This window comes from Phaeodactylibacter sp. (assembly GCF_022763345.1).
Taxonomy (GTDB): domain Bacteria; phylum Bacteroidota; class Bacteroidia; order Chitinophagales; family Saprospiraceae; genus Phaeodactylibacter.
On sequence record NZ_JALEGS010000065.1, the window covers coordinates 1 to 57,671 of the forward strand.

The 57,671-nt window shown below is 51.7% G+C and carries 39 protein-coding genes; 22 read left to right on the top strand and 17 right to left on the bottom strand.

Annotation, left to right across the window (positions count from 1 at the left end; translation table 11 throughout):
* The 4 genes from MRY86_RS17765 to MRY86_RS17780 all read left to right on the top strand — a co-directional run.
* The coding region (locus tag MRY86_RS17765) for a hypothetical protein (RefSeq protein ID WP_293566180.1) at window positions 1-182 on the top strand (182 nt) is incomplete at its 5' end.
* Between the two features lie 134 nt (window positions 183-316).
* Entirely contained in the window at window positions 317-2,752 is a 2,436-nt protein-coding gene (locus tag MRY86_RS17770; RefSeq protein ID WP_293566182.1) for a primase-helicase family protein, read from the top strand.
* Window positions 2,753-3,108: 356 nt separating this feature from the next.
* Window positions 3,109-3,327 (top strand): hypothetical protein, encoded by a 219-nt coding sequence (locus MRY86_RS17775; RefSeq protein ID WP_293566183.1) that lies wholly within the window; start codon window positions 3,109-3,111, stop codon window positions 3,325-3,327.
* A gap of 474 nt (window positions 3,328-3,801) precedes the next feature.
* Window positions 3,802-4,833, top strand: a complete 1,032-nt coding sequence (locus tag MRY86_RS17780) for a RimK family alpha-L-glutamate ligase (RefSeq protein WP_293566184.1) — start codon at window positions 3,802-3,804, stop codon at window positions 4,831-4,833.
* Window positions 4,834-5,237: 404 nt separating this feature from the next.
* On the opposite strand, the gene MRY86_RS17785 is transcribed toward MRY86_RS17780, so the two are convergent.
* From MRY86_RS17785 to MRY86_RS17795, 3 genes are all read right to left on the bottom strand, one after another.
* Window positions 5,238-6,446, bottom strand: a complete 1,209-nt coding sequence (locus MRY86_RS17785) for an NAD(P)/FAD-dependent oxidoreductase (RefSeq protein WP_293566185.1) — start codon at window positions 6,444-6,446, stop codon at window positions 5,238-5,240.
* A gap of 3 nt (window positions 6,447-6,449) precedes the next feature.
* Window positions 6,450-7,061, bottom strand: a complete 612-nt coding sequence (locus MRY86_RS17790) for a hypothetical protein (protein ID WP_293566186.1) — start codon at window positions 7,059-7,061, stop codon at window positions 6,450-6,452.
* A gap of 256 nt (window positions 7,062-7,317) precedes the next feature.
* Window positions 7,318-9,549: a DUF4838 domain-containing protein gene (locus tag MRY86_RS17795; RefSeq protein ID WP_293566187.1), complete on the bottom strand. Its 2,232-nt coding sequence runs from the start codon at window positions 9,547-9,549 to the stop codon at window positions 7,318-7,320.
* A 100-nt stretch (window positions 9,550-9,649) separates the two neighbouring features.
* Between MRY86_RS17795 and MRY86_RS17800 the strand changes: the two genes are divergently transcribed.
* Window positions 9,650-10,720, top strand: coding sequence for a D-alanine--D-alanine ligase family protein (locus MRY86_RS17800; RefSeq protein WP_293566188.1), 1,071 nt, complete (start codon window positions 9,650-9,652; stop codon window positions 10,718-10,720).
* Here MRY86_RS17800 and MRY86_RS17805 read toward each other — a convergent pair.
* A complete protein-coding gene (locus tag MRY86_RS17805; protein WP_293566189.1) occupies window positions 10,717-11,139 on the bottom strand; it encodes a RidA family protein in 423 nt (140 codons plus the stop codon). The genes MRY86_RS17800 and MRY86_RS17805 overlap by 4 nt on opposite strands.
* 65 nt (window positions 11,140-11,204) lie before the next feature.
* On the bottom strand, window positions 11,205-12,875 hold the full coding sequence (locus tag MRY86_RS17810) for an AMP-binding protein (RefSeq protein WP_293566190.1): 1,671 nt from the start codon (window positions 12,873-12,875) through the stop codon (window positions 11,205-11,207).
* Window positions 12,876-13,190: 315 nt separating this feature from the next.
* Between MRY86_RS17810 and rpsA the strand changes: the two genes are divergently transcribed.
* From rpsA to MRY86_RS17825, 3 genes are all read left to right on the top strand, one after another.
* Complete coding sequence (gene rpsA / locus MRY86_RS17815; RefSeq protein ID WP_293566191.1) at window positions 13,191-15,287, top strand: 30S ribosomal protein S1; 2,097 nt, start codon at window positions 13,191-13,193, stop codon at window positions 15,285-15,287.
* 153 nt (window positions 15,288-15,440) lie between these two features.
* A complete protein-coding gene (locus MRY86_RS17820) occupies window positions 15,441-18,239 on the top strand; it encodes a CHAT domain-containing protein (protein ID WP_293571771.1) in 2,799 nt (932 codons plus the stop codon).
* Window positions 18,226-18,741, top strand: a complete 516-nt coding sequence (locus MRY86_RS17825) for a class IV adenylate cyclase (protein ID WP_293566193.1) — start codon at window positions 18,226-18,228, stop codon at window positions 18,739-18,741. The genes MRY86_RS17820 and MRY86_RS17825 overlap by 14 nt, the downstream gene beginning before the upstream one ends.
* 93 nt (window positions 18,742-18,834) lie before the next feature.
* Here the strand turns inward: MRY86_RS17825 and infB are convergent, their stop codons facing one another.
* The 3 genes from infB to rimP form a co-directional block, all read right to left on the bottom strand.
* Window positions 18,835-21,975, bottom strand: a complete 3,141-nt coding sequence (gene infB / locus MRY86_RS17830; RefSeq protein WP_293566194.1) for a translation initiation factor IF-2 — start codon at window positions 21,973-21,975, stop codon at window positions 18,835-18,837.
* A gap of 324 nt (window positions 21,976-22,299) precedes the next feature.
* Window positions 22,300-23,538, bottom strand: coding sequence for a transcription termination factor NusA (gene nusA, locus MRY86_RS17835; protein ID WP_293566212.1), 1,239 nt, complete (start codon window positions 23,536-23,538; stop codon window positions 22,300-22,302).
* Window positions 23,539-23,588: 50 nt separating this feature from the next.
* Complete coding sequence (gene rimP, locus MRY86_RS17840) at window positions 23,589-24,062, bottom strand: ribosome assembly cofactor RimP (RefSeq protein WP_293566195.1); 474 nt, start codon at window positions 24,060-24,062, stop codon at window positions 23,589-23,591.
* 277 nt (window positions 24,063-24,339) lie between these two features.
* On the opposite strand from rimP, the gene mqnC reads away from it, so the two are divergent.
* The 7 genes from mqnC (at window position 24,340) to MRY86_RS17875 (ending at window position 34,664) form a co-directional block, all read left to right on the top strand.
* A complete protein-coding gene (mqnC, locus tag MRY86_RS17845) occupies window positions 24,340-25,482 on the top strand; it encodes a cyclic dehypoxanthinyl futalosine synthase (RefSeq protein WP_363325397.1) in 1,143 nt (380 codons plus the stop codon).
* 30 nt (window positions 25,483-25,512) lie between these two features.
* Window positions 25,513-26,352, top strand: coding sequence for a purine-nucleoside phosphorylase (locus tag MRY86_RS17850; RefSeq protein ID WP_293566197.1), 840 nt, complete (start codon window positions 25,513-25,515; stop codon window positions 26,350-26,352).
* 9 nt (window positions 26,353-26,361) lie between these two features.
* Window positions 26,362-27,456, top strand: coding sequence for a helix-turn-helix domain-containing protein (locus MRY86_RS17855; RefSeq protein WP_293566198.1), 1,095 nt, complete (start codon window positions 26,362-26,364; stop codon window positions 27,454-27,456).
* Between the two features lie 112 nt (window positions 27,457-27,568).
* A complete protein-coding gene (locus tag MRY86_RS17860; RefSeq protein ID WP_293566199.1) occupies window positions 27,569-29,395 on the top strand; it encodes a S41 family peptidase in 1,827 nt (608 codons plus the stop codon).
* Between the two features lie 231 nt (window positions 29,396-29,626).
* A complete protein-coding gene (locus MRY86_RS17865) occupies window positions 29,627-33,022 on the top strand; it encodes a methylmalonyl-CoA mutase family protein (RefSeq protein ID WP_293566200.1) in 3,396 nt (1,131 codons plus the stop codon).
* Between the two features lie 40 nt (window positions 33,023-33,062).
* Window positions 33,063-33,530 carry a YqhA family protein gene (locus tag MRY86_RS17870; RefSeq protein WP_293566201.1) on the top strand — a complete coding sequence of 156 codons (468 nt, stop codon included), beginning with the start codon at window positions 33,063-33,065 and terminating at the stop codon, window positions 33,528-33,530.
* A 138-nt stretch (window positions 33,531-33,668) separates the two neighbouring features.
* On the top strand, window positions 33,669-34,664 hold the full coding sequence (locus tag MRY86_RS17875; protein WP_293566202.1) for a virulence RhuM family protein: 996 nt from the start codon (window positions 33,669-33,671) through the stop codon (window positions 34,662-34,664).
* A gap of 42 nt (window positions 34,665-34,706) precedes the next feature.
* Here the strand turns inward: MRY86_RS17875 and MRY86_RS17880 are convergent, their stop codons facing one another.
* From MRY86_RS17880 to MRY86_RS17900, 5 genes are all read right to left on the bottom strand, one after another.
* Window positions 34,707-35,837: a site-2 protease family protein gene (locus MRY86_RS17880; RefSeq protein WP_293566203.1), complete on the bottom strand. Its 1,131-nt coding sequence runs from the start codon at window positions 35,835-35,837 to the stop codon at window positions 34,707-34,709.
* Between the two features lie 137 nt (window positions 35,838-35,974).
* Window positions 35,975-37,165, bottom strand: a complete 1,191-nt coding sequence (locus tag MRY86_RS17885) for an acyl-CoA dehydrogenase (RefSeq protein ID WP_293566204.1) — start codon at window positions 37,163-37,165, stop codon at window positions 35,975-35,977.
* Between the two features lie 129 nt (window positions 37,166-37,294).
* The gene (locus MRY86_RS17890) at window positions 37,295-38,233 is read right to left on the bottom strand and encodes a hypothetical protein (RefSeq protein ID WP_293566205.1); all 939 of its coding nucleotides are present in this window, start codon (window positions 38,231-38,233) and stop codon (window positions 37,295-37,297) included.
* Between the two features lie 12 nt (window positions 38,234-38,245).
* On the bottom strand, window positions 38,246-39,262 hold the full coding sequence (locus tag MRY86_RS17895; protein WP_293566206.1) for a hypothetical protein: 1,017 nt from the start codon (window positions 39,260-39,262) through the stop codon (window positions 38,246-38,248).
* 15 nt (window positions 39,263-39,277) lie between these two features.
* Complete coding sequence (locus tag MRY86_RS17900) at window positions 39,278-41,548, bottom strand: gliding motility-associated C-terminal domain-containing protein (protein ID WP_293566207.1); 2,271 nt, start codon at window positions 41,546-41,548, stop codon at window positions 39,278-39,280.
* A gap of 298 nt (window positions 41,549-41,846) precedes the next feature.
* Here MRY86_RS17900 and kynU point away from each other — a divergent pair, with 298 nt between their 5' ends.
* Window positions 41,847-43,139, top strand: a complete 1,293-nt coding sequence (gene kynU, locus MRY86_RS17905; RefSeq protein WP_293566208.1) for a kynureninase — start codon at window positions 41,847-41,849, stop codon at window positions 43,137-43,139.
* Between the two features lie 6 nt (window positions 43,140-43,145).
* Here the strand turns inward: kynU and MRY86_RS17910 are convergent, their stop codons facing one another.
* Complete coding sequence (locus MRY86_RS17910; protein WP_293566209.1) at window positions 43,146-44,543, bottom strand: VWA domain-containing protein; 1,398 nt, start codon at window positions 44,541-44,543, stop codon at window positions 43,146-43,148.
* 243 nt (window positions 44,544-44,786) lie between these two features.
* Here MRY86_RS17910 and MRY86_RS17915 point away from each other — a divergent pair, with 243 nt between their 5' ends.
* The 3 genes from MRY86_RS17915 (at window position 44,787) to MRY86_RS17925 (ending at window position 48,775) form a co-directional block, all read left to right on the top strand.
* Window positions 44,787-46,241, top strand: a complete 1,455-nt coding sequence (locus MRY86_RS17915; RefSeq protein ID WP_293566210.1) for a DUF1800 domain-containing protein — start codon at window positions 44,787-44,789, stop codon at window positions 46,239-46,241.
* Between the two features lie 30 nt (window positions 46,242-46,271).
* Window positions 46,272-47,903, top strand: a complete 1,632-nt coding sequence (locus MRY86_RS17920) for a DUF1501 domain-containing protein (protein ID WP_293566211.1) — start codon at window positions 46,272-46,274, stop codon at window positions 47,901-47,903.
* 86 nt (window positions 47,904-47,989) lie between these two features.
* Window positions 47,990-48,775, top strand: a complete 786-nt coding sequence (locus tag MRY86_RS17925; protein WP_293571773.1) for a hypothetical protein — start codon at window positions 47,990-47,992, stop codon at window positions 48,773-48,775.
* Here the strand turns inward: MRY86_RS17925 and MRY86_RS17930 are convergent.
* Both MRY86_RS17930 and MRY86_RS17935 read right to left on the bottom strand, forming a co-directional pair.
* On the bottom strand, window positions 48,767-49,498 hold the full coding sequence (locus MRY86_RS17930; protein ID WP_293570101.1) for a hypothetical protein: 732 nt from the start codon (window positions 49,496-49,498) through the stop codon (window positions 48,767-48,769). The genes MRY86_RS17925 and MRY86_RS17930 overlap by 9 nt on opposite strands.
* A complete protein-coding gene (locus tag MRY86_RS17935) occupies window positions 49,495-50,097 on the bottom strand; it encodes a sigma-70 family RNA polymerase sigma factor (protein WP_293570103.1) in 603 nt (200 codons plus the stop codon). The genes MRY86_RS17930 and MRY86_RS17935 overlap by 4 nt, the downstream gene beginning before the upstream one ends.
* A 324-nt stretch (window positions 50,098-50,421) precedes the next feature.
* On the opposite strand from MRY86_RS17935, the gene MRY86_RS17940 reads away from it, so the two are divergent.
* The 3 genes from MRY86_RS17940 (at window position 50,422) to MRY86_RS17950 (ending at window position 56,718) form a co-directional block, all read left to right on the top strand.
* A complete protein-coding gene (locus MRY86_RS17940) occupies window positions 50,422-51,387 on the top strand; it encodes a hypothetical protein (protein ID WP_293570105.1) in 966 nt (321 codons plus the stop codon).
* Window positions 51,388-51,452: 65 nt separating this feature from the next.
* Window positions 51,453-53,690: a S8 family serine peptidase gene (locus MRY86_RS17945; protein WP_293570107.1), complete on the top strand. Its 2,238-nt coding sequence runs from the start codon at window positions 51,453-51,455 to the stop codon at window positions 53,688-53,690.
* Window positions 53,691-53,808: 118 nt separating this feature from the next.
* Window positions 53,809-56,718, top strand: a complete 2,910-nt coding sequence (locus MRY86_RS17950; protein ID WP_293570109.1) for a CHAT domain-containing tetratricopeptide repeat protein — start codon at window positions 53,809-53,811, stop codon at window positions 56,716-56,718.
* On the opposite strand, the gene lgt is transcribed toward MRY86_RS17950, so the two are convergent.
* The gene (lgt, locus tag MRY86_RS17955; protein ID WP_293570111.1) at window positions 56,671-57,588 is read right to left on the bottom strand and encodes a prolipoprotein diacylglyceryl transferase; all 918 of its coding nucleotides are present in this window, start codon (window positions 57,586-57,588) and stop codon (window positions 56,671-56,673) included. The two genes, MRY86_RS17950 and lgt, sit on opposite strands and share 48 nt — an antisense overlap.
* Between the last annotated feature and the right edge of the window lie 83 nt (window positions 57,589-57,671).

The following is a 57,671-nucleotide window of genomic DNA, read 5'->3' on the forward strand; positions in this document are numbered from 1 at the left end:
ACTTCCAGAATACCTACAGATTAATGGAATTGCTTGAGCTGTGGCATTTGAAGACAATAAACGCCGCCTATGAAAGAGGTATTGAAGATGCCGCAGTCAATCAGATTGCCAAACTGAACAAACAGCATGAGGCAAAGAAGGCGAAAGCAGTTGAAGAATACGAAGGCAGAGAAAGCCAGTAAAACAGGGGCTAATTTTCTGTCCTACTCTGTTTAACGCCGTTTTTTCAACTTGCAACCCGATAAGATTAGGCAAATAAAAAAAGCCCGCTGGACGGTGGGAACCTACGGCGGGCTTTATTAAAAATCAGTGAATTATGTCTACAAATATAGCGGAAAAACAAACGGTAAACAATACCGTAGACCAATTCTACCAGAACCAACTCCAGGAATTGGGACTTACCGAGCCAGAAGACCCGAACAACTACTTTGAGGTGACAAATGTGGAGATCGAGCCGCCCGCACCTCAGACCATGAAAATACAAATCTTCGCCCCGCACTCCAGGGGCATGAAAATCAATTATTGGAACCTCCGGGGAGAGCAGATCACCCAGTACACCGACCAAAAGAACCCCAAGCCGGTCAACTACTCGCAAATCCGGTATGCTGATCCGGGAGACGGCCCTAAGTACATGGGGACTAAAGGATTTCCAGCCTATCCATTTTTCCCTCCGGAGATCATACAGCCTTACCGGGCCGGAGATCAGTTACCAGTGTTGTTTTTGACCGAGGGAGCAAAGAAAGCGTTCTATGCCAGCAAACGAGGGATGCCCACGGTAGGCTTAACCAGCCCGCACACCATCAAAGACAGAGAGACCGGCAGGCTACACCACGACATTGAGGAGCTGATCCGGGAGTGCAAAGTGGAGCAGGTTGTCCTGCTGATGGATGCCGACTGCTGGAATATTAGCGAGAAGGCCCTGGCAGCTGGAGAGGATATTTCAAAGCGCCCTGCGGGGTTCTATAGTGCCGCCAAAAAGCTACGGGATTTCATAGCTAACATTCCAGAGCTGGAGACCCGTCCAAAGGTTCACTACTATGCAGTGGATGCCAAAGACCTGGGAAACCCTAAAGGGCTGGACGATGCCATGAGAGCGGCAGAGCAAGCCGGATGCCTGGATGACTTAGTGGAGGAGGCCCTGACCGTTAGCTCCAGGAGCAACAGGTATTTTTTTAAGCAAGGAATTACAAGTAAATCAGCCCTTACCAAGTTACGCGAAGCGTTCAGACTTCATAAAGCAGAGGAGTTTCATGCGTGCCATAAACATATCATTAAGGTTAAGATTTTCCGGTTCCAGGGAGACACCTATCAGTTTGATGAGGAAAAGAGAGAGCTGGAGATCAAGCGCCCGGCCTACATGGATAAGATATATTTGATCGGGAATGACTTTTTTGAGAAAAACCCCAAAGTAAAGACCAGGAAAACAGGGAATGGAAAAAGCGAAGTTTACACACAGGAGGAACTATCTGTACGAAGCAAGACCATTCTCAATATCAAATATGAGGGCTTCCTGAAGTACCTCAGACCGGAACTAGACATTTTTGATGGCTTTTGCTGTGTACCGGATAACATCAACTACCAGGAACGGGTACACGGCAATTACAATAAGTACAGCCCACCACCTTACCATCCAGAGACCGGGAACTGTGAGACCATTATCAATTTCATTAAGCATATTTTCGGAGAGGAGGAAGTGACCCACAAAAATAAGACGTACAAAATGTGGGAACTCGGTCTGGACTACCTCACTATTCTGTACAAAAAGCCTACGCAAGCCCTGCCTATTTTGATACTGTACTCACCGGAGAATAATACCGGGAAATCCACCTTTGCGGAGCTGCTTTTTGAAATGTTCGGGGACAACGTTCTGGATATTTCCGATAATGACCTCCGGAGCGAGTTCAACGAACAGTTTGCCGGTAAGATTTTAGCCATTTGCGAGGAGACCCTGATGGACAAAAAGGAAGATGGCGACAAACTGAAGGCATGGTCAACCAAGACTAAAATGAGCATTAACCCAAAAGGATCAGCCCGCTATCCGATAAACTTTTACTGCAAATTCCAACTGTATAGCAACAACAAAAAAATGGTGTACGTCACCAAAGAGGATGACCGCTACTGGATGCTACAAGTCCACCCACCCAAGCGTAAAGACCCTAACCTCTCTGTCAAGATGCGGGATGAAATCCCGGCATTCATGGACTACCTCCTTAACCGGGAACCACTCGCACCCTTTGAGAACCGGATGTACTTCCACCCAGACCTTTACCGGACGGCATTATTCGAGGAAGTGGTCGCACTCAACACTCCATCCGATGGGCGACACCTGGAGGAGGAGCTGCGGGCCATTTTCGAGTTATTGAACCAAAAGACTGAAGATGGAAAAAGCTATAAACACATAAATGCAAGTATATGGAGCAATTGGGAGCGCAAGATCAAAAAACAGGAAGAGGATGGCGAAACTGATCCATCAAAATTGGAACCAGCGCCTAACGAGGCTATTTACATGCCTCTGAAGGCTATCAATGAGGAGTTTTTTAAAGGCAAACTTCAAAACAACCGCCTGAAGGACATTTTGGAGCAAATGAAGATTGAGAAATGGGAGGACGGCAAAAAGAATAAGGAAGGCAAATACCCCATTCTTACTACTCCATTGCACGAAACTGAGGAAGGAGATGGGCAGTGGCTGGATTGGAAAAAATACAACGGCCGTCCGTATGTTTTTCACCGGGATCGCTTCCTGAACGACTAAATTATCGTGAACTCTTGTTTTTTATTTTAAAGCTTTTTTGTCAGGTCTTATTGTTTTTCCTACTTAATTAATTGATAATCAACAAAATAAAGACCTGACAAAGACCTGACAAGTACCTGACAAATGCCTGACAAGTACCTGACAAAATCCACGGGGTTCCGTGAACAGGGTAAAAGACCTGACAAATGCTGTCAGGTCGCAAACAATTGACAATCAGACGGTAATAGCGATTTTCGAGACCTGACAAATGAAACCCAACTTTGCGAGCACGCAGTTCACGATAATTTTCCATGCTTGCATTGTCGATTTACTTAACCAGAAAATGAAGAATTTCTTTGAATCAAACATTAGTAGAAATGCAAACCAAGAACACCACCACACCATCATTTCCACGCGTAAACAATGACTATTTAGGATTCCGGATTGACCAGGAGACTAAATCAATATTGGTTGAGCTGGCCCGCGCTGACCGGCGCACCCTTACCTCCTATATGCAAAAGATAGTATCTGACCACATAGCCGAGGTAAGGGCATCCAGTGAACCAGACAGCAAGCAGCCGCCTGGCCCGAAGTAGTAAGGAGCCTTTGGATATGGTTTGCGCTTACCGCTGTAGGTTGTGCCAGATACAGGCACCCCATAAGGCTCCAGTCAAGGCACTGCAAACCGTATCAATATATTCCTTCACACCGACAGATTGAATCTTTGGGATTGGACGGTGAAGACATTCTCTATCTGGATGATGATTGGAGGTTTCTCAGCATATATTAAGGCTCCCCCCGTCCATTTCTGTCCAAAAAAGGAAAGGCGCGCCCCTCCACTATATGTTTAAGCATTTCCCTTTTTCCCTTTCAACCATATAACTAACTGATTATCAATGAAACCATTTCTGTTTTTCTTGTCCTACTCACAGATCAGTAGCTGGCATATATTGAAGCTCGAACCTGGATAGATTGTCCAAAAATCAGATCAGAGAATCATTCATTTTTGATGTTCAAAAATGGCACTATCAAGGCGTTCAAAATGCTTTATCACAAAAATCAAATTCTACATGAAAAATAACATTCTAATCATCGCTTCAAGTCCAGAAAACTACAGCACTACTCGAATCAAAGAAGAAGCTGAAAGGCGAGGCCATGAAGTCACTGTACTGGAACCCTCAGACTTTTATATCCATACCTCTAATGTCAATGGCCATGACAAAATCTATGTGAAAGAGGGCAGAATTTTTAAAAGCCAGGTTGATGTAATTATCCCTAGAATTGGGACAGGAATGGAGTTCGGCTCTTCTGTGATCCGACACTGGACGGTAAATATTGGCGTTCCTTCGACGGCATCAGCTGAAGGACTCTTAAACGCCTCTGACAAGTGGAAAACAATCCAATTGCTGAGTAAGCGCCGGGTAAGAGTGCCGCTAACCACAGTGATGAAAAAGCCTGAAGATTTTGGCAAACTGGTAGAAACTGTAGGGGGATTGCCTACGGTAGCCAAAACCCTTACCGGCAGCCAGGGGAATGGAGTATTCATTTTGGAAACGCCTTTGGCAGGCAGCACTACACTAAAATCGTTCTCACATCAAAATATCATGGTATTGCTCCAGCAATACATTAACACATCCAATGACGATGACCGCAAAAGTGATATTCGTGTGTGGGTGGTGGATGGAGAAGTTGTAGGAGCCTACCGCCGCTTCTCCGTTGATGGAGATTTCCGATCCAACTACAGTATCAGTAAAGACGGCGAAACCGTTGAGCTTACCGAAGAAGAAAAGCAAATGGCCATTGATTCTGCTTCCGCTGTTGGCCTGGGATGCGCTGGAGTAGATATTATGCGTGACGTTGAGGACAATAACAAGCCCTATGTTATCGAAATCAATGGCAACGCAAGCCTAAAAGGCATTGAGACCATTACAGGCAAAAATATCGCCTCTAAAGTTGTGGATTATGCCGAACGCATTGCCCGGAAGTCAGGCAACAACAATAAGACTAAGCAAAATTCTAACATTATAGAATCAGCATCTTTTATGCCTAAGGACAAGACCATTTGTGAGCTTACTCGAAGGGCTATGCGCAAGAAAAAGTAAGTGCTTATTCTTACTGCAAAGTTGTTCATGTTATCCATTGATTGATCGAGGGGGATTGCTTAAAGTGATCCCTCTTTTTTATGCCAATACTCCCCTATTCGGAAGTATTGTTTGTACATTTTCTTGTACAAAAACAAACCCCATCAACACAAACCACTGATAAACAAAGTATTGCCAGAGTACCAACCAAGCCCAAGTGGGACCACAAGAGGGAGGCAGCAATTTGCTGCTCCCTCTCATTTAACGCTCTCTATTACAATGTATGTCTACATTATTTACAGCCAAAAGCTTGACCGCTTTAGTGATCCATCTGTACACACGCCTGAACAACTAAAAACATTTCTGCCCCCTTCAACCCTGCATCAGAGATGTAATTAACGCAAAGGGTTCATTATCTAAAACCATCAGCTCTCCTTCAACATACGAGCCACCGTATCAAAAGCAGACGCACACGCGCCATGCACCGTTGCCTGATGGTCAATGGATAACGCTTCGCCCGCGAAGAACAACCGGTCAGCCACCGGCTCCTGAATGGCCTCGACTACCCGCCACTGCTTGTCTTCAAAATCATAGGAGTAGGCCCCCTGAATGTAGGGCTCAGCTGACCAGTTCTGAATGATGTGCTGTACATAGCTGGCGGAGGCCTGCCCTTCAAATATCTCATCGAGCTCTGCCAGGAATTGTTCTATGATAGCAGCATCCGTACCGAGTTGGGTGTAGGCTGTTGCTTTTTCATTGATGGCAAAGAGGCCAAGTATATGGCGAGACGATTCTTTTCCAAATGCGGCGTTATACACAAATTTCTCCTCTTCCCGGAACGCTTTCAGTATGGGGCCGAAGGAAAGCATATCGGGGTAAAAGCAGTCTTGAAATTCTACAAAAATTTTGATCCCGTCCCCAACGCTTACCTGCCCGATCGCGTCAGTCTTAGCCTCTGCCAGGGGCGGCACAAAAGCAATATGCTCGCTTTGCAATATTTTTATGGGTACGGTGAGCAGCACTTTATCGGCTTCCAATACCTGCCCGGTCTTCGTTTTGAGCTGTACTTTACCCATGGAATAGTCTACTTCCACAACCGGAGTATTGAGAGTAATGCGGTCTTCAAGACCAGGCACGATGTACTCTTCAAAAAAACCAAACCAGGTAGTATGCTTAAATTTCCATTCAGAATACAACTTGCTGATGTAATTGTGGTCTCTGAGCCGGCCGTTGTTCCAGGTTTGGGTGGTTTGCGGGCTGTAGACGATGATGTCGATGTCCGCATTAATATCAGGGCTGCTGAGGATATCCGACAGGATAGCAGGGTGGGTATGAATCCATTCTGCACCAAGGTCGATAGGAAAATCAGCAAAGTCTGTTATTTTTTTCATCCTCCCGCCCCAAACCGGAGCCGCTTCAATGATCTCAAAATCAACATCGTACCGCTGGAGAAGGTGCCCGGCAGCTAGGCCGGCAGCGCCTGCACCAACGATAATGACTTTGCCTTCGAAAGTTCCGTGCAGGTCGGGGAGATCTAAATCGTAGCGGTTGCAGGATTCAAGTAAAAGCGAAGAAAAGAAAGGCAGCCCAATACCAGCTTTGAGGGCTTTTTCTATGAATGCTTTACGGGTCATAGGTTATGGTTTTGAATGCATGCTAAATGCCAGTCCTGCAGATGCACTGAAGAAGGCCTGTCTTCCGTTATCGCCTCCAAGCTGCTGTCCGTAACTTGCACGAAGATAACCGCCCAATCTCTTCCGGGGAGCTACCTCTATACCCAGGCTGATGCGTGGTATAATAAACCAGGTTCCCTCCGTTCGATATTCTATATCGCCATTGGCGAGGTTCAGGGTGCCTTCCCGCTTGCTAAGGGTGTAGGCCAGGCTGCTGCCAATGGAAAAGGAGCCATAAAAGTGTTGCCCCGGCCGACAGGGGCGGTACTCAACCTCAGGGTGCAAAAACATCCCGTCAGACACATTAGGCTGGGCAAAATAGCCTGCTTCTGCCCGCCACCACCATTGGTGCATGCCACCCAGTCGTTTCAGTACATCTGCATAAGCAACGCTGCCTCCAATTTGTGCACCAAAAGGCGCGAAGTAACCTATGTGGAGTTCAGGTGGCGGCTCTTGTGCCTGTAACGTAGTGCCTGCCAGCACCATCAATAGTAAAAAGTGCATCGCTTGCATAAAATCCGGATAATAGACGGTAGCCTGGAAGGCATTTATACTGACGATTAAGTGGTTTGCCACAGCAAACCTACTCAATGCTTGCCCGTGTCTCGTCGCCTTTGCGCTTTGACCACCTTAAAGGCAGGAGGTTCTGGTCTGGGCCAAGGACAGAAAACTCCCTTTGCCCCCACGACCAATTGCCTAATGTCCGTTCGGATGGATCAGGAGCTGCCTCTGCGGCAAGAACACCTAAAATTCGTCAATCTTCTCGGTTCTGATGTATACTTGCCCATAATTTTCTTCGGAGTCCAGACCGGTAATCCGTCCCCGACAACGGCTAGCGCACCACCACCTCATCCACAAAAAACCAGGCGGGATACCCCACCCCGTAGTGCCAGGAAGGGCAAACCTTCACGCCTTCTATCTCTACCCGGATGTAGCGGGCGGAAACGGGCGCCGGCTGTTCTGACTTTACGCCCACAAACTTGACCTCCCGGGACCGGTCTTCCGGCAAGATCTCTTTGCCAAATGCCTCATAGGCGGCCCCATCTTCTGAGACAGTATAGGTGACACTTTTTGGCAATAAAATCCAGGCTCCGAGCTGATGCAGGAAGTCGGTTTCCACGGACTGTACCGGTTGCACTTTACCCAAGTCTACCACAAAGCTGCCATCCCTGCCTTCCCAGCCGATCCAGCTGTCGCCAAAGGTCGTTCCGCCGTAGAGCTCATCGGTTAGGGCTTCGGCGGCGCCTTTCAGGTACCCGGGAGAGGGTGGCGCTTCCCAGATAACTTTTGCAACTGCTGCAAGGTTGCCCTCCGGTTTCCGCAGGTAGCGCTCCCGGTAAAGCCGGCAGTAGTCACCCGGGGCGTTATTGCGCTCGTTTAAGGTCTTCACCCCGTAGCGGACGGTGCGGGCGGCAAAGGTATCGAGCATAACGTTCAGGCGGACTGGGTCACGTTCAGGCATCGTGCGGGCAATCTCGAGCTCAGCATACTGCAGCGGCAGGCGGGAACGTCTCACCCTGCGCAACAATTCAGGGTGATCTTCAATTGCCCGTTCTGCCTGGTCAAAAAGTTTATTATAACGGGAGCGAAGGCGGGGACGCAACATGCCATCTTTATGCGAGACCGGCGTATCATAAATCCAGAGTGGAATATCATTAGAAAGCAGGGCTGCTTCCAGCATCTTCTGATATTGGTACAGATGAGGCGCGGCCGCCCCGTAGTAGCCTTCCATAAATTCCAGCATCAGGCTATCCGCATTTTGATAGGGGTTCCAGAGCAGGCGCGAGAGCATATAGGCCCGCAGCTCAGAAAAGTCTTCTCCCCGCTTGCCTCCAACCTGTGCAAAATGCATTCGGACATTATGCCGGTGAAACAGCTCCATGTTGGGCTGCAATATGTGAAAGTTGGGAAAAGGAGCCACCAGGTTATCAAAATTGATCCCGTAATCCCAGACGAAAATATTGTCTGAAATCTCCGCCCAGCCTTTGAGGGCCTTCACGAAATCCTGCCCTGTGGCATTATCGGTCAGGGGCACTTCCCGCTTGGCATCTATGCTGCACAGCATAATGTTGACATTCGAACGGGGCTTGAGGTGCCTGGGCGGATGCATGCTGTACAGGTAGGCCAGCGTGGAAATGGTCTTGTCGGGGAATCGGTCCGCCAGTTGATTAACAAAGTGGATGAGCGTACCGCTTGGGCTACCTTCCCGCTCATCTATCGCCGTACAATTGTCACAGGTACAATAGGTGAAGTTCCCATCGTTCTGGCTTACAGAAATAATATCGTGCTCCGGGTGGGCCTTAAATATCGAGTCCAGCTGCTGCGTTACGCGCTCCAATACCTCGCTGTTGGTCAGGCACCATTGACTCGCCTTGCCGGGCTGCCGTTGGCCCTTGATCAGGGAGTAGAACTCCGGATGGCTTTCGCCAAACTGATCAGAAGGCAACAGCCGGTCGAAGGTGTGTACCCACAGATTGCCGGCAAAGGCTTCGCCCGGTGCTTCCAGACGGAACCAGTACTTGTAGACGGGGTCTTCCAGGCCGTAGCTGAAGGTCTGACGATAAGTAAAGGCAGGATGGTCCTCCAGGCTCATCGCAGGCAGATGGATATCCGCCTGTTGCGTCAAGGTGTAGGCCTCTTTTGCAAAGTAGTCCATCCCCAAAAAGTCATCCAGCAAGGTAACTGCCGCGTACACGCTACCGTTGCCACCGCCGCTAAGCAGACGCAAGTAGCCGTCTCTGGTATGGATCAAAAAGCCATCTTCCACCAGGCTGTCCATCACAGCGGGCGGATTGCTCCAGCTATCTATCTGAAATGCGCCAATCAACACATCACCAGGGCGGGCTCCGGAGGCACTTCGAAAGTCCTGAACGGGCAGTTCTGCCCCACTCATCTCACCAATAAACCGCTGCAACAGTACCGCAGCCATGGAATCGGCCGCAATGTTCTGATCAATAATGATACGGCCCTTCGGCTGTCCATGCTCTACCAATTGCACCTGCGCACCACACCAAGCGGGTAACAGGCACAGCCCGATCCACCAAAAACGAATTATCCTGTCCATCAATAAAAATTTAAACCTTCGCTTGCTCAAAGAATAAACTTACAATTTTTCGCTCAAAAGCAGGCTTACCCTATCTTGCCACCCTAAAATTAATCAACCTGTGAAGACCATAGCTGTTATCTGCGGGGGGCAATCCCCGGAACACGAAATATCTGTCCGTTCTGCAAAAAACATACTGGCCGCAATCCGCCGGGACCGTTTTCAAGTTGTGCTTATTGGGATTGACAGAGCAGGGCGGTGGCGGCTGCAGGAAGAAGGCAGCCTGGGGCGCTTTGTTGGAGAAGCCGGGCCTGAGCTGGCCATTATTCCGGGTAAAAGTACCGGGCAATTCCTCCGTTTGGATACGCTTCAGCCTCTTTCGCCCCAGCCTGATGCCGCCTTTATGATCGTGCACGGGCCTACAGGTGAGGACGGGGTTTTGCAAGGACTACTCCGTACCCTCGACCTTCCATTTGTAGGGCCAGATGTGCTTGGCTCTGCCGTATCAATGGACAAAGACGTGGCGAAACGGCTACTCCGGCAGGCAGGCGTCAGAGTGGCGCAGGATATTGTTATCCGCAGGGGAGAGGCAGGGCAATGGACCTATGAACAAGTCACCGCCAAACTGGGCAGCCCGGTGTTTATCAAGCCTGCCAATATGGGGTCTTCCGTAGGCGTACACAAAGTGAGCCGGGCGGAGCAGTTTGAAGACGCGGTGGCAGATGCGTTACTTTACGACCAAAAAGTCCTGATCGAAGAAATGATTAAAGGCAGGGAGGTCGAATGCGCTATCCTGGGCAATGAAACCCCAAAAGCCACTGAGGTTGGCGAAATCATTACCCCTGAAGAATATTCCTTTGATGCCAAGTATGAAGATCCTGACACGGCAAAACTGCTGATCCCCACGGAAGTCAGACCGGAAGAGCTGCCGCGCCTTCAAGCCATTGCATTGAGCGCTTTTAAAGCACTGGAATGTGAAGTGATGGCGCGCGTGGATATGTTCCTGACGCCCGAAGGCGACATTTACGTCAACGAAGTCAACACGCTGCCCGGATTTACGGATATCAGCATGTACCCTCAGCTCTGGGAAGCAGCGGGGCTCAGCTACTCAGGCCTGATCGAGCGGTTGCTGGAGCTTGCCCAACAGCGGCACCAAAGGCGCAAAGCCCTGAAAACAGATTTCCGGCCCTAGCCTTCCACCACCGCAATGCATTTCAGTTCAATGGCAATAGGCGTTGGCAGGCTGTCAATACCGACGGTGGTACGGCAGGGCTGATGGTCTTTGAAGTACTCGGCGTACACCCGGTTGTAGGTGTGGAAGTCCCGCTTCATGTCCGTAAGAAAAACCGTCACATCCACTAAGTCTTCCCATTCAGCGCCACTGTCCTCCAACACCCGCCGGACATTCTGAAATACAGAATGGCACTGCGCTTCAAAATCAAACCGCGTGTAGTTGCCACTTGAGGACCGCTCCAACCCCGGCACACCATCCGTCTTCGGGTCCCTGGGGCCTATCCCTGACAAAAACAGCAAATTGCCCACCCGCCGGGCGTGCGGATAAAGCCCTACCGGTTTGGGCGCACTACCTGCGTCAAATTTTTCAGAAGCCATGCTTTATGCTTTAGAAAAAACAGCCTGGCCTTGCCGTGAAACGGACCGGGCTGTCTACGTATTTATTAATTCTTTGCTTCATCCCTGAGCTCGCGCCGCAGGATCTTGCCTACATTCGTTTTAGGCAGCTCCTTGCGGAACTCCACCTGCTTAGGCACTTTGTAGCCGGTCAGCTCGCCCCGGCAGTACTCGATCAGTTCTTTTTCCTTAAGGCTGTTGTCTTTACGGACGACAAAAACCTTGACCACTTCGCCCGATTTATCATCTGGTAAGCCAACGGCCGCACATTCCAGGACTTTGGGATGAGAAGCCACCACTTCTTCCACCTCATTCGGGTATACATTGAAGCCCGATACCAAGATCATATCCTTTTGGCGGTCTACGATCTGCATGAACCCATCTTCGTCGAGCACCGCGATGTCACCAGTGCAAAGCCATCCATCCACAAGTGTTTTATTGGTCTCATCCGGGCGGTTGTAGTAGCCTTTCATAACCTGTGGCCCCTTGACCTGCAACTCGCCAGGCTGATTATAGCCCAGCACATTGCCCTGCTGATCCACGATGCGGACATCGGTAGAGGAGACTGGCAAGCCAATCGTACCAATACGGCCGGTATTATCGAGCGGGTTCACACTCACTACAGGAGAGGATTCCGTCATGCCATAGCCTTCGGAAAGCTGGCAGCCGGTTACTTTCTGCCATGCTTCTGCTACGGAGCGCTGCACCGCCATGCCCCCCCCAACGGTAACCTTGAGCGTGCTGAAATCTACGGAGCTAAAATCTTTATGGTTGATCAGCGCATTGAAGAGCGTATTCACCCCTGTAACGAGCGTGACCGGATAGTCCTTCATAGCTTTGATAACGGAAGGCAGGTCCCGGGCATTCGTCACGAGCACGTTGGTGGTACCGATGCTCATCAAAGCCAGGCAGTTGACCGAAAAGGCAAAGATGTGGTACATGGGCAATGGATTGAGCGCGACCTCTTCGCCCTCCTTGAGGAAAGGCATCATCCAGGCCCGTATCTGCTGCATATTGGCAATGAGGTTGCGGTTGGTCAGCATCGCTCCTTTAGCCACGCCGGTAGTACCGCCAGTGTATTGTAGCAGGATGACATCCTCGGCATTCCCCTTATGCTGCTTGAGGGTAAACCGCTTGCCCTGCTTCAGCGCATCCGAAAAACTAACCGTATTCGGGATATCGAATGCCGGCACCATTTTTTTGATGTTTCGGACTACGAAGTTGACGATATGCTTTTTGGGAAAGCCCAGCATTTCTCCAATGCTCGTAGTGATAACTGTTGTGATATTGGTATCACCAATGATTTTCTCCAGGTTAGAGGCAAAGTTCTCGGCAATAACAATGGCCTTCGCTCCGGAATCCGTAAACTGATGCCGCATTTCTCTCGGTGTGTAGAGCGGATTGGTATTGACCACAATAAGCCCTGCCCGCAGCGCACCGAAAAGCGCAATGGGATACTGCAGGAGGTTGGGCATCATGAGCGCGATTTTGTCCCCTGGCTCCAAACCGCGGGAGTGCAGATAGGCTCCAAATGCTTTGGAATGCTTATCGATTTCTGCAAAGGACAGCTCCTTCCCCATACAAGAGAAGGCCACCCGGCGGCTAAATTTTTTGAAAGTATCTTCGAACATTTCCACAAGGGTGGAATATTCATCAGGGTTGATGTTGGCAGGAACACCGCTTGGGTAATTCTTCAGCCACGGCCTTTGGTCACTCATAATTTTTTGTACTCTGGTTTTTTACGTTTTGGTTATGCTTATCGCTGTACTTCAGGAGTGCCTAAAATAAGCAATTTGTACGCACTTTTTAGACAATGGCTCATTTATGATGGGCAACTCCCTTTCAGGACAAATAAAGTCTGCGTTTGTTCCATTCCCAAACTACCTTGCATAAGTTCTTAACTTACAAGGCTTTTTATTTTCATTTCCTGATTTATTGCAGTACCTTTGCCCCGCTTAATGGGGGTGGTAAGTCTTTCCAAGATGTAAACACCCCGTTATTCATCCTATTTTTTAACCAAAAGCATTCTTTCAATGCTAGACGACAAAGATCTCGAAAAAGAAGAAGGGCAAGAGCAAACGCCCGCTGAGCAGCAAGAGGAGACCACTCCCGCTGCAAAAAAAGAAGAAGAAACACAGGAGGAAACAGCTCCTGCTGCTGAAGAAGAATCAGCTGAAACAGAAGAATCAGCTGAAACAGAAGAAGAAACTACAGAAGAAGAAGTTGCTCCTGTAGCCGAAGCTGATGATGAAGACGCTGAGGACGAAAGCGAAGAAGACGAGGACGAAGAAGAGGAAGAAGAAGAGGAAGAGCCTGTTGTTGCAGAAACTGCACACGACGACTTCGACTGGTCTGCTGACCGCCGTTCTGGCCTCGCTTATTCTGAAGAGCAGCGCAAAGAGCTGACAAGCCAGTATGAGGAAACGCTGACTTCTGTCCTGGAAAACGAAATCGTTAAAGGTAAGGTAACCGCTATCAGCGATGGTGATGTGGTACTGGACATTGGCTTTAAGTCTGATGGCCTCGTTCCTACCTCTGAATTCCGCGACACGCCAGATCTCGCCCCCGGCGACCAAATCGACGTATACGTAGAACAGCAGGAGGATGCCCGTGGACAGCTGGTTCTATCCCGCCGCAAAGCTAAGCTGCTGCGTGCATGGGAGGACATCGTAGACTCCTACGAAAACGGCACTGTCATCAAAGGCACCGTCATCAGCAAAACCAAAGGTGGTCTTATCGTGGACTGCAGTGGTTTGGAAACCTTCCTTCCTGGTTCTCAGATTGACATCAAGCCAATCATCGATTACGATTCATACGTTGGCAAGACCATGGAATTCAAAGTGGTTAAGATCAACGAGCAGATCAAAAACGCGGTGGTTTCTCACAAAGCACTCATCGAGAGCGATCTCGCCGAGCAGCGTGAAGCCATCATTGCCAGCCTCGAAAAAGGTCAGGTACTCGAAGGCCTCGTGAAGAACATCACCGACTTCGGTGCGTTCCTCGACCTTGGTGGCGTAGACGGCCTGCTGTACATCACGGATATTTCCTGGGGCCGCATCAGCCACCCAAGCGAGGTGCTGTCGCTCAACCAGAAAATCAACGTGGTGGTGCTCGACTTTGACGAGAACAAGAAGCGGATTTCCCTGGGTCTGAAGCAGCTGCAGCCGCATCCTTGGTCAGTGCTCACTGAAGAAGTTAAAGAAGGTTCTACTGTCAAAGGTAAAATCGTTAACATCGAAGACTACGGTGCATTCCTTGAAATTCAGCCGGGCGTAGAAGGCCTGATCCACGTATCTGAGGTAAGCTGGAGCAATCAGCCGATCAATGCCCGCGAGTACTTCAAGCTCAACCAGGAGTATGATGCCAAGATTGTGACCATTGACCGGGAAGACCGCAAGATGTCCCTTTCTATCAAGCAATTGTCTAAGGATCCCTGGAGCGAGATTGAAAATAACTTCCCCGAGGGCAGCCGCCACACTGGTGAAGTGAAAAACCTCACCCCTTATGGCGTATTCGTCGAGCTTGAGGAAGGCATTGGTGGTATGATCCATATTTCTGACCTTTCCTGGACCAAGCGATTCTCTCACCCATCTGAGTTTACAAAAGTGGGCGAGAACATCGACATCATGATCCTCGAAATCGATAAGGACAACCGTAAACTCTCACTCGGCCACAAACAGCTGGAAGAGAACCCATGGGATACGTTCGAGAATGTATTCCCGGTAGGCTCTTACCACGAAGGCACCATCGTCCGCCGCGACGACCGTGGAGCGATTGTGCAGATGCCATACGGCCTGGAAGCTTTCGCCCCCATCAAGCACATCCGTAAAGAGGATGGTCAGCTTGCTGAGGTAGACGAAACACTGACCGTAAAGGTGATTGAGTTCAACCGTGATGACAAGCGTATTCTGGTTTCTCACATGCGCTACCTTGATGACATCCGCCGCGAAGCGAAGGATGAAGTACGCAAAGAGAAGCAGGAAGAGCGCAAGCAGACTCGTCAGGCCGTTAAGAAGCAGCAGTCTACCGTTGAGAAATCCACACTGGGCGACCTCGACGTGTTCAGCCAGCTGAAAGATCAGCTTGAGGACAATGACGATACCGACAATAAGAGCGATGATGACAAGTAAGTAAAAGCGGTCATTTAACGCTTAAGCAGATAAAGACCTGCAGCCCTTCGGGCTGTGGGTCTTTTTTTTGTTATTGAAAAATATTATTTTGTAGCATGCTCTGAACCAGACATCTAACCTAAACAATAACACATCCACTAAAATCTGATCAAGATGAGCGCTCTACAAACTATCAAAACCTTTCTTGCTATTTTTTCTTTTGGCTTTTTTCAGCTCGCTGCTCAAACCTCTACCCTCAATTTAGAAGAAAAGTATCCCTATGGAACATTCTTAGATGAAGGCAATTTAGAGGAATATGGGCTTGATATGAAAAGCCTCCTAAAAGCACAAAAGCAGGGAGAAGCGATTGAGCATATCAAACAATTTTTCTTGCCCCAACTGCCCGAATTAGAAAAGGCCCACCCAAAGCAGCTTATGATTCCACTGGTTTGGAGCAATTTTATACTCTCGGGCTATACAGGTGCCGAAAAAGAAGCAGAGCTGCTGGGAGAATTATATCTATCTATCGCCCGCTCGCACCCGGATTGGGTCAATTTGGAAGACAAGTTCACCGTAATGTGGAGAACTGCTATTGCATATCGGAACTTTAATAACATAGAAAAGGCTGAGAATATATATAACAACTGTTTTCACTTACTGGATAACGAGGACTTACCAGACGAGGATGAACTAAGGGGAGATGTGTTTTCGTCCCTGGCGATTCTCAGGCTGCAGAACAGGCAAATTTCTGAAACTAAGCCCTTTCTTGATAGCGCAAAAATATACTGTTCCTCCTACGAAAGGAGGTGTTATCGTCCTTACAAACTTACTCTAGCGAAGTACTATGAAAGAATAAACCAAAGAAGCAAAGCCGCCAACATACTTTTAGCCTTTTTATCTGAGATCAAGAATGCTCCAGACCATTTTACATCCTCCACCCGATTTTTAGTATTAAGCAAGTTGGCCAAAATCTATTATTTCGATGGCCAATACCAGAAAACCATTCAATATTATAATGAAGCTCTTGCGAATCCCAATATAGACGTGGAGTCAAGAGCGAGTGCATATATAAACCTAGGCACAACATACACTTGGTCTGAAAATTATCAGAATGCTGACAAGTACTTAAAAAAAGCCCTTAAGCTTAAAGGGTTCGATCCGCGTGCTCCTTTCCCTTATGACCGGAATGAGTCAGGCCTAGTAAGTATACTAATCACCCTACACTTCCTAGCCCAAAACGAGCAATTCCACTACGCTGACGGCGGCACTGTTGAGAACCTGCACACCTCCTACGGGTATCAGGAACAATACCTGGACTTGCTCGAATACATGAGCAAGAACCTAAGCCCCACCTCTTCCCGGTACTTCATCGACCGGTTTTATTATATGTATGAAGAGGCCATTTATGTACGGAAAAAACTGTACGAAGAAACCCAAGATCCAAAATACCTGGAGGAAGCCTTCAGGGTTGCCGGGCGTGGCAAGGCTATTCATGTGCGGGAGGCTGCTCAAAATGTTGCCACTGAGCAATTTTTCCCGGCTGGCCTCCTGCAGCGCCGGTACGATTTGCGAAAGCACTACGTCACTTTAGAAAACCGGCTTTATGAACAACAAGAAGCCGGGAATGTATCTTCCCTTCTTTCCGATTCCTCCCTACTGGCGAAAAACGAATACCTGAGATTTCTGGATAGCCTTGAGCAGGCTTTCCCCAAAATGCAACAGATGTGGGACATCCCGGAGCCGCCCTCTCCCGACCTTGTACAAGCCCAGCTACGGAAAGATAGCCGGGCAATGGTACAGTACTTCATTGGGTATCAGTATATCTTTTTATTCCTGCTGGATGGGAATAATATCGTACTGTATCATACGGAAATTCCGGAAGGCTTTGCCGAGCAGGTGAATACTATGCGGGATGCGCTCTACGAGTGGGCACTGCACCCCTCTGATGATTTGGTGGAGCAGTATATCAATAGCGCATACTGGCTGTATCAACAGCTGTTGCAGCCGGTAGACAGCCTGCTCCCACACCGGCTATTGGTTGTTCCGGACAACTGGGTAGCGTATTTACCATTCGATGTCTTGCTCCGGGAAAAGCCCGGACTCAACACCCCTTTTCGGGAATACCCCTATCTCATTCAGGACCATCAGATCAGTTATGCGTACTCACCATACGATTTCATTCAAAAACCGCAGGTTAAGCAGCCTAAACGGTCGGCTGTTTTAGGCTTCGCTCCCACCTTCAGCGACAGCCCAGTCATGTCTGAAACCGTGGCCAGTCGAAGACGCGAGTTTGGCCCGCTGCTCGCTAATAAAAAAGAAATAGCACAGATTTCCGAATTCTTTGCCGCCAAGAGTTTTCATGCAGAAGCGGCGACTAAAGAGGCTTTTTTACAAAATGCAGCCAAGTATCAGGCTTTACATCTGGCAACCCACGCTAAAGCCAACGACGAAAAAGGGGTGTACTCCTACCTTTGCTTTACCGAAGTGCCTGACGACACTACTATGAGCAACCGCTTATACGCCAGTGAGCTTTCTCTCATGTCCCTTTCTGCCGATATGGTCGTCCTGAGCGCTTGCGAGACAGGGCTTGGAGAGCTGTCTAAAGGAGAAGGGGTCATCAGCCTTTCCCAAGCTTTCTCCAGGGCAGGTGCCAAAAGCCTCATTACCACCCTATGGCGCGTGAGCGACCAGGCTTCTGCCAATCTGATGGGCAGTTTCTACAAGTATTTGCACGCTGGAGCAAACAAGGACGCCGCCTTGAGAAATGCAAAACTGGATTACCTAAACAGCGCAACAGCCCGTGCCGCCCACCCCTTTTTCTGGGCCGGTTATATAGCTCAGGGCGATATGTCTCCGCTTTCTCTCTCTTCCAATGATTTTCTGTGGTGGATATGCCTGTTTCTAGTGGGGCTATTCGTAATTTTGGGCGGTTTAATCAGATCGAAAAGACATAAAGCCCATGCAAAGAATTAATGTAGAAATAAAGGCCCGTTCTCAAAATCCGGCAGAGATACACGCGCTCCTCGCTGCTCAACAAGCAGAGTTTCTTGGAACCGACAAACAAACAGATACTTATTTCAAAGTCGACAAGGGCCGCCTAAAACTTCGACAGGGCAATATTGAAAACGCGTTAATCCATTATTTCCGTAATAATCAAGCCGGCCCGAAGCGCTCTGATGTATCATTGTACAAAACAGAAAGCGGTGCCGAGCTGAAAGATGTATTGCAGCAGGCTTTACCTGTTTTAGCCGTAGTGACTAAACGACGGTCCATTTACTTCATCGAAAATGTAAAATTCCACGTGGATGAAGTGGAGCACCTGGGCTCCTTTGTTGAGATTGAAGCCATTGACAGAGATGGTGACATCGGAGAGGAAAAACTCAGGGAGCAGTGTCAGTATTACCTGGACCTCTTCAAAATAAAGGTTGAAGACCTCATCGAAGTATCCTACAGTGATATGATGATCGCACAATAGTTAGGCCAGGCACTTTGTGATACCCAACGAGAAAGGCGCCTTCTGCAAATTTGCGGAAAGCGCCTTTTTGTATATCAAATTCAGCTCCCGGATTTAATCCAGCGTCTGCTTTATTTCTACGATCTCGTAGGCTTCAATAATGTCACCTACTTTGATGTCATTGTAGTTTCTGACCGACAAACCACACTCCATACCAGACTTCACTTCCCGAACGTCATCCTTGTAACGCTTGAGGGAAGAGAGCTCGGCTGTCTGACCTTCTTTCACCGGATAGATCACAATGCCATCGCGGATGATTCGGATCAGCGAGTTGCGGTTGATCTTGCCTTCCTGTACGAAACAGCCGGCAACGGTACCCACTTTACTAATCTTGAAGGTTTCGCGAACCTCTACCTGAGCAGTAATATTCTCCTCTTTGGTTGGTTCAAGCATGCCTTCGATAGCGGCACGGACTTCCTCGATTGCTTCGTAGATAATGGAGTAGGTATTGATCTCAACACCTTCCCGCTCCGCCAGCTTTCGGGCGCCCATGGATGGACGAACCTGGAAACCAATGATAATAGCATCAGAAGCAGAGGCTAATAGTACATCAGATTCGATGATCTGACCTACAGCTTTGTGGATCACATTCACCTGTATGGACTCGATAGACTGCTTGATCAGGGAGTCTGACAATGCCTCTACAGAGCCATCTACGTCACCCTTGACAATCAGGTTAAGCTCCTTAAAGTTACCCAGTGCCAGTCGGCGGCCGATTTCATCCAGGCTGATACGCTTCGTAGCCCGGTTGGCCTGTTCTCTGGAGATTTGAGCCCGCTTAGTAGCTAATGTTCGTGCTTCCTGCTCATTTTCCATCACCCGGAAACGCTCACCAGCCTGTGGTGCTCCGCCCAGACCCAGTACCAGAACAGGACTCGAAGGCCCAGCTTCATCCACACGCTTTCCGCGCTCATTGAACATCGCTTTCACCTTACCTGAATGCTCACCAGCAACCATCGGGTCACCAATCTTGAGCGTACCTGTCTGCACCAGAATCTTAGTAACATAGCCCCGCCCTTTATCAAGAGAGGCTTCGATAACTGCCCCCACCGCTTCACGGTCAGGGTTGGCCTGAAGCTCGAGCAGTTCCGCTTCGAGCAAGATTTTTTCCAGCAAATCGTCAATACCCTGACCGGTCTTCGCTGAGATATCCTGAGACTGATATTTACCGCCCCACTCTTCCACCAGGAAGTCCATAGAAGCCAGCTCTTGCTTGATCCGTTCGGGTTGTGCCCCCGGCTTATCTACTTTGTTGATCGCAAAGACCATAGGGACACCTGCCGCTTGTGCGTGACTGATAGCCTCCTTGGTCTGAGGCATGATGTTATCGTCTGCAGCGATGATAATCACCGCAATATCGGTAACCTTGGCACCACGGGCACGCATGGCCGTAAAGGCTTCGTGACCAGGTGTATCCAGGAAAGTAATCTTTTTCGTGATATCATCTTCATCACCGAGGTTCACTTCATAGGCGCCAATGTGCTGTGTAATACCACCGGCTTCATCATCGGCCACTTTCTCCTGACGGATATAGTCAAGCAATGACGTTTTACCGTGGTCAACGTGACCCATAACGGTTACGATTGGGGCGCGGGGCTCCAGATCTTCCGGATCGTCGATGATTTCTTCTTCCTCCTCATCTTCTTCACCGGCATTGATGAATTTCACTTCGTGGCCGAACTCTTCGGTGACCAGCTCAATAATTTCTGCATCAAGACGCTGATTGATGGAAACGATCACACCCAGGTTCATACAAGTGGTGATGACATCGGTGACCCCTACGTCCATCATATTGGCCAGTTCCTGAACAGAGATGAACTCTGTGACTTCCAGGAACTTGCTTTCCATTTCCTGCTCCCGCTCTTCCTGACGCTCTCTAAGGCGTTCACGGTTATCACGGCGCAGCTTTTGGCGTTTACGCTTAGTGCCGCCCCCGGATATCCGGGCCATGGTAGCCTTGATTTTATCTTCAATTTCCTTTTGAGAAACCTCCTTGACTTCATCGTCTTTTTTGCGGCCTCGCTTATTGTTGCTGCGGCGCCCGCCTTTAGCCGTTCCAGACTTTCCTGAGCCACTATCAGAAGGAGCGGCAACCTTTTTTCGCTTTCTGCGACGCTTCTTACGAGGCTCATCATTTGAAGACCCAGTGGTCCCTTCTTTCTTTGGTTCCTCTTTCTTCTTTTTCTTCCGGCTAGACCGATCTACTTTATCTACATCGATTTTACCCAAAATTTTGAGACCGCGAAGTTCAGGAGCTTCCGCTTTGACCACTCCTTTCGGCTGAGAAGCTGCCGCGTCACCAGTTTCAGTTGCTTTATCAGAAGCGCCAGCTTCTTTTTTGCTTGGTGAAGCTTCTGCTGCAGCTGGCTTGGACTTTTCGTCAGAGCTTGCTGCTTGTTCCTGTTCTGGTGCTTGTTCAGGTGCATCATCAGCCTTATCTGGCTTAGAGGGCACGTCCCCTTTTGCAGCCGGAGCTTCTTCAGGTTTAGGGGCTTCCGTTTTGGAGTCCTCCTTTTCAGGAGCTTTAGCCTCTTCCTTAGGTTCGGGCACCTCTTTTTTGGCGGCCGGTTTTTCTTCGGCCGGCTCCTGCTTGGCAGGTGTTTCAGGCTTGGGTGCTACAGGTTCTTCCTTTTCTGCTTTTTCAGCTTCCGCTTTTGGCGGTTCTGCTTTGGGCTCTTTCGGCGGTTCAGCCGGTTGTTTCTTGCCCTTGTTAGGCGCATCCAGATCAATCTTGCCCAATACTTTCAGCCCCGTTTTCTTTTCAGCAGGCTGTTCGGTTTTTTCCTCTTCGGGCTTCGCTTTGGTTTCAGGCGATGGAGCTTTCTCAGGAGCAGCAGGAGGTTTTGGAGCAGCAGGCTTTTCTGTGGCGGGGGTCGTCTTCTCAACAGGAGGCGACACTTTCGCGACTGGCTTTTTAACTTCTTCCCTGGGCTTGGGAGCAGACTTTTCCGGCATTTTGTGTTCCCCTTTTTCAGGTTCTTCTGCGGAGGGGCGATTGCCAATCACCAACTGATCGGCTTTCTCTTTGATAGCGATAGACTTCTGGAATTCCTTGAGGAGCTCAGTATACATTTCATCCGAGATCTTAGCGGTAGGCTTGTTCTCGATCTCGAACCCATTGTTAGTAAGGTGCTCTACGATGGTAGAGGTTCCAACATTTAATTCTTTAGCTATCTTAACTAAACGTTTCGCCATTATAAAGTTTTAGTACTTTTTGCAACGTCTGCAGATAGGCAAGAGCTTCTCTTTTCCTTTACATATCTTACTATCTTTTTTGGATGAATAAAATAGAAAGTAACATACCAAAAGCTTTCAACCTACGCTACAATAATCAGGCTTAGTAAGAGGGCTTTCTCAATTAGAAGAGCCTGATCTGACCGCAAAGATAAGAGGATTAACCTCTAATCTGTAAAAATCTACACGGTAAAACAGCAAAAAGCCTTCAGACTGAAGGCTTTTATACCGCTTTTCACAAAACCCGAACGCCAAAAGCGGCGCACGAGTTCCCAATATGCTTAATTAATCTTCAAATTCTGCTGCAAGAATGCCCAGAACCTCTGCCACGGTCTCTTCTTCCAGGTCGGTACGGCGCAGCAATTCGTCTTTGCTAAGCTCTAATACAGACCGGGCCGTATCACAGCCAATGGCTTTGAGGGACTCAATTACCCAGCCATCAATCTCATCCGTGAATTCTTCCAAATCGACGTCGTCGATCTCAATCTCTTCAACCTGATTGCGATAAACATCAATCTCATAGCCCACCAGGCGGCTGGCCAGCTTGATGTTCGTACCGCCTTTACCAATCGCTAAAGAAACCTGGTCGGGCTCCAAAAAGACCTCCGCCCGCTTGGTTTCCTGATTCAAGTCAATTCGAGTAATCTTGGCCGGCGTCAGTGCACGCTGAATGAAAAGCGTTTCATTATTGGTAAAGTTGACGATGTCGATGTTCTCATTGCGCAGCTCGCGCACGATACCATGAATACGGGAACCTTTCATACCCACACAGGCACCTACCGGGTCAATACGGTCGTCGTAAGACTCTACCGCTACTTTCGCACGGTCACCAGGGATGCGCTCGATACGGCGGATGGTAATCAAGCCGTCCTCAATTTCAGGGACTTCCTGCTCCAGGAGTTTCTCGAGGAACAGCGCATCCGTACGGGACATGACTACAGCCGGGTTATTATTGCGCATTTCCACCGCTTTGATCACGCCGCGTACCATATCTCCCTTACGGAAAAAGTCACCGCGGATAGTCTCGGTGCGGGGCAGCACGAGCTCATTGCCGGTAGCATCATCTAAGACCAGGAACTCCCGCTTCAGAATCTGATGCACCTCGCCCACTACAACTTCGCCAATACGCTCGCTGTAGCTGCGGTAAATTTCGTCCTTCTCTAGCTCCATGATACGGGAAATCAGCGTCTGGCGGGCAGCCATAATCGCCCGGCGACCGAAGTCCTCCAGGTGGAGCTGCTCGTAGCATTCTTCACCGATTTCATAGTCCTCATCAATAGAAAGGGCTTCAGAAATAGAAATTTGGCTACGGTCATCCGTTACCTCACCATCGGGAACAATCTCCCGTACGCGCCAGAGTTCCAGGTCACCCTTGGTAGTGTTCACGATGACGTCAAAGTTCTCATCCGTACCAAATTTCTTACGGATGAGCGTCCGGAAAACGTCTTCCAGTACGCGGACCATTGTAGGGCGATCTATATTCTTCCCGGTTTTAAAGTCCGAGAAGGTTTCCACCAGATTCATCATGGTTCAATGCTATTTAATGGCGGTGTGCTAACCGCCTGCTAAAATTTTTAAAATGTAACCTTAACTTTCGTGTGCTCTATGCTGCTAAAGGAGATTTCAGTCTCCACCACTTCTGTTTTTTTACGCTTGCCTTCTTGTACCCGCACTTTCTCTTCCAAGACGATATGATCTTCTTCCACTTCAATGAGGGTGCCTGTGCGCTTATCACCATCGTTGAGTTTCACTTCGACTTTGCGGCCGATGTTACGTGGGTACTGCCGCTGCATCACTAGCGGGCGAGAGATGCCGGGTGATGAAACCTCGAGCACATACTTTTCACCCAGCCATTGCTCTTCATCCAGGTATTGCTCCAGGTAACGGCTGATTTTATGGCACTTTTCGAAGGTGATCCCAAAGTCACTGTCCAGGAACACATCCAGCTTATTGTGCGCATGCAGTTTCAGGTCAACCAAAAAGCAATCGGCAAAAGCATCTTCACGGAATTTCTCTTCCAGCAGGGCGGCAATTTTATCTTCTACCACGGGATCTCAGCGTTTTTTAGCTCTCTTTTAAACAACTGCAACAAAAAGAGGGAACGTTTTGGCGTTCCCTCTTTTTGAGTTTTGCTGTCTTATTCCGCAAATATACATCCTTAATTACTGAAAAGCAACACACTGCGGCATATTTGATCGCAGCACATGCGATTTTTGTAGAATCCTTAGGCTTTCAATTATTTTTGAACGGATTGTAGCCCCGGCCAAACCAGCCTGCCCTATATTTGTTTGATCAATAATTATTGACGCAAGGAAAAAGACCATGATGAAAGTCGACGAATTGCTCCACCGTGCCCTCAACCTTGAGCACCTCTCCACCGAGGAAGGGGTATTTCTTTTCGAAAATGCCTCCACTGCCGAGCTTATGCATGTTGCCCACAAACTGCGCAAGCAGCACGTGCCGCACAATAAAGTGACCTGGATTATTGACCGCAACTCAAACACCACCAACGTTTGTATCGCCAACTGCAAGTTTTGCAACTTCTACCGGCGCCCAGGGCACGAAGAGTCCTACACGACAAGCATTGAGGAGTACCAAAAAAAGATAGACGAGCTCTATGCTTACGGCGGCCGTCAGTTGCTGTTGCAGGGCGGGCACCACCCCGACCTTGGGCTGGCCTTCTACGTCGACTTGTTTAAACAGCTCAAAGCGCTGTACCCGGACCTCAAACTCCATGCCCTGGGACCGCCCGAGATTGCTCACATCACCAAGCTGGAAGGCAGTACGCATACCGAAGTGCTGCAGGCACTGAAAGACGCCGGGCTCGACTCGCTGCCGGGCGCCGGGGCTGAAATACTGGCCGACCGGGTACGCCGCCTCATCTCCAAAGGAAAATGTGGCGGGCAGGAATGGCTGGATATTATGCACGCGGCCCACAACGTCGGGCTGACCACCTCTGCCACGATGATGTTCGGCCATATCGAAACCAACTGGGAACGCATGGACCACCTGGTGCGCATCCGTGAAGTGCAAGCGATGAAACCGGAGGGTGCCAAGGGCTTTATTGCCTTCATTCCCTGGCCATTCCAGGATGAGGACACCATCCTCAAGCGCCTCAAGCGGGCACGCAACACCTGTACAGGCGATGAGTACGTGCGCATGATCGCCATGAGCCGCATCATGCTGCCCAACATCACCAACATTCAGGCGTCCTGGCTGACGGTGGGCAAACAGGTCGCACAGCTCTGCCTCCACGCTGGAGCCAACGACTTTGGCTCCATTATGATTGAGGAAAATGTGGTCTCCGCTGCCGGTGCCCGATTCCGCTTTACGGCTGATGGCATACAGGAATCCATTCGCGAAGCCGGGTACATCCCACAGCTTCGCAATCAGGAATACGAGCACATCGAACTACCGGAAAATATCGTACAACAGGAGCTCGACCGCGAAAAAATGATCGTGGATTAACAGGCTCCGTTCTCAGTCACCTATATTTTTATGTCAACACCACTTTTTGATCAAATACAAGAAGCGGTTTCTTTCATCAAGGGGAAAACCGCAACACCACCCAAGGTAGGCATCATTCTGGGCACTGGCCTCAGCAATCTGGTCGACCACATCGAGACCGAAGCAGAGATTGCCTATGCCGATATCCCTCACTTTCCGGTCTCGACGGTACAGAGCCACAAAGGCAAACTGGTCTTCGGGCACCTGCAGGGCATGCCGGTGATAGCTATGGCGGGACGTTTCCACTACTACGAAGGGTACACTGCCAAACAGATTACTTTTCCGGTGCGGGTCATGGCAGCGATGGGCGTTCAGCGCCTGGTCATTTCCAATGCGGCAGGTAGTGTCAACGCCAGTATTAAAGCTGGTGATATTGTCTTCATCCGCGACCACATCAACCTACACCCAGAGAATCCGCTGCGGGGCGAAAACGACGAGCGCCTGGGACCGCGCTTCCCTGATATGCTCAACGCCTACGACCGCAGCCTGAATGCCAAAGGGCTCGCTGTGGCGAAGAAACTGGGCATACGCGCCCATGAAGGCGTCTACCTCAGCCTGCAGGGCCCTAACCTGGAGACCCCTGCAGAGTACAAATTCGCTCATGTGGTGGGCGCAGACCTTGTGGGCATGTCTACCGTGCCCGAGGTGATTGTGGCACGCCATGCCAACCTCCCCGTCCTGGTCCTCTCCGTAGCGACCAACCAATGCTACCCGATCGAGGAACTCACGGAAACCACCGTGGATGAAGTTATAGCGGTGGCGCAGAGCGCGGAGCCCAAAATGAGGGAGATTTTATCGGGTTTGATGCCGGATTTGTTGTCGGAGGGGTAGGCCACTTTTATGACTATCGCAATCCCTGACCTGATCGCCATTTTCCTATCCGGGTTTGGCATACTGCTTTGTCTTGTGGTGGGGGTTCAGCTGTTTTTGCGACAAGCGGGAATTCGGCAATCTAATTTGCTGCTGGCCGTGCTGCTGATCCTCTACGCGCTAACGCTCAGCAATGGCCTCTTTGCTATGGCGGGCATCTATGCGCAGTATCAATTCCTGTATTTCATCCCCATCAATTTCAGCCTGAGCCTTGGGCCGCTCTTTTACTTTTTCGTACGGTCAAGGCTACAGCCTTCCTTCAGCCTGCAACGCCGGCACCTGCCCCACTTTGTCCTCCCGGTGCTACAATTCCTTTTTTATTTGTCGATTGGCTTCAGGAGTGCGGCCTATAAAAGCTGGATTTGGCAGGAAGTGATCGCTCCCTGCGGACAATTTGTAGAGGAGGGGCTGGTCATCCTACTTGCACTCGGATACCTGGGGGCCGCTTACCGCCTGCTGCAGGGTATCCCGGTAATGTTTTGGAAAGGCCCTGTTTACAGGTGGCTTCGGCGGTTCACTATCTCTCTGGCGTTTCTGTTCCTGATTAGTTCCGGCTACGAAATCCTGGATTGGGTGCTGTATGGCTTGTTCGAGTACAACCTGTTCAATACGCCCTGGATGGCGTTCCCGCTAAAGTTGTCCTATGCAGCCGTCAGCTTCCTGATCGGGTACCACGCCTATTTATATCAACATCAAAGCTTGATTCTGCCCGAACCGCCCAAGCCACCTGCGGAACCACCGGAACTTTCAGCCAGAATTGATGCATTACTTGAGAACCATAAGCCTTACCTCGACCCTGAACTTAGCCTGGAAGCCTTTGCCAAGCTATTAGGCGTGCACCGCAACACCGTATCCAAAGTACTCAGCAGCCGGGGCGAATCCTTCCGGGGGCTGGTCAATCGGTACCGGGTGGAAGAATTTATCCGGCTCGTGCAGGAAGGGCAACACGAGCACCTGACGCTCCTCGCTATCGCCTTTGAATCGGGCTTCAACTCTAAGGCCTCCTTCAACCGCGCCTTTAAAAGCCATACCGGCAGCTCGCCCACCGCGTTTTTTCAGAACTGAGAATATTTTTCTCAAACCGGCCGGTCCAATCCGTCTCATTTTGCATTTCGAGGCGCGACAAACCCTTTGAAAAGGCACTTTTGCTGCATTATGGATCAAAAACTAATGTATCATGAACAAGCTATTTTACTTCCAGGGTTTCGCAATACTGCTTACTATCGCACTCAGTAGTTGTTCCTCCTATTCTACCATTAGCATTCCTGCCGGAGAAGAATTTGTGCTGGGGGAACGGGAGAACAGCAGCTTTCGCGCTGAACTAAAAAACCTTAGCAGCGCAACCATAAATGTCAGTGCGATAGATAGAACAACCGGTGAACAAACTCAAGGCTTTGGCCTGGCGGGCAAAGGACAAACCAGGCTTGGGGTAAGCAGGAAAGAAACGGTCATACTTTCTAACCCCACCACAAAAGTTATAGAAGTAAGGGCTAAGCTAAGCAAGTCCGTGGAAGGGATGCGCTATCAGCAAATGCCGGAAACCAATCTGTCCAGTGACAACCAAATTAAGGCGGAATTGGTGTCCGGAAGGCTCCTTCAGAAAGACAGCCTACTCGCGGATATCGACCTCCTTGAGCGGGCCCTCACCGAGATACATCCCGGCATCTATCGGTACAATAGCCCGGTAAGCATCAACCGGGAATTTGACCGCCTCAGAGCGCAGGTTTATGAAGGCATGACTGAAGCCGCATTCATGAAAATACTGGCGCAGTCCATCAAAAAAATCCGGTGCGGCCATACCTACCTCAACCCCTGGAATATGAACGTAGACCTGCGGGGCCGGCTGTTCGGAGGCCCAATTTATTTTCCGCTTGGTTTTAGTATCCTCAATGGGCAATTTATTGTAACCCATAACGCTTCGGAAGCCTCCGGGATAAGGCCGGGAGCAGCGATTACATCCATCAATGGCATTTCAGCTAAAACAATTTTGGACAGCTTATCCACGATTGCCAAAGTGGATGGGAATAATAACTCGCCGGTTCCACATTACCTGTCGGTCATCAACATCGACGCCCGGCACTGGAATGCCTTTGACCTGTACTTCCCGCTGTTTTTCCCGATGGAGGGCGCTGCTTTCACAATTACTTACCAAAATTTTGGAGCGGAAGCCACGCAAACGGTTACCCTGAAGGCTTTGAAGAAGGAAGAGCGGGAGTCCATTATGAAGAAACGCTACGGCGGTTCAATGCCTGAAAGCGGCAGCTGGTCGCTCGATCTCAGCAATCCGGACCTTGCGGTCCTGCGCCTGGGGACTTTCGCCATTTGGAAGTGGGAAGACTTTAACCACAAAGAATGGTTTCAGGAAGCTTTTGACACCGTCCGACAGCGCGGCATTCCTAACCTGGCCATTGACATCCGGGGCAACGGAGGCGGCCTTAGCGAACCCAGAGATGAGCTCATCAGCTACCTCATCGAAGATAAGCTGGATTGCAGTGGCGCCAGCAAATCACTTATCCGGACCACGAAGGTTGACGCGGTCTTCATACCCCATGCTAAATCCTGGAACGACATCATATTCGAGGGGCTGCCGCCACACTCCTACACCCGTTATGACGATACCTTTTTCGAGCTTAAAGAAGAGGCAGGCTGCCAGGATATCATCCCAAAAGACAACCGCTTCGAAGGTCGGGCCTTCATCCTGGGCGGCCCAGGTAATGTATCCGCTACTTTCACTTTATTGCAAAAGGCCAGGCATTACGGTTTTGCCACTTTTGTTGGTCAGGAGTCCGGCGGCAATCAGCAGGGGATCAATGGCGGTGAATATCTCTTTTTTCACCTGCCGCACAGTCAGATGGAAGTCGATATTCCACTCAAATACTTTGCTCCTCCTGTTGAACGACCAGATGCAGGTGTTGCGCCGGCAGTAGAAGTCGCGCTTACGCAGGAAGATATTGCGCGTGGGCGGGATCCTTACATGGAGTACATTCTTGAGGTCATTAAGTAAGAACCGGGGCATCCACAGCATCTCTGAGCAGGTTGGCCAGACAGGGGGTTGGAGAAGACTTCAGTCCGCTGTTTTTTTTGGTGTTGGCTTATCCTAGAAAATAAGACCTAGCAACTACGCAGAATAAAACCTCGGCGACCCAGGTTTGTTATACATTCTGTACACTAGCCACCAAACTAGTCTCGCAGAATTTTTGTAATTTTGCGCCGCTTTTAACCAATAAAACCACGTATGCAAACCACTGCGCCCTACCACCCGCAACATAAAGTTCGGATCGTGACCGCCGCTTCCCTGTTCGACGGACACGACGCCGCCATCAACATCATGCGCCGCATCATGCAAAGCTCAGGCGCTGAAATCATCCACCTCGGCCACAACCGCTCCGTACAGGAAATTGTAGATACTGCCATCATGGAAGATGCGCAGGGCATCGCCATTACCTCCTATCAGGGTGGGCACACCGAGTTCTTTAAGTACATGCATGACTTGCTCAAGGAGCGGGGTGCCGGCCACATTAAGCTCTTCGGAGGCGGGGGCGGTACCATTCTGCCGGAAGAAATCGAGGAGCTGCACGACTATGGTATCACCCGTATCTACTCCCCGGATGATGGGCGCGACATGGGCCTGCAGGGCATGATCAATGATGTACTGGAAAAGTGCGATTACCCCGTGGGCACCAACCTCAATGGCGAGCTGAAGCAGTTCCAGGAAAAAGACCCGCGTGCCCTCGCCCGCATGATCTCCGCAGCCGAAAACTTCCCGGAAGAGAACCGCGGCTGGCTGGAACAACTGCGCAAAGATATCGAAGGCAAAACCATCCCGGTGCTGGGCATTACCGGTACCGGCGGGGCAGGCAAATCCAGCCTGGTGGATGAGCTGGTGCGCCGCTTCCTGATGGACTTCGACGATAAAACCATTGCCATCATTTCCGTGGACCCGTCCAAGCGAAAGACGGGCGGTGCACTACTGGGCGACCGCATCCGTATGAATGCCGTCACAGGCAACCTGGCGCAGAACCGCGTTTACATGCGCTCCCTGGCCACCCGGCAGTCCAACCTGGCACTGTCTAAGCACGTACAGGACGCCATCGACATCCTCAAGGCCGCACAGTACGACCTCATCATCCTGGAAACCTCCGGCATCGGGCAGTCCGATACAGAAATCATCGACCACTCCGATATGTCGCTCTATGTGATGACGCCGGAGTACGGGGCCGCCACACAGCTGGAGAAAATCGACATGCTCGACTTCGCTGATGTGATTGCCATCAATAAATTCGACAAGCGGGGCGCACAGGATGCCCTCCGGGATGTGAAGAAGCAGTATCAGCGCAACAACATGCTCTTCGACAAATCGCTGGACGAGATGCCGGTCATTGGCACTATAGCCTCTCAGTTTAACGACCCGGGCATGAATAAGCTCTACCGCACCCTGATGGACGTGCTCGCGGAGCGCACCGGGGCCGACCTGAAGTCCGACTTTATGGCCAGCGATGAGGTGAGCGAAAAGATATTCATCATTCCGCCCAAACGGGTACGTTACCTTTCGGAAATCTCCGACTCCAACCGTAATTACGACGACTGGGTGGACCGGCAGGAACAAGTGGCGCGCAAGCTCTTCGCCCTCAACGAATCCATCAAAGCGATTGAGGCGGAGGACAACCTGCCCAACAAAACCGAAACCCTGGCGAGCCTGAAAAAGGCCTACGAGGAAGTGGAACTGGGGCTCGATGGCTACTGCAAGCGCATCATCGAGACCTGGGAAGACAAAAAGGCGCAGTACAAAGCCGACGAATTCATCTATCAGGTGCGGGGTAAAGAAATCCGCGTGCCGACTTTTACAACCTCCCTGTCCCACTCCCGCATTCCCCGTGTAGTCCTGCCTCGCTTCAAGGACTGGGGTGAGATCCTGCGGTGGTCCCTGCAGGAAAACGTACCGGGAGAATTCCCCTACACCGCCGGCGTTTTCCCCTTCAAGCGCAAGGGGGAAGACCCCACGCGCATGTTTGCCGGAGAAGGCGGCCCGGAGCGCACCAATAAGCGTTTCCACTACCTGTCCGAAGGCATGCCTGCCGCCCGTTTGTCCACTGCTTTCGACTCGGTGACGCTATACGGGGAAGATCCGGATTACCGCCCGGACATCTACGGTAAAATCGGCAACTCCGGCGTCAGCGTCTGCTCCCTCGACGATGCCAAGCGCCTGTACTCCGGCTTTGACCTTTGCGATCCAAAGACGTCGGTCTCCATGACCATTAATGGTCCAGCAGCAACGATTTGCGCCTTCTTCATGAATGCAGCCATCGATCAGCAGTGCGAAAAGTACATCCGGGAGCATGGGTTGGAGGACAAGGTCGAGGCCAAGCTCAAAGAATTATACGACGATCGCGGACTACCCCGCCCGCAGTACCGCGCCGATATGCCCAAAACCAATGATCAGCTCGGGCTGCTCCTGCTGGGCGTCACCGGCGATCAGATTTTGGAAGCAAGTATTTACAACGAGCTCAAAGCCAAAGCGCTGTCCTCCGTTCGCGGCACGGTGCAGGCCGACATCCTTAAGGAAGATCAAGCGCAAAACACCTGCATTTTCTCCACCGAATTCAGCCTCAAGCTGATGGGCGATGTGCAGGAATACTTTATCTGGAATAAGGTGCGCAACTTCTACTCGGTTTCCATCTCCGGCTACCACATTGCGGAAGCGGGCGCAAACCCCATCACGCAGCTGGCCTTTACCCTGGCCAATGGATTCACCTTCGTGGAGTATTATCTGAGCCGGGGCATGGATATCAACGACTTTGCGCCCAACCTGTCCTTCTTCTTCTCCAACGGGGTAGACCCCGAATACGCCGTCATTGGCCGGGTGGCCCGCCGCATCTGGTCCAAGGCCATGAAGCAGAAGTACAATGCCAACGAGCGCTCGCAAAAGCTGAAGTACCACATTCAGACCTCCGGCCGCTCCCTCCATGCGCAAGAGATCAGCTTCAACGACATCCGGACCACCCTGCAGGCCCTGTACGCCATTTACGACAACTGCAACAGCCTGCACACCAATGCCTACGACGAGGCCATCACCACGCCGACGGAGGAAAGCGTACGCCGAGCCGTAGCCATTCAGATGATCATCAACCACGAGCTGGGGCTGGCCAAGAATGAAAATCCACTGCAGGGCGCCTTCATCATTGAAGAGCTGACCGAGTTGGTGGAAGAAGCCGTGCTTCTGGAGTTCGACCGCATCACCGAACGGGGCGGCGTACTGGGCGCTATGGAGACTATGTATCAGCGCGGCAAGATTCAGGATGAAAGCCTCCACTACGAGATGCTCAAGCACACGGGCGAAATGCCGATTATTGGGGTGAATACCTTCCTTAACAAGGATGGGTCGCCTACGGTGCGCCCCGGGGAGGTCATCCGCGCCACCAAGGACGAGAAAGAGGATCAAATCAAAGGCTTGCGCGAACTGCACAAAGCGAATGCCAACCGGGGAGCGCAACACCTGAAGCAGCTACAGCAGGTCGCCATCCAAAACGGCAACCTCTTTGAAGCACTGATGGAAGCGACTAAGCACTGCTCGCTGGGGCAGATTACGCATGCCTTGTATGAAGTCGGTGGGCAGTACCGGCGGAATATGTAAGCTGGAATCGCAAAAATTTCCGATTTTACAGAAAAAAGAAATGGGCAATCGGTTTCTCATTTACTGCATAAAAGGCCTGGCAGCAATTGGGCTGCTGGGCATCTTTGCCTTATCCGTTGCGGTAATGCTGTATGGTATGGTAGAGACGGTACACGCGGCAGGTGGTATCCTGCAGAATCAGCACTCCGAAAAAGACATCATCGTAATTGTAGTGGGCATCGTTGATTTTTTTCTGCTCGGCATCACCGCCCTGCTTGTAGCGGTAGGCTTGTACGAGCTCTTTTTTAAACCGATAGCCGGCCTGCCCGACTGGATCAACATCAAAAATATGGATCAGCTCAAGGTCATGCTCATTACGGTGGCGATTTTAGTCATGAGTATTTCCTTCATGGGCAAAGTCGTCACCTGGAATGGGGAGGACGATATTATGGGTTATGGCGTTGCTTTGGGGCTGGTGATTATTGGGCTGAGCTACTTCCTGAGCATCAAACAGCAGAAAGAAAGTTAGCACTTGTGTAAAAGTGCCTGAAGGCTCTGTATGGCTGGTGCAAATGGCACAAGTTCAATAGCTGGCTACTTCGCCCTGTACTGATGAGAGAGGTTTGTGAAGAGGAGGAGAGTAGACGATCTTAAAAACAGAAGCCGTATGAATGGAGAAATCCTCATCTACAAAAACCAAGACGGCAACATCAAGATAGATGTACGTCTGCAGGAAGAAACCGTTTGGCTTACCCAAGCACAGATGGCTACCTTGTTTGGGAAAGACAAGCGTACCATCAGTGAGCATATCGGCAATATTTTCAAAGAAGGCGAATTGGACGAAAATTCAGTTGTCCGGAAATTCCGGACAACTGCTGCGGATGGTAAAAACTATGCAATCAATCACTACAACTTAGATGTCATTATTTCAGTCGGCTATCGGGTAAAATCGGTTCAGGGCACACAGTTCCGTATTTGGGCAACACAGCGTTTAAAGGAATACATTATAAAGGGCTTTACGCTCAATGACGACCGCTTTAAGTCGGGCAGCTCTATGAACTATTTCAATGAGTTGCAAGAGCGTATTCGTGAGATACGCCTGTCGGAGAAGTTCTTCTACCAAAAAATCAAAGACATCTACGCTACCAGCATAGACTATGACCCTAAAGACGAAAAAACCATTGAGTTTTTCAAAATCGTTCAAAACAAACTGCTTTGGGCGATCAGTGAGCAAACCGCAGCAGAATTAGTGTATAGGCGTGTGGATGCCAGTTTGCCCTTGATGGGCATGCTTTCTTACGACAAAAAACAAGTGGCTTCCATAAAAAAGGCGGAAGTAAGCATTGCCAAAAATTACTTGAATGAAGAAGAAATGAGGCTTTTGGGCTTGTTGGTGGAGCAATATCTGGCATTTGCTGAAACAATGGCACAGCAGCAAACCCCCATGTATATGAAAGATTGGATTGAGCGATTAGATACCATTTTGCAATTAAACGGCAGGGAATTATTGACCCATGCAGGTAAAGTTTCGCGTAAAATGGCATTGGAGAAATCAGGCGCCGAGTACGAGAAATTCAAGCAACAACTAAAAGCGATTGAGAAGGAAGCTAGCCTTAAAGAGTTGGAAGAAGACATTAAAAAGTTGAAGAAACCGAAAAAGTGAAATTCACAGAAGCGAAGTTAGCTAAGTACGAGGTTAATCCCCCTACCGCTTCACCTTCAACAATCCCGACAGCCCATTCTCATCCACCACACCTACCAGCTTGCCCTGATGGAAGACCGGGAGGATACCACGGCCTTTCCAGTACACCTTACCGTAGGCTTCATCCAGCGGATCGGTGGGAAGGAGGGCATCGGGGAAAGGGCGGATGACGCTGCTGAGGGGCATAGAGGAAGGGTCAAGCTTTTTGTCCTTGGCAAGTTTGACGAGTCTGCGCTCGCCTAGCGTGCCGGTCAGGTTGTGCCATTCATCGAATACGAGGAAGTGACGTTCGGTGCCATGCTGCATCAGGTCAAAGGCAGCAGACAGCGGCTGATCCGTATACAGGGGGGTGTATTGCGGGCGCATGATATCGGCTACCGCGTGCTTGCTGAGGATACCATCGAAGCGCACCATTTTGTACTCATTGGCAGCCATTACAAACACGAAAATACCGATTACCGCCGTGATGATACTAAACTGCCACACCCCGAAGGCGACCAGACCTATCGCCAGCACCTGCCCTACGTAAGTGGCAATCCGCGTAGCCTTCAGGCGGCCCAGGCGGATGGACAGCAGTGCCCGCAGCACCCGTCCCCCGTCCATAGGGAAAGCCGGCACCATATTGAAAACCGCCAGGATACCGTTCAGGAAAATCAGCCCGAAGAGGAAGTAATCCCAGGGCGATAAGCCCACCGAAAAGATATTGGAATTGGGATAAGCCAGGCTCATGAAGAAGTTGTAGAACTTCGACCGGCTTGCCTCGGAAGCCAGCAGGGGCTGAGCTGAAAGCAGCAATCCGATAAATACATTGACCATTGGCCCGGCCACGGCCACCATAAACTCATGTACCGGATTTTCCGGCAGGCGGTCCAGGCGCGCCACGCCACCGATGGGCGACAGGATGATATCGCGGGTATCCACGCCGTAGCGGCGGGCCGTGAGGGCATGCCCAAATTCATGCAGCACCACGCAGCCAAAGATGGCCAATACAAAACCCATCATCCAGGCCATCGTCTCCCAGTCCCAGGCTTCACCCAGCCCTTTCGCCAGTACCCATACGAAGATGAGCAGGAACGTCCAGTGGACCTGCACCGGGATACCGAAGAACTTCGCAATTTGGACAACGCCTTTCATGAGTGAGGTTAGGTAAAGAATGAATTTGATCTACAAACGTAAAAACGGGAGGCTTAGTTTTTGGGCTGAATCAACAAAAGCACCTCCCCAATACTGAGAAGATGCTTTTGTATCGCTTTTTGGCGGATCGGAAGCGCTTACACGCCCTGCTCCTGCATGCTGTCCCGGAAGATTGGCAGATAGAGCTGCCCTTTAAGGATGTTGCGGGAGATCACCACGCGCTGTATCTCGGAAGTACCTTCGTAGATTTGCGTAATCTTTGCATCGCGCATCAGGCGCTCTACGTGGTACTCTTTTACAAAGCCATAACCACCGTGAACCTGAACCGCTTCCACGGTATGCCGCATCGCCACTTCTGAGGCATACATCTTCGCCATAGAGCTCGCCATATCATAATCCATGTGGTTATCTTTGAGCCAGGCCGAACGATATACCATCAGCTTGGCCGCCTCAATTTCGGTAGCCATATCTGCCAGCTTGAAAGCAATCGCCTGATGCTTGCTGATCGCTTTGCCAAAGGCTTCGCGTTCCTTGGAGTAGTTCAGCGCCAGTTCGTAAGCACCGCCGGCAATACCCAGTGCCTGAGCAGCAATACCGATCCGGCCGCCAGACAGCGTCTTCATCGCAAACTTGAAGCCGAAGCCGTCTTCGCCAATACGGTTTTCCTTAGGCACCTTCACATCGGTGTACATGATGGTGTGGGTGTCAGAAGAACGGATGCCCAGCTTGTCTTCCTTGGCGCCAATCGCTACGCCTTCCGAATCCGTCTCGACAATGAAGCAGTTGATGCCCCGGTGCCCTTTCTCCGGGTCAGTCTGCGCCATTACCAGGTGCAGCTTGGAAGTGCCGCCGTTGGTGATCCAGTTTTTGGTGCCGTTGAGTACGTAGTGGTCGCCCATGTCTACAGCCGTGGTGCGCTGCATCGTGGCGTCACTGCCTGCTTCCGGCTCGGAGAGGCAGAAAGCACCGATCCATTCGCCGGTAGCCAGCTTAGGCAGGTACTTTGCTTTTTGGGCTTCTGTTCCGTAGGTTTCAATGCCCCAGCAGACCAGAGAGTTGTTGACCGACATGATGACCGAGCAGGAGTTGTCGACCTTAGAAATTTCCTCCATAGCCAGCACGTAGGACATCGTGTCCATGCCGCCGCCACCGTACTCCGGCGATACCATCATGCCCAGGAAGCCCAGCTCGCCCATTTTGCGGACTTGCTCCGTAGGGTATTCCTGCTTGGAATCGCGCTCAATCACGCCGGGCTTGAGTTCTTTTTGGGCAAATTCACGTGCCGCTTCCTGAACGGCCAGTTGCTCTTCGGTGAGTTCAAAAAACATATTTTATTGGTTTATTCAGTTGAGGGCGGTGTACCACTCAAAATATTAGCAAATAACTTATGTGTACTTAGCGAAAATACGCTATTTTCAGCACAAAATAAAATTTTGAAGCCTCGCCTTTGTTGGTGTTTAGTAAAAACTGCTATTCGTCCGGCGCCCTTCCCCACCGATAGCGAATTCCATGCCCATCTGTACCGCTGCGTGGTGCTGACTACGCCGGTTGACCTCGCCTTCGCGCCCCTGACTGATATCCATCAAATCGTAGAATAGCTGACCATGGGCAAAAATGCGCCCATGCGAAAAAAGCTTCCTCGACAACCGAATGCCCGCAATGGGCCCGATGTGGAAAGCCCGCCCGCCTACGTCTTCGGGAAGGAGCACTTTGCTATCGTCAGCTAGGTCTTGCAGGGCGACCAGCTGAGTAGCTGTAAATTCGTTTTCCAGGGCAATTCGCTCAATTTCCTGATTGAGGAACTGGAAAAAGCCAGCCTCACTTTCGGAGCGCTGAAAGCTCCAGTCAAAACCGGTACGCAGCCCCAGGAATACTTCGTAGTCAAAAGGGCGGTCGAGGCTGCCCCCACCCGCACCGTAGCGGGTTTTCAGAAAACTGTACCGGTAGTCAAGGTGGAGGTTCATCCCCTTGCCGCCTTCCCGGAAATAACCTGGGCTTGCGCCTATCTCGATAGACTGTGGCTGTAGCTGCAGGTCAGAAGACTCCCCAAAGCTATAGCGCAGGAAGAAAGTCGCCACGGTCTTGTTGTATCCATTACGGCCGAACTCCTCGCCCATTTCCAGCTCGCTCATCGGCTCGGCAGCGCCTTGCAGCAAGGCTTCGAGCGAGGCCCCCAGCTTGACCAGGTTCCACATGGCCTGAAAGTGAGGATTGGCAGACAAAGGTGCCCGGTCGTCCAGTGCAAATACGGCGTTCATCTTGACGCCGAAATCCAGTTGTGCATCATCCAGTACCAGCAGGTAGCGGGTGCTGTGCTCCCCTACGCGGCCCTGTGCCCAGGCAGCCGACAGGCTCAGTATCATGAAGATCAGTAGTAGTAGTACATTTTTTCTCATAGTCTATTGAGTTTATTTCCGCCGCCGGGCGGATCGTTGTGCATTGTTTTGCTTCCAGCCAAAACCGGTGCGCCAGCGTACGCCTACGTGCGCGTACGTCTGCAGCATGGGGTCCGTCCCCTCTACGACGGTATGCCGGCTTCGGGCCACCTCTATGCCGCCAATAACAGAGAAACCTCCGCCAAAATTGACCGGCACGGTAGCCCGGGCAAACCAGCCCAGAGAAGGGATGGTGCGCGGATCCCGGAACTTTCCAAATACAATATTTTGCAGTGCCACTGCTACCTGATCGGTGATGTCTTCCACCGGTGCCAGCAGGCCGCCTTCCATCAGGCTGTCCAGCTTTTCGCTAATGAAGAGGATGTTGCCCAAGTCAACCATTGGCGAAGGATCGGCGGTCAGCCGAAGCCCGCCGGTCAGCTCGGCATCTATGGATATCTGCTCGTTGCGCCCGAAAGCGACGAGGGGGCGGTCGCCCAGGAATAACTTTTTGAAATGAACGTACACCTCCGCATCATACCGGTTAGGAAAAAAGGGCTGCGCCCGCCCGGCATCAGACAAAGCCATCTGCGCCAGGTGCGCTGCCAGAGCTTCGGCATCCCCGCGCAGGGAAAGGCGGACCGACTCGATCTGATTGCTTAATTTTTTGCTCTCGGCCCGGTCAATGTAGCGGGGGTCAGAAACAGCTACACTGCCTCCAATGAATTTGTAGCGTACGAAGAAGCGCGCCATCCGGACATTTCGCCTTTGCTGCCGTTCCAGCTCCTGCTCGATTTCGATGCGCAGGCCGGGAAAGAGGTTTTTCAGCCAGCGGGGCGCATTAAGGTCAAAAAAGGCAAAAGCGCTGTCCACTTCAGTCTCCGCAATCTCCAGCTCAGAAAAGCCAACGATTTCCGAAAGCTCCCCCCGAAAACTGGCATTGGAAATACCGGTGGTGGTCTCCATCCCAAACTCAAAAGCCTGGGCAGGCAGCAAGCCCGGCAGCAGCAAGAGGCAAAGACCACAGATTTGGGTTACTATTTTATTCATCACTTCATTTCAGTTTTATCGGATCAGGTGGACTTCGCCCTCGACGATGCGCCGAAAGCCATTAGGGTAGCGCACAATGCCGTAGTAGGCGTAAGTGCCGGTGTTCATGGGCTCGTCCAGCCGGTTGCCGTCCCAGCCATAGCTTTGGTCATTGAGGGGCACTTCTTCTTCTTCAAAAAGCAGCCCGCCCCAGCGGTCGTACACCTGAAAGCGCTCCACGATTTCACCGGAGCTCCCGTCGCTGTACAAAATAAGCCGGTCGTTGATGCCGTCGCCATTGGGTGAGAATGCGGTTGGCCCGTAGACATCCCCAAGTACTACTGTGAGCGGCAGAGCAGCTGATGCCAGGCAGCCGCGGCCATCTTCCACGATCACCCGGATATCCAAATTTCGGGTGGCAATGAAATCAGTAGTGGGCTGGCCGGTATCAATTTCGTCGGGCACCCATTGGAGGCGCTGCACATCGCCGATGGTATTGGCGGTCAGGGAAATGGGCGTCGTCGGTCGCACTTCAATCGGTTCGTAGTCCAGGCTGACGCCCAAAGTATCGGGCCGGGTTATGGTTATGGGGAATTCCTGTACACAGTCAAACAGGTCACGGATGACCAGCAGGTAGTCTCCGTAGCCCAAGTCTTTGAAGCGTTGGGAAAGGGTGTAATTCTCCCCTCCGTCAATGGAGAAAATTGCCTGCCGCTCGGTACTGTGCAACTCGATTTCCACCTCGCCCAGCTCCCCGGGGCAGACGGGCTGTTCGATGAAAAGCTGCACTTCCGGGCCATCGGGTTCCGGGATGTCCACCTGCCAGTCCAGTGCACAGCCAAGAGAATCGGTTACGGTAACGGCGTAGATGCCCCCAGTCGCCGTTGCCAGCTCATTGCCACTGCCACCGGGCCATTCAAAGCTCAGCTCCGGCGGATAAAAGTAGGCAAAGGCCGTATCGCAGGTCTCTTCGATGATCAGCTCGGGCTCCGGCAGGGGATTGGCGGTAACAAAAAGCGGCACTGTGATACTGCATCCATTCAGGTCCGTTGCCGTGAGGCTGTACTCCCCGATATCCGTCACTTCAAAATCTGTCACGAAGGAAAAAGGTATCGGCACCTGATAAGGGTTGACCCACTGCAGGCTCTGGAACAGGCTGTCATTTTGCGTAAGCAGGAAGACCGTATCGCCGAGGCAGGCGGCAGAAGCACTCAACTCGGGTGTGGGCGGAAGGAGAATCTGTAGGTTCATGGTGTCCAGGTCTTCGCAGCCCTCTTCGTTGAAGGCATGTAAGATGTACGCGCCCTCATTACCCGGATTCAAAGCTACCGTTTGGTAAATGGAGTCGGTGGTCGAAGTTCCGTCCGGGAGCGTCCAGAAGTGCCCCTGCCCACCGGTACCGGCAAGGGAAAAGCCAGTACCGTTGCAAAGGCTTTCATCGGGGCCGGCATCTGCAAATTCAGGGTCGGTCACCAGAAAGGAGTCGCGGACCGTGCAGCAGTCGTCCACCGCAGTGAAGTAGTACCAGCCCTGATTCCCTTCGAACGGATGATTGGTAATGAGCCCGCTGCCCACCACATTACCGGCGGCATCTGTCCATTCCATGGTGGCATCATCTGCAAAGCAGCCTGCCGGCACACCGGCAAAGAAGTAAATGGCATTGGCATTGCAATCGGGTATGCCCACGGGGTTGAAGCTGCAATCGCTCACCGGCTCCGGGCAGTGGATGTAGGTGGAAAATTCGGTGGAGGCATTATTGGGATCGCTGTACACGCTGTACTGTACCTGCAGCCCGATGGCGCAAAAAGGCGCGGTCCCGCTGATCCGGCCCACACCGCTCAGCGTCTGCAGATTACCAGGCAGAGCAAAGGCAGGCTGCCCCAGCGCCTGTAGCCACATCTCCATGGTATTGACATCAGCGACTTCTGAAACGATAAGGCTATCATTGTCGATCAGAGCGAAGCCGTTAAGGCAGCCCACGCAGTTGCCAAAAGCGAGGGTGCCCAGTGATTTGAGGGAACTATCCGGCATGATCGCCTGCACCTCCACCCGGTCCACCTGCTGCCCACCGAAGGCATTCACATCCACGATGTAGGATTGCTGCTGCTGGGTTTCCACGAAGTAAGTGGTGTAGCGTAACGTATCACGGTTTTGGGCCGTCATCGTGTTATTGCCGTCCTGCGGGTCCACATAGGGCTGACCGCAGTCACCAAGCATGATAGGCTGTGCCGGTAAAATAACGGGGACACAGAGTAGCAGCGCTACAGCGCAATAGCATTTCAGCAGGTAGAAGTCGTAGTCCTTCATCAATTTAACCTTCTGGCATCGTTTCCTCCCATAGCAGTTTGCTACTGCATTGGGACAGGCAGTCTTTAAATTCAGGGTGCTCCCCGGTGCGGGGCGAGGGTGTGGAGATTATGACGCTGACAAGGCTTATGCCCTGCCGGGCTGTAAAGGTATCACTTTTCCATAAGATGCCAAGGGAATCCGGTGCTAGTTTTTTGATAAAGAGCGCTGGACATATTAAACCTGTTCTTAGTTTGTTAGCCTTTTCTACTGCTTTGCAGGGGTTTCTGCCCATTGTTTATCTTTGCAAAAAAACCTCATGCCCGAAGCCACCACTCTTGCCTACGCCCGCGAAATGGATGCCTGCGACCCAATGCGCCGCTTCCGCGACCGCTTTTTCATTCCACAGCATAACGGACAGGACAGCCTCTACCTCTGTGGCAACTCCCTGGGGCTACAGCCCAAAACAGCAGAAGCCGCACTGAAGCACGAACTCGAGCATTGGAAAACCCATGGCGTGGAAGGGCACTTCCGGGGTGATTTGCCCTGGATGGATTACCACAAGTTCCTGACGGAGCAAAGCGCGCATGTGGTAGGTGCCATGCCGGAAGAGGTCGTGGTGATGAACACCCTGACCACCAACCTGCACCTCATGATGGTAAGCTTTTACCGGCCGGACGCCACCCGTTTCAAGATCATTATGGAGGCCGGGGCTTTCCCCTCTGATCAGTACGCGGTGGAAAGCCAGGTGAAATGGCACGGCTTTAGCCCGGAGGAAGCGATTGTGGAGGTGCAGCCCCGATCCGGGGAAGACACCCTGCGCACAGAAGATATTATTGCCACAATTGAGGAGCATGGAGCACAAACCGCGCTGGTCCTCTTTGGTGGCGTCAATTACTTTACCGGGCAGCTCTTTGATATGCAAGCTATTACCAAAGCTGCTCACCAAGCAGGCGCTTATGCCGGTTTCGACCTCGCGCATGCTGCGGGCAACGCCCACCTGAAACTCCATGACTGGGGCGCTGACTTCGCGGTATGGTGCAGTTACAAATACCTGAACTCCGGCCCCGGCGGACCAAGCGGTGCCTTCGTGCACGAGCGCCACGGCAACAACCCCGACCTGCCCCGCTTTGCCGGCTGGTGGGGCCACGATGAGAACGAGCGGTTTCTGATGCGCAAAGGTTTTCATCCCATGCCGGGCGCAGCGGGCTGGCAGCTGAGCAATGCACAGATTTTCAGTTTTGCCGTGCACAAGGCCAGCCTGGACATTTTCTACGAAGCGACCATGCCTGCCTTGCGGCAAAAGAGCGAACAGCTTACCGGCTACCTGGAAAAGCTATTGCAGGGTTTACCCGCCGGGCGTTTCCGTATTATCACCCCTGCCGCACCGGAAGCGCGGGGCTGTCAGCTTTCCATTTACACAGAACAAGGTGGAAAGAAGTTATTTGACACACTGTCGGAGCAGGGCGTCATTGCCGACTGGCGGGAAGACAACCTTAGCGGCAAGCAGCTTCCTCCGGGTGAAGCGGGGGTTATCCGGGTAGCGCCAACACCACTTTACAACACCTTTGAGGAGGTTTATCGCTTTGTTGAGCTGCTGGGAGCCGCCTAGGCGCTGTTAATAGGTCAATATTTTCTCTACGGTTGTTTGCGGCTTGATCTCAACCTCTATCGTTTCGTCCTGCCCGCTATGCGCGCCGAGGGTCCGGATCCTGACTTCATACAGCCCGGGGGTCAAATCATAGGTACGGGGGTTGCTGCCGGGACTGGTATAGGTACGGCTGCCTGCCATATTTTGCCGGAGTGCTTTATCCACTACATTTACCGTTGCGTCGATCAGTTCTCCGCTTTGGGTTTGCACCCCGATGACCAGCGTGCCTACCTCGAAGTTATGCACCATCTCCCGGGCGGCACCGCCGTCAAGGGTGATGTTCCTTATCGTATCCAGCTTCCCTGCCCCATTGACCTTCAGCCCTTCAAAAGTGATGTGGTACGTGCCCGGGTCTACTTCCATGACTTTAGTGCCGCCGTAAGTACGGGCGTTGGCAACCGGTTGGCTAAAGTCTGCAGGATAAACCCTGGCAATCCCATCGGTGAGTTCGCCATTGACTGTTGTCGTCACACTTATTTTGGCGGCGTCGAAGCTGACCGTTCGGTGCAGTTGCTCCTCGGCTGAAAGCGCAATCTCAAAGCTTGTGCCTCTGATATCCGTATTTTCCAGTGGGCGGACATCCACTTTAAATCGCCCGGCAGGGACGGCTAGCAGAGCGGTATCCCGGTAGGTACGCCCCCCGGCGACCGCTTCTTCACCATCCGATGGGTATACTTTAATCCAGGCATCAACAGGTTGCCCATTTTTGGTGGCAAAAATGGAGAGGTTTTCGGAGGGGTTGTCGACAGTGGTCCGGGTAGCCTCCTGAAGGGCCGCAGCAAGCTTATCCACATCAGAAGCATCAAAGTACTGCCCGCCTCCGGCATCAGCAGCGCACTGCAGGGCAGCCGTTTCTTCTTTGATGCCAAACCCCACAATATGCAGTTTGAAATCAATACCCGACAGCCGGGCCTCTGCTATAGTCTGGCACAAATCCCCGTCACAGGATTCAATGCCATCGGTAATGAGGATGAGCGTGGCTGTTTTCTGCTGAGCCTTGAGCTGATCGAGGACCATGCGTGCAGAACGGGCCAGAGGTGTCTTCCCGGTGGGGTTCAAACTGCGGACGGACTTGATCACTTCCTCCTTAGAGGTATTATCGAGGCCGAGCAGCCACTCTACATCATCGCAGTTGTCCTTTTCGCGATGCCCGTAGGCCATAAGGGCGACCGGCTGGTCTGCTGAAAAATTCGCTACAGTAGAGGAAAGGGCTTCAGCGGCAAGTACTTTCTTGGTCTCATCGCCAAGTTTTTGCCACATAGAGCCACTGGCATCGTAAATGAGCAGCATAGGGGCGGGTGCTTCCTGAGCAAATGCGGTTAGAGCAAAATACAGGGTAGTGAAGATTAAAAGAAGGGTTTTCATGGTGCTGGGTTTTGGGAAAATCAGTATATGTCACCTCTAAAATACAACTTTTCGGCTACTGTCTGATGAATGCTTTTGATAGGGGTTCTTGCAGAGTCAGGCCTACTAAAAAATTCCTCCTCATTAAACCCCAGGCAGGTTCCTGCGTCAAAGGAGCGTGCTTTAGACCGTTCGGCCTCCATGCAAAGTAACTTTCTTACGGTGGCAGCCGTCTTTTCAATGAACCTGAAAACCCTTTTAGCTATGATGATAACCGAGAATTGTGCAACCGGTACATTAGAGCCCTATGTGCCCAGTGCCGATAAGCCCTGGAATAAAGCCCGGGTACAGCACCTCTTCCGGCGAATGGGCCATGGCATCGCACCCGAAGATATTGAGGGAGCGCTGCAGCAAGACCCTGAGACGCTGGTCGATAATCTGATCGATGAAGCCCTCAACCTCCCACTGCCTGATGAGCCCGAATGGGCCAACTGGTCTACCGCCGATTACGATGACTTTAACACCCAGCGCTTTGAGCAGGTCATTAGCTGGCTGACTGAGTGGCTCAACGGCATGCTGCAGTTTGGCTTCCGCGAAAAGCTGGCGCTGTTTTGGCACAACCACTTTGTGACAAGCTTCAACAGCTATCAGTGCCCTTCTTACATGTACCAATATACCAGCCTGCTGCGGCAGTATGCCCTGGGCAACTTCAAGGACTTTACGGTGGAAATGGGCAAAACGCCCGCGATGTTGCTCTACCTCAACGGTGTGCAAAACACCCGTTTTGAGTCCAATGAAAACTACGCCCGGGAGCTATTCGAGCTCTTTACCCTGGGGCTGGACAATGGGTACACCCAAGACGATATTGCCGAAGCTTCCCGCGCACTCACCGGATGGAACGGGCTGAATGGCCCACCCTATTGCACACCGATCAACTTTGTGCCTTTCCTGTTTGACAATACGGAAAAAACGGTCTTTGGACAAACAGGCAACTGGGGTTATGACGAGCTTCACGACATCCTGTTTGAGCAACGCCCTGATGAAATCGCCCAGCACATTTGCACCAAAATCTACCGCACCTTTGTGCACCCTGAGGTGGACGAGGGCATCGTGGCAGGGCTGGCGCAGACCTTCAAAGACCATAACTTCGAGCTTGCCCCGGTTTTCCGGCAACTGTTCAAAAGCGAACACTTCTTTGATGAGTACGTGATCGGCACGATCATCAAAAGCCCGGTGGAGCTCTTTCTCAATATCATCCGGGAAAGCCGGGTGCCCATTGATGGTGAAGTACTGCAGATCATAGGCTATCTCGCCAATGACCTGGGGCAGCAAATCCTCTCTCCGGTGGATGTAAAAGGCTGGCCGGGCAACCGCGACTGGATCGACACCAATACCATGACCGAACGGTGGCTGTCCCTGGACTTTATCGTCGGGCGGTACTACTTTGACTACAAGCCGGAGCTGGTGCAGCTGGCTAAGGATTTAAGCGGCAATTCTATTGACCCGTATGAGGTCACGGTCTCCATCATTGATCATTTCATCAGTGGCGGGCTGAGCAATCCGGAAGCTTATGACCGGGCCACTACGGTTTTCAAGTGGGAAGTCCCGCAGAATTACTTTGATGCCGGTGAATGGAACCTGGACTGGGATACCGCCGACGAGCAGATTGCCATTTTGCTGCGGCACCTTTTCCGTTTGCCCGAATTCCAACTCGCTTAATCCATTCCGAACCACCAAAACAACAACACCATGTGTGACCACCATAAAACGACAGACAAGGGCCGCCACGGCAGTGCTCTCGAACACGGCGAAGCCCACGAGCGCGATCACCGGGCATGGAGCCGCCGTACCTTCCTGCGCAATCTGGGCATTTTCAGTGGCGGGGCAATGATGCTCAGCCAAACGCCCGTTATCGCGATGGCCAATTCTCCGCTGGCCTGGGGCCTGACCAACTCTACCGGTGACCGTATCCTGGTACTCATCCGCTTCAAGGGAGGCAATGATGGCCTGAATACCATCATCCCGCTTTTCGACTACGGCACCTATCAGATGGCCCGGCCGAATATCCATATTCCGCAAGCAGAGCTAACTACCCTGGACCCCGACTTCGGCATGCCCAACTTCATGAGTGACCTGCAGCCGATGTGGCAGGACGGGCAGATGAAGGTGGTAAACAGCGTAGGCTACCCCGGTCAGAACCTTTCCCATTTCCGTTCAACCGATATCTGGACCACGGCCAGCGATAGCGATGTAGTGGACACAAGCGGATGGCTGGGGCGTTTCCTGGAAGGACAATACCCCGATTTTGTCACCAATCCACCGGACATCCCCCCTGCCGTACAAATTGGCGGCAGCGGCACCTTCCTCTTTGACAATACCGATGGCAACAACATGAGCGTACAGGTGGAAGACCCCGACACGCTCCTCGAAATTGCCGAGGACGGAGAACTTTATGACCCGGTCAATGTACCGGAATGCTACTTTGGGGAGCAGATCAGCTACCTACGCACCGTAGCCAACAACACCTTCCGCTACGCCGAGATCATCTCCGAAACCTATAACAGCTCTACCAATGATGCAGACTACGAAGGGCAGTTAGGCAATCAGCTGGCGCTCGTGGCCCGGCTGATCAAGGGCGGCCTGGGCACCAAGCTTTATATGGTTACCCTCGATGGTTTCGACACCCACGCCAATCAGCCCAACCAACACGCCAATCTCCTCAACAACCTGGCAAATAGTGTAAAGGCCTTCTACGATGACCTGGCTACTGCCGACCGTGCCAAAGACGTGCTGGCGATGACCTTCTCAGAGTTTGGCCGCCGCATTGAGCAAAATGCTTCCAATGGAACCGACCACGGTGCGGCAGCGCCCCTGCTGCTCTTTGGCCCCGGCCTAAACGGCAATGGCTTCCTGGGCGACCACCCCGATATGCAGGATGTGGACAACGCCGGCAACCTGAAGTATGGCACCGATTTCCGGCAGATTTATGCTTCTGTCCTGGAAAACTGGCTGTGCGTAGATCCCGGCATCGTTGATCAGGTGATGGGTGGCTACTTTGACCGTTTGCCCGGCCTTGGGCTCACCTGCTCACCTGTACCGGTCTTTGAAGCCCCTGTTTACCAACTCAGGCACTGGGCTTCCTACGATGGGCGCAGTCAGGTAGGTATCCACTATGTTTTGCCGAAAGGCGCCAATGTGACCGTACACATCTTCAACATGCTGGGGCAGCCGGTGACCACCCTTTTCCGGGGCTATCAGCCTAAGGGGCAGCATCAGCATACGTTCCAGAGTGCTGGGGCGAAGATTGCGGCAGGCTACTACGTGTACAGTATTGAGGTGCAGGGGCAGGCGTACAGCCGGAAGATTGTGATGACTCAGTAAGGGGGTAGGTCACAGGTTTACGGTTTGCGGGCTTATTTTCACGCAAAGGTCGCGAAGAGGGTTCACGCAAAGATCGCGGAGGTAGATTGAGCGCACTGATTAGACGGATTACGCAGATTTGCACGGATTGCGAGCGGGAGCATAAGAGCAGGGGCATAAGAGCGGGGCATATCCGTATTGTGGCACCGGGTTGCAAGATCAGTGGCATCAGTCAGATCAGTGCCATCAGTGTGATGTTATGCACCCCCGCTTTCCAAAAAAATTGCCACCAGGTTTCTTATTTTTACAAGGAACCAGCATTTACGCTTATGCCCAATGCCATAACCTTCCGTGCCGCCACTGGCGATAATGACTTACAGGCCATTATGCAACTGCAAAAGATCAACCTTCCGGCAAAAATTACGGCGGAAGAGCTGAAAGAGCAGGGCTTTGTCACCGTAGATCACGATATGGAGACGCTGCGGGATATGAATACGCCCTTTGGGCATAGCACAGCATGGGATGGAAACACCCTGGCAGGCTACGCGCTGGTGATGGAGACTCGCTTTCGCGACCGTATCCCGATCTTATTCCCTATGTTTGAACTGCTCGACGGGGTTGTTTGCCAAGGCAAGCCACTACAGGATTGGGCCTATTTTGTGATGGGCCAGGTGTGTGTGGCTAAGCCCTACCGGGGCAGTGGTGTTTTTGCCGGATTGTACCGGAATATGCAGGAGCGCCTGTCCGGGGATTTTGATTTTATCGTTACTGAAATCTCTACCCGTAACCCCCGGTCGATACGGGCACATGAAAAGGTGGGCTTCCAAAACATACACGAGTATACCGACCCGTGGGGGGAACATTGGGTGGTCGTCGCTCTTGGGTTAAGGTAACTGGTCCAGCAGCTCACCGGCACTCTTTTGCTTGTAGGCACCTTCCTGCCGGAGTTCCTCTAATAATGGTTTGGCCAACGCTGTTTTTTTCTGCTGGAGGTAGGTGAGCGCCAGGTACCATTGACCAGCCGGAGCATATGCGGTCGCTGAACGGGCGGTCTGCGCCAAGGCCTGCTCCGCCAGGTCTGGTTGCCCGGCCTGAAGAGCAGCGGTGCCGGTGTAAAGGTTTAACAACTCTATTTGTAGAGTACCTTCCGGTAGCGCACCAAAAAGCGCAAGCGCTTCCTCGTAACGCCCGGCGTTATAGGCTGCCATAGCCTCTGTGAGCGCATCGGCTTCACTGCCCATCGTTGTAACGCGGTCGGGGTAAGGTTCAAAATAGGAGGTAGCCAGCGCAGGAACCGACTGCTGCGGGCTGCTCATCATCCAATAACCAGCTACCAGCAACACGAGCACAGCAGCTGCGGCTGCCGCCCATCTGCGCATTGAGATCATTCTGCCTGACTCTTGCTTACGGTGCGCATTGAAAACCCCAGCAACCTGCCCCCGCGTACGCTCTGCCGCATAAGCAGAAGTCAGTTGGTGCGCCAGACGGTGTTTTTCGACCGCCTCCTGCAGCCGCACATCGTCTTCCAGGTCGGCTTCAAAGGACCGACGCTCCTCTTCTGTCTGTTCCTCAGCCAGGTAGGCTTCAATATCTTCAAAAGTGTACTGATTCTTCATCGCAGGTTTTTTAACAGATCAACTAAAATGGGGTTGTCATCCATTTGGGCATGCAGCGCCTTGAGGCATTTGTTCTTGCGGTTCATCGCCGCCTGCGCACTGCTGTAGCCCGCCCGGAGCGCGATCTCCTCCATATTGTAGCCAGAGGCCCACAGGAACAAAACGTCAGGGCACTTTTCGCCCAGGTTCTCAAATACCTCAAGCAGGGTCTGCCGCTTATCCGCAGCGATCATAGGGGTCTCAGGTGTGGACAAATCCACGGTTTCAGAGCTGCGCCCAACTTCCTGATCCCGGTCCCGGTCCCTGCCTGTCTTACGGATGCGCTTAAACCAAACGCCCTTAGCAATCGCAAACAGATAGGTGCCTAGTGCGCTTTCGCCTTTATATTGGCTTCGCCTGATGTTAAGCACCAAAGCCGTAAGCGCTTCCTGGAAGACATCGTCCCCATCAGCATCGTTGCCGCCATGCTGAAGGACAAAATGCAGGACTTTGGGATACTCCTTATCTATAAGGTATTCTAGAGCGCGGGCTTCTGAACGCCCGCCGGCACTAATGCTTTTCACCAGTGCCTCATCCGTAATGATGTTCTTTCTAAACATAAGTACCCGTTGATCGATAAAATCTAACCGCTGATCTACACTTTCTACAAAGCTAAAGAAGAAAATGACAACCTACATGCCGTTTTTCGGGTGGCTTATACCCCCTTACCTGATATAGTGCTATCCTTAAAGAGGTCTTTTCCAAAAAAAACCAAATCACAAAAAACTGTAAATCAGCTATTTAAAATCAAAAACTAAAAAAAGACAAAAAAATTCCTATCCGGCGGTTAGGTTTCGCAGCCGGTGCTGTACTAAGGGGCGACAACAACGATTTATAATCCCGTGAATTTTTTCACACTCATTTAAACTAAAAATTCTTTACCCATGAAAAGCCCAATTTTTGATCGTTTGACTTTTGCCCCCCTTTTATTCCTGGCAATAATTGCCGCCTTTATGTTCAGCAGCTGTGAGAAGGAGATTATTGAGCCCGTTACTCAAATTGACACGCCTGATGTAATCGTTCAACCGGCGATCCCTTCTGACTTTATTGCTGAAACCAAGGTAAGCACCCATGACTTCCGCCCGCTGCTGATGAGCATGCAGGAAGACGGATACATGCCGGTCTGGATTGATGCCTTTACGCACACTGCAGGCAATTCTGTGGACCAATACCATGAAACCCTGTACAACGTCGTTTTCGACAAGAACCCCGACAACCTCAAGTGGGAAATGCACATAGGGCTTACCGAGAACCAACTGAGCAGCAAATTCAGCCTGTTGCTGGAGGGCTATATGGTGCACCAACTGGAGAGCTACATTGATGGTGCCAACCGGAAGTTTGCCGTCATCTTTGTTGAGGGCTCTGCCTCAGATCAGTATTTCATGATTGATAAGAAGAATGCAACTTACCAGCAGACTTACAATCAGAAAAGAGAGCAGGGGTACCGTCTCGTGTGCCGTTCTGTAGTCCATATTGGTGAGGAACGTTTCTACACTGCTGTTATGGACAAAAAGGATGTAGGCTTATCGGTACCTTTCTCCAACTTGGACGAGGATGGCATCCAAACCCAGATGGAAAACGCGAAGGCGGATGGCAGAATGGCCGCATACCTGGATATTTCACAGGTGGGCACGACTTCTAACATTCGTTTCAACCCTGTTTTCAATGAAGATACACATGCCAGCTGGTATGCCCTGAACAAGCTTAGCGAGGCGCAACTCGGAGATGCCCTTGCAGAAGCTAAAGCAGATGGATACGACGTTACCTTCCTGTGCGGCTACGATGAGAAAGGCCTGATCAACGGCAATGAAGTTAACTTTGTCAAGTACGCTGTAGGCTTTAAGAAGTAAAACGGTTTTTTCACCCGGGAGCAATCAAAATTAAATTGCTCCCGGTTTTTCAACTGCTTCAATTTATGAAAAACACAATCCTATTACCCTTGCTGCTGATCTGGCAGCTTTCTGCTTTTGCACAAGTCAGCCCGGACGACTCTCTCGCATTGGTTAGCCTTTATGAAGAGACCAATGGCAACAACTGGGCCAATGACGACAACTGGCTCACCGCTCCGGTCAGTCAATGGAACGGCATCACCGTGATTGACAACCGCATTCAGGCCATCCGGCTTCCGGACAATAACCTTACCGGCGCAGTTCCCAACGCCGTAAGCACCCTGATTGCCCTGGAAGTCATCGACCTGAGCGGCAATGCCCTTATCAGCCTTCCCAACCTGTCTGCCATGCCGCTGCTGAAAGAGCTGCAGGTACAGGACAACGAGCTGGAAAATCTGCCAAATATCCCAACCAATATCTTCGACAGTATCCGGTGCGAAAACAACAGGCTGGAGTTTGACGACTTGCTGCCTTTAGCCGGCTTATCCACCACCACATTTACCTACGCTCCCCAGGCTACCTTTGCCGAATCGGGTTTCATCTATGCGTTTGACGGAGATGATGTAAGCCTCACAGTCAATGCGCCTGGTACCGGCCTCAGCTACAGCTGGTTCTTTGAAGGCACACTGCTTACTTTGCCCAGCCCGGTTCCTGACCTAAATCTAGTTGGTGTTTCCGGCATTGATGAAGGAGCCTACGTAGCACAAGTTACCCATCCTCTGCTACCTGCCCTGGCCTTAGAAAGTGCTCCACAAACCCTGCTGCTATACGATCTCGATAGCCTGGGCGGTGCCTTCGTCCCCAATCAGATGATCATTGAGTTCACGGATGACGCCTCCGACTTTGAGCGGGATACCCTCAGGGCCTACTTTCAGGCAGAACTGCTCGACAGCTGCCTTTGCGGTGTCATAGAACTATGGGAATTGCCCGATACCAGCTATTTGCCGGAAGGTGGCATTGTAGTGGGCCTTGAAGAAACCAAGGAAGCTGCGAAGACGAAGTCTAAAGTGGAAGACCTCAACAACAATTACGTACTCCCACTGCAAGACCAGCAACAAACCCATCCGGCAAGCCCAACGCCGCCCTCAGGCCCGGGAAGGAGGAGAGGCCGGAACTGGTCTCCCAAAGTAGCCGTCATAGATGTGGGCATTGACAATACCCACCCCGATCTTGAAGGCATGTTGGCTCAAAATGAAGCTGAAATGCAGAATGGCATGGATGACGACGGCAACTGCCTGGTTGACGATTTCGAGGGCTACGACTTTGCGGAAGAAGACAATCAGCCACTTGACCCGGTCAATGGGCACGGTACACATATCGCGGGCATTATTACGGACGGTGACCCACCAGGCACACTTGAGCTGCTGAGCATAAAAAGCCATCAGGACGATGGGCTCGGGCTCCTATTTGAAGCCCTCTGCGGCATTTACTATGCCCGCGATCAGGAAGCGCAGGTGGTCAACCTTAGCTGGGGATATCAGGGATTGCCTTCCCCCGTACTGGAAAATGCCATCCGCAGGGCTGGTGAGAACTGCAGAACACTCTTCGTGGCATCGGCAGGCAATGATACCACGAACAATGACCTTATTCCTCACTACCCCTCAGGCTTTGATCTGGACAACCTGATTTCAGTGGCGGCATTAGATATTACGGAGTCTGTCCTCGCCGACTTTTCCAACTACGGCATCCAAACCGTTGATATTGCCGCGCCCGGCACGCGAATTTTTAGTACCGTACCGGGCGGTGGCTATGATTTCCGTGATGGCACCTCTATGGCCGCAGCAGCCGTTTCCAGAGCGGCAGCATTACTCTGGAAAACGAAGCCGGAAGCGACCCACCTGGATATCAAAGCTGCACTCCTGAACAGTGCCACCCAGCTTCCGGCGCTTGATAGCCTGGCATCAGGTGGAAAGCTCAACTTGTCAGCCGCTATCGATATGCTGGAGGGTATGCCGGTTGACAGCAGTTGCGCTGAGGTCAGCTCCTCGGCTTTCGCTATGCCGGTACAGCATGGGCTGAGCATGCAGGCTGCGCCACAGCCCTTTGGCCAGCACCTCAATATTACGCTGGACAGTGACCGCTCCCAAATCGTTTGGCTTGAGGTGCGCTCGGTGTTAGGGCAGCTCGTCTGGCAGCAGCAGGTTGATGTATACCCGGGCGAACAAACCGTTGAGCTCCATACCCCCAATTGGGCATCGGGATGGTACGTACTATCGGTAAAATCCGAACAACATAATTTTGGTATGCAAATTTTGAAGCAGTAATTCCTGCCGGTGGGCCTCTTAATAACGGTCCACCGGCCTTTTTAAACCCGTAAAAAACCTCACCTGTAGCGCGATTCAGCGCCGGATATCCTACCTTTATTGGGCAAATACGCCCACCATGATGAAAAAACTATGGTTTTGGGGCGCGCTCCTGACCACGCTTGCTTTTTCCGGCACCGGAAATGCCTTGCCTTCCCATTCCTACACGACCACTTCTTTCAGAGCTAACCTACAGCAGGAGGCCCCTTGTACTATCGCCGATAGCCTCGCCTACGACCAGGCTATGGCCCTCTACGATTCACTGGATGCGGAACGGACAATCGACTTCCTTGAAGATTTTTTCGCGCAGCGCAAGTCAAAGGCTTGTACAGAGACTGCCTTTCTGGGCGACCTTTGGCACAAGTATGGCGTGTTTCTGTACCTCACCGACCAATACCGTCAGGCAGAGCTGGCCTACGAGCGGGCTTTAGCAATCCGGATCGCCGTACTGGGGACTCACCACCCTGATGTTGCCCGCTCTTACCACAACCTTGGGGTCGCCCTGAAGGAAAAGGGGGATTTTATCAATGCCCTACCCCCGTTAAAGGAAGCCGTGGCGCTCCGGCAAAAGCTGGAAGCTCCGGAAGGCGTGGCCGACAGCTACTTTGAGCAAGCTGCGGTGTACAACGCCATGGGGGAATACAACATCGCGCTGGAGTACCTGCACGCGGCCCTGCCTGTTTTTCGGGAGCACTACGGCGAGCAGAGCTATGAAGTCGCTCAAACCTACAATGAGATGGGCATTGCCCACTGGAACCTCGGAGAATACCAGCCTGCACTGAAGCGCATACAACTGGCACAGGCTGTTTTTGTGGCACTCTACGGTGCTGACGATACGGACGTTGCCCTTACTCACATCAACCTGGGGAATATTTACGATGATCTCAGAGAGGGAGAACTAGCGCTGCACCAGTACAAAGAAGCGATATCCATCTACCAGCAATACGAAGGTTACGATTTATCCCTGGGGCTCGTTTATAACAACCTCGGTGTCGTCCTGCGAAAACTGAATTGGTACGAAGAATCCCGGAAGGCATTGGAGCAGTCCCTCAAAGCCAAAAACAGGGCTCTGGCTGCAGGGGCTCACCCCAATAAAGCGGCAACACTCGATAACATCGGCGACCTGTACCTGGATATGGGGCTTCTCGATAAAGCCCTGCAACAATACCAGCTTGCTATTTATCACCGGGTCCCGGGTTTTACAGACACCCTGGGTTACAGCAATCCCACGATAATCAATGCCGGCATCAGAGGAAGCTGGCAGAAGCTGCTCATTGTGATGGCTTCCAAAGCCAAAACGCTAAAAGCCCTTCATGAAAAAACCAAAGACCAGGCTTATCTTGAGCAGGCCCTGTCCGCTTATTACACCTGCGAACAGGTCGTAGCTCAGCTACAGCAACAGTACGAAACCCGTAAGTCGAAGCTATTCCTGCAGGAAAATGCCCTGCCGGTCTATGAAGAGGCCCTGGAAACTTGCTTTTTGCTCCATCAAATCACGGGGAAGGACGCTTACATTGAAGATGCCTTTTTCTTTATTGAGCAAAGCCGGGCTACGCTGCTGGCTGCTACCCTACGGGATGCCCAGGCCAAGAACACAGCTGGTATCCCTGCCGAAATCCTCGCTCAGGAGCAGGGCCTGAAAGCCAACATCGGATACCTGGAGTCAAAACTAGCACTTTCGGCTGATACTACACGCCGTGCGCCCTTGCAAAGGGCATTAGCCGACTTGCGCCATCAGCTGCAGCTATTCACCACAAACCTGGAGGAAAAGTACCCCACCTACTATTTTGAAAAGTATCAGCGGACCAAGGCATCAACCGGTAATCTCGTCCGGCTAATGAAGGGGGCCAATGCCGGTTGGGTTTCCTACTTTGCCGGAGTAAAACGGTCCTACGCGCTATTTTGGAATGGGGCAGACTGGCAATTGTCGGCCCTTCCTGCACGGGCAGAATGGGAACCACTTATTCTTGAACTGACCCGGGCACTCAGCCGGCAACAGCACAACCTCCCGCTGGAAACTTTCCAATCTCTTGCCTACCCGCTTTATACCGCGCTTTGGGCTCCCCTTGGCGAGAACCTGCCGAAGCGGGTCTTTGTGAGCCCTGCCGGCGCTATTCACCATCTGCCCATCAGCATTTTGCCGGGTTCAAAGGATGGAGGGCACTGGAAGGAACTGCCCTACCTGCTCCACAAGCACCAAATCACCTATGCCTATTCTGCTGCGGTCCTACTGCAACAGGAAAACCGGCCCATCCCAGCCAGTAACCATGCTTTTCTGGGCGTAGCTCCCATTTTTGCTAAAAATTCAGGGCTTGCGGCACTGTCCTACAATCAGCGGGAAGTCAACACTATAGAACAATCCTGGAAAGGCAGGGTCCTCATCGGTCCGCAAGCGACCAAACAGGCGTTTACAGAGCTCGCGGGCAACTACCAAATCCTGCACCTCTCCACCCATGCCAGTGCGGCGGAGGGTGGCTGGATTGCCTTCAGTAATACCCTGCCAGACCAACCAGACAGTAAACTGTACCTTTCGGAACTCTACCCGCTAAACCTTGCTGCCGAAATGGCTGTGCTGAGCGCCTGTGAAACGGCTACCGGAGAACTGGCAAGGGGAGAAGGGGTGATGAGCCTCGCCAGGGGGTTATCGTACGCCGGATGCCCCAGTACCGTTGCCACTTTATGGCCGGTGCTTCAAGGCAGTAGCTCGGGGATCATTCTGGAGTTTTACGATTTACTCAAAGCAGGCCACACAAAGGACGCCGCTTTGCAGGAAGCTCAGCTTTCCTACCTGATGAGTGAAGAGACCGACCTCATTGGGGCGCACCCCGCATTATGGGGCGGGCTGGTGCACCTGGGTACGCCAAGACCTATTCCGCAACCTGGGCAACAGGGTTATCTGTGGTGGGCATCTGGTGCAATCGCTGTTGGTATTTTACTTTGGTTATTTGGCCGCCGGGCTCTCCTTAGCCGGGCGCAACAGGAAGAATAAGCCTACCAGCATAAAGGGAATGCTCAGCAGCTGTCCGGTGCTCAGTCCCGCGTTCACGGCCGACTCAAACCCGCCCTGACTCGTCTTGAAGTACTCCAGCCCAAAGCGGATGACGCCCAAAACCAGCAGCAGGAACAACCCGAACATGCGGCCCAGGCGGTTCTTCGCATCGGTTTTCCAGTACACCCAGTAGAGCAGGAAGAAGGTGAGCAGGTAACTAATGGATTCATACAGCTGCACCGGATGGCGGACCGGCACCTCGCTGAGCTCTACGCAAAACTTGCCGCTGGCCATTTCTGCCACTTCCACGCAACCCTGGCCGGCACGCTCAATGCAGGCCGAGCACTTTTCCCAGAGGTTGGTCTCGTTGCGGGGAAATTTAAAGCCCCAGGCGACGTCAGTAGGCTTGCCTACAATTTCGGAGTTCATCAGGTTGCCCAGGCGGATGAAGCACCCGGCAAGGGCAGTGGGGACCACCACTTTGTCCAGTACCCAGAGAACGGAGCGCTTTGACTCAAAACGGGAGAAAATCCAGAGGGCGAGGATGATGCCTATCGCTCCGCCGTGGCTGGCCAGCCCGCCTTTCCACACCATGGGAATTTCGGTGAGATGCTGCGAGTAGTAGTCCCAGTCGTAGAAGAACACATGCCCCAAACGGGCGCCCACCACAGCCCCCACGACCATGTAAATGAAGATACGGTCCAGCCACTCTTCGGGCGCATTTTCGGCCTTGAACATCGCCTTCACAATGTACAAGCCTGCCAGAAAGCCGGCAGCGAAGAGCAGCCCGTACCAACGCAGGGTTAGCGGGCCAAGGTTAATGATTTCAGGGGAAGCCGTCCAGGTGATGTAGGCCAAAAGATCTTGCATAGGTATTGACTTGTGCCCCAATATTAGGCATGTTTTAGCGGTTTTTGGGCGCTTATGGGTTAATTTTTTGATAATTTGGATGC

Excerpts from the sequence above, each read along its gene's own strand:
- infB (WP_293566194.1), bottom strand. The coding sequence starts at position 21,975 with ATGGCGAAACGTTTAGTTAAGATAGCTAAAGAATTAAATGTTGGAACC.
- MRY86_RS17910 (WP_293566209.1), bottom strand. The coding sequence starts at position 44,543 with ATGAAAACCCTTCTTTTAATCTTCACTACCCTGTATTTTGCTCTAACC.
- MRY86_RS17795 (WP_293566187.1), bottom strand. The coding sequence starts at position 9,549 with ATGGACAGGATAATTCGTTTTTGGTGGATCGGGCTGTGCCTGTTACCC.
- MRY86_RS17880 (WP_293566203.1), bottom strand. The coding sequence starts at position 35,837 with ATGAAAGGCGTTGTCCAAATTGCGAAGTTCTTCGGTATCCCGGTGCAG.
- MRY86_RS17895 (WP_293566206.1), bottom strand. The coding sequence starts at position 39,262 with ATGAATAAAATAGTAACCCAAATCTGTGGTCTTTGCCTCTTGCTGCTG.
- MRY86_RS17820 (WP_293571771.1), top strand. The coding sequence starts at position 15,441 with ATGAGCGCTCTACAAACTATCAAAACCTTTCTTGCTATTTTTTCTTTT.
- MRY86_RS17915 (WP_293566210.1), top strand. The coding sequence starts at position 44,787 with ATGATGATAACCGAGAATTGTGCAACCGGTACATTAGAGCCCTATGTG.
- MRY86_RS17775 (WP_293566183.1), top strand. The coding sequence starts at position 3,109 with ATGCAAACCAAGAACACCACCACACCATCATTTCCACGCGTAAACAAT.
- MRY86_RS17850 (WP_293566197.1), top strand. The coding sequence starts at position 25,513 with ATGTCAACACCACTTTTTGATCAAATACAAGAAGCGGTTTCTTTCATC.
- MRY86_RS17865 (WP_293566200.1), top strand. The coding sequence starts at position 29,627 with ATGCAAACCACTGCGCCCTACCACCCGCAACATAAAGTTCGGATCGTG.
- mqnC (WP_363325397.1), top strand. The coding sequence starts at position 24,340 with ATGAAAGTCGACGAATTGCTCCACCGTGCCCTCAACCTTGAGCACCTC.
- MRY86_RS17875 (WP_293566202.1), top strand. The coding sequence starts at position 33,669 with ATGAATGGAGAAATCCTCATCTACAAAAACCAAGACGGCAACATCAAG.
- MRY86_RS17855 (WP_293566198.1), top strand. The coding sequence starts at position 26,362 with ATGACTATCGCAATCCCTGACCTGATCGCCATTTTCCTATCCGGGTTT.
- MRY86_RS17870 (WP_293566201.1), top strand. The coding sequence starts at position 33,063 with ATGGGCAATCGGTTTCTCATTTACTGCATAAAAGGCCTGGCAGCAATT.
- MRY86_RS17930 (WP_293570101.1), bottom strand. The coding sequence starts at position 49,498 with ATGAAGAATCAGTACACTTTTGAAGATATTGAAGCCTACCTGGCTGAG.
- MRY86_RS17950 (WP_293570109.1), top strand. The coding sequence starts at position 53,809 with ATGATGAAAAAACTATGGTTTTGGGGCGCGCTCCTGACCACGCTTGCT.
- MRY86_RS17940 (WP_293570105.1), top strand. The coding sequence starts at position 50,422 with ATGAAAAGCCCAATTTTTGATCGTTTGACTTTTGCCCCCCTTTTATTC.
- kynU (WP_293566208.1), top strand. The coding sequence starts at position 41,847 with ATGCCCGAAGCCACCACTCTTGCCTACGCCCGCGAAATGGATGCCTGC.
- MRY86_RS17780 (WP_293566184.1), top strand. The coding sequence starts at position 3,802 with ATGAAAAATAACATTCTAATCATCGCTTCAAGTCCAGAAAACTACAGC.
- rpsA (WP_293566191.1), top strand. The coding sequence starts at position 13,191 with ATGCTAGACGACAAAGATCTCGAAAAAGAAGAAGGGCAAGAGCAAACG.
- MRY86_RS17785 (WP_293566185.1), bottom strand. The coding sequence starts at position 6,446 with ATGACCCGTAAAGCATTCATAGAAAAAGCCCTCAAAGCTGGTATTGGG.
- MRY86_RS17805 (WP_293566189.1), bottom strand. The coding sequence starts at position 11,139 with ATGGCTTCTGAAAAATTTGACGCAGGTAGTGCGCCCAAACCGGTAGGG.
- MRY86_RS17920 (WP_293566211.1), top strand. The coding sequence starts at position 46,272 with ATGTGTGACCACCATAAAACGACAGACAAGGGCCGCCACGGCAGTGCT.
- MRY86_RS17810 (WP_293566190.1), bottom strand. The coding sequence starts at position 12,875 with ATGAGTGACCAAAGGCCGTGGCTGAAGAATTACCCAAGCGGTGTTCCT.
- MRY86_RS17825 (WP_293566193.1), top strand. The coding sequence starts at position 18,226 with ATGCAAAGAATTAATGTAGAAATAAAGGCCCGTTCTCAAAATCCGGCA.
- MRY86_RS17885 (WP_293566204.1), bottom strand. The coding sequence starts at position 37,165 with ATGTTTTTTGAACTCACCGAAGAGCAACTGGCCGTTCAGGAAGCGGCA.
- nusA (WP_293566212.1), bottom strand. The coding sequence starts at position 23,538 with ATGAATCTGGTGGAAACCTTCTCGGACTTTAAAACCGGGAAGAATATA.
- MRY86_RS17860 (WP_293566199.1), top strand. The coding sequence starts at position 27,569 with ATGAACAAGCTATTTTACTTCCAGGGTTTCGCAATACTGCTTACTATC.
- MRY86_RS17935 (WP_293570103.1), bottom strand. The coding sequence starts at position 50,097 with ATGTTTAGAAAGAACATCATTACGGATGAGGCACTGGTGAAAAGCATT.
- MRY86_RS17770 (WP_293566182.1), top strand. The coding sequence starts at position 317 with ATGTCTACAAATATAGCGGAAAAACAAACGGTAAACAATACCGTAGAC.
- MRY86_RS17890 (WP_293566205.1), bottom strand. The coding sequence starts at position 38,233 with ATGAGAAAAAATGTACTACTACTACTGATCTTCATGATACTGAGCCTG.
- lgt (WP_293570111.1), bottom strand. The coding sequence starts at position 57,588 with ATGCAAGATCTTTTGGCCTACATCACCTGGACGGCTTCCCCTGAAATC.
- MRY86_RS17900 (WP_293566207.1), bottom strand. The coding sequence starts at position 41,548 with ATGAAGGACTACGACTTCTACCTGCTGAAATGCTATTGCGCTGTAGCG.
- MRY86_RS17945 (WP_293570107.1), top strand. The coding sequence starts at position 51,453 with ATGAAAAACACAATCCTATTACCCTTGCTGCTGATCTGGCAGCTTTCT.